Below are 54,724 nucleotides of genomic sequence, written 5' to 3'. Positions count from 1 at the left end.
GCGGGCGCCGCCCGGCTGCTGCTGACCGGCGCGCCGCCGGAGACGCTGCGGCTGGTCACCCCAAAGGGCGTCGCCGTGGAGGTGGAACCGGCGGAGTGGGCGCTGGAGGACGGCGCGGCCCGCTGCGCCGTCTATAAGGACGGCGGCGACGACGCCGACGTCACCACGGGCCATCTGGTGGTGGCCACCGTCACGAAAACGGCCTCCGGCATCGCCATTGACGGCGGCAAAGGCGTGGGTCGGGTGACGAAGCCGGGGCTGGACCAGCCCGTGGGGGCGGCGGCCATCAACCGTGTGCCCCGCCAAATGATTGCGAGCGCTGTACAGGCGGTATGTGAAGATACGGGATACGAGGGGGGACTCTCCGTCGTCATCTCCGTCCCGGACGGCGAGGAACTGGCCCGCCGGACGTTTAACCCATCGTTGGGCATTGAGGGCGGCATCTCCATCCTGGGCACCTCCGGTATCGTGGAGCCCATGAGCGCCCAGGCCATTGTGGATACCATCGCCGTAGAAATCCACCAGGCGGCGGTGTCCGGCGCAAAGCGGTTGCTGCTGACCCCGGGCAATTACGGCCTGGACTTTTTACAGGAGACGGCGCTCATCCCGGCGGACATCCCCCGGGTGAAATTCTCCAACTTCGTAGGGGAGGCGCTGGACATCGCGGTGTCCGAGGGCTTTCACACCGCGCTGGTGGTGGGGCACATCGGCAAGCTGGTGAAGCTGGCGGGGGGCGTGATGAACACCCATTCCAAATGGGCGGACTGCCGCATGGAGCTTTTCTGCGCCCACGCCGCCGTCTGCGGCGGTTCGGCGGCCCTCTGCCGCAATCTGATGGAGGCGGCCACTACCGACGCCTGCATCGCCCTGCTGGATGAAGCGGGACTGCGGGAGAGCGTGCTGGAGAGCCTGCTGGCGGCCATCCAAAAGCATCTGGACCGCCGGGTCGGGGACAAGCTGCGAGTGGGCGCGGTCCTGTTTTCCAATGAATACGGGCTCCTCGGACAGACGGAGACCGCGAAAATTATCATGGAACAGTGGAGAAAACTATGAAAAAAGGCGTTTTTTACGGCGTGGGCGTCGGCCCGGGGGACCCGGAGCTGCTGACGCTGAAGGCCGTCCATCTGCTGGAGCGGTGCCCGGTCATCGCGGCGCCCCGGACGAAAAGCGGCGAGATGCTGGCCCTGGACATCGCCTCCGCCGCCGTGGACCTGGGGGAGAAGACCATCGTGCCCCTGTATTTCAGCATGGAGCGGGACAAGGCGGTGCAGCACGCGGCCCATGTGGACGCTGCGGAGGCGGTGCGGCCCTATCTGGACGCGGGACAGGACGTGGCGATGCTGAACCTGGGGGACGTCTCCATTTACGCCACCTACGTCTACCTGATGGAGATCCTGGGGGAGCAGGGCTACGAGACGGTGATGGTGCCCGGGGTGCCCAGCTTCTGCGCGGTGGCGGCCCGGCTGGGCGTCAGCCTGACGGAGATGAACAGCCCGCTGCACATCGCTCCCGGCGGCATGGCGCTGGACGAGGTGCTGGACCAGCCCGGAACGAAGGTGCTGATGAAGTCCGGCCGGCAGATGCCCGCCGTCCTGGACGCGCTGGCGGAACGTGATATGCTGGGCAAGAGCATGCTGGTGCAGAACTGCGGCCTGCCGGGGGAGACGGTGTACCCGGACCTCTCCCAAAGCCGGCCGGAGGGCGGGCACGGATACTTTTCCACAGTGATCGTAAAGGAGTGAGCAGCCATGGTACATTTTGTGGGCGCGGGGCCGGGAGCACCGGACCTCATCACCCTGCGGGGCGCGGCGCTTTTGAAGCAGGCGGACGTCATCATCTACGCCGGGAGCCTGGTAAACCCGGCGCTGCTGGAGCTGGCCCGGGCGGACTGTGAGGTCCACAACAGCGCGGAAATGACGCTGGAGCAGGTCATCGGCGTAATGAAACAGGCGGAGGCGGCGGGCAAAACCACGGTGCGCCTCCACACCGGGGACCCCTGCGTCTACGGGGCCATCCGGGAGCAGATGGACGCCCTGGACGAGCTGGGCATCCCCTATGACGACGTGCCCGGCGTCTCCAGCTTCTGCGGCGCGGCGGCGGCCCTGCGGGCGGAATACACCCTGCCCGGCGTCAGCCAGAGCGTCATCCTCACCCGGCTGGCGGGCCGCACCCCGGTGCCGGAGGCGGAGAGCCTGGCGTCCATGGCCAGCCACGGCGCGTCCATGGCGGTGTTCCTCTCCGGCGGGATGCTGGAGCGGGTCCAGGAGGAGCTGCTGAAAGGGGCCTACACGGAGGACACCCCGGCGGCCCTGGTGTACAAGGCCACCTGGCCGGAGGAGAAGACCGTGCGCTGCACAGTGGGGACCCTGGCCCAGGCGGGAGAAGAACACGGCATCCGCAAGACGGCGCTGGTGCTGGTGGGGGATTTCCTGGACAGCCGGTATGAGCGGAGCAAGCTGTACGACCCGGCCTTCACGACGGAATTCCGGGAGGCCAGCCGGTGAGCGCCCGGAGAATCGCCTACCTGTCCTTCACGGACAGGGGGCACGCCCTGGCGGAGCGGCTGCGGGCCGTGCTGGGCGGCGAGGCATCGTGTACCCGGAGAATGGAGGATTTTTCTCTGTCCCGGTGGACAGAGGAAGCATTTGCCTCCTTTGACGCGCTGGTGTTCGTGGGCGCGGTAGGCATCGCGGTCCGGGCGGTGGCGCCCTTTCTGAAAAGCAAGGCCCGGGACCCGGCGGTGGTGGCGGTGGACGAGTGCGGCCGCTTTGCCGTGCCGGTGGTGTCCGGACATCTGGGCGGGGCCAACGACCTGGCTCGGGAAATCGCCGCCATCTGCGGCGCGGTGCCGGTCATCACCACCGCCACCGACGTAGGCGGCCTGTTCGCCGTGGACGAGTGGGCCAAGCGCCAGAACTGCGCCGTGACGGACCCCCACGGCATCAAGGCGGTCTCCGCCAGGATTTTGGCGGGCGGGACCGTCCGCGTCCGCTCGGAGTGGCCGGTGGAGGGTACGCCCCCGGCAGGTGTGGCCCTGACGGACGGAGCGGACTTGGACGTCCGGGTGGACGTCCGCCGACATGAGGGCGGGCTGTGCCTGGCGCCGAAAGCGCTGGTGCTGGGCGTGGGCTGCCGCCGGGGTACGCCCCGGGAATCGCTGGAGACGGCGTTCCGGGAACTGTGCGGGGAACAAAACCTTTGGCCGGAGGCGGTGTGTGCCGCGGCAACCATTGACCTCAAGGCGGAGGAACCCGGCCTGCTGGACTTCTGCGCCGCCCACGGCTGGCCGCTGACCTGCTATTCCGCGGAAGAGCTGCGGAAAACGGAGGGGACGTTTACCCCCTCGGCCTTTGTGGAGCGGACAACGGGCGTGGACAATGTCTGCGAGCGGAGCGCGGTGCTGGCAGCGGGAGGCCCGCTGCTGACGGGAAAGCACGCCGGGAACGGCGTCACCATGGCGCTGGCCCGGAAACCGTTCCGGCTGGATTGGAGATGGGAACATGGGTAAAGTCTATGTGGTGGGGCTGGGCCCCGGCGGGGAACAGTACCTGACGGCGGAGGCCCGGACCGCCCTGGACGCGGCGGAGGTGCTCTGCGGCTACACGGTGTATGTGGACCTGGTGGCGCCGCTGTATCCGGGCAAGGAAACCTATACCACGCCGATGAAGCAGGAACTCGACCGCTGCCGCTGGGCACTGGAGACGGCCAATCGCGGCCGGACGGTGGCCATGGTCTGCAGCGGCGACGCGGGGGTCTACGGCATGGCAGGGCCGGTGCTGGAGCTGGCGGCGGACTACCCGGAGGTAGAGGTGGAAGTGGTGGCCGGGGTCACGGCGGCCCTCTCCGGCGGCGCGGTGCTGGGCGCACCCCTGGGACACGACTTCTGCGTCATCTCCCTGTCGGACCTGCTGACCCCCTGGGAGGTCATTGAAAAGCGGCTTACTTGCGCGGCGGAGGCTGATTTTGCCGTCTGCCTGTACAACCCCAGTTCCAAAAAGCGGAAGGACCACCTGCGGCGGGCCTGCGAGATCCTGCTGCGGAGCCGCAGCGGGGACACGGTCTGCGGCTGGGTGCGGAACATCGGCCGGCAGGGGCAGGAGCACCGTTTGCTGACCCTGGACCGGCTGCAAAACGCGGAAGTGGATATGTTTACAACGGTGTTCGTCGGCTCCTCCCGCACCCGCTGCGTGGAGGGGCGGATGGTAACGCCCAGAGGTTACGAAAAGAAATGAGAATTGTGATTTTCAGCGGGACCACCGAGGGCCGTTTGCTCTCCCGCCTGCTGGCGGAAAAGGGCGCGGACGTGACGGTCTGCGTGGCCACGGAATACGGCTGTGAAGAACAGGGGCAGGCCCCCGGCGTCACCGTTCTGACGGGGCGAAAGACCGTGGAGGAAATGATAGAGCTGCTGGGGGGCAGCGATCTGTGCGTGGACGCCACCCACCCTTACGCCGTGGCAGTGACGGAAAACATCCGCCGTGCCTGCAGCCAGGCGGGGGTGCCCTGCCGCCGTCTGCTGCGGGGGGCCAGCGAGACCGCGGGCGTCACGGCGGTGGGCAGCGCGGCAGAGGCGGCGGCGCTGCTGGCGGGCCGGGAGGGGAACATCTTGCTCACCACCGGCTCCAAGGAGCTTGGCGCTTTTTCGGCCCTGCCGTCGGAGCGGCTGTACCCCCGGGTGCTGCCCAACCATGAGAGCCTGTCGGCCTGCGAGGGGGCGGGCATCCCCCACCGCAACATCCTTGCCATGCAGGGGCCTTTTTCCACGGAGCTGAACGAGGCCCTCATCCGCCAGTTCCACATCGCGTATCTGGTGACGAAGGACGGCGGCAAGGCCGGGGGCTTTGAGGAAAAGCTGCGGGCGGCGAAAAACACCGGCATCGAGCTGGTGCTCATCCGCCGCCCGGAGGAGACGGGGGAATCCTTTGAGGAGATCGCGGCAGCGTGTGAGGAGTTGATGAAATGCTTGTGACACTGGTGGGCCTGGGCTGCGGCGCGGCGGCGACCATGACGGCGGAGGGCCTGGAGGCTCTGCGTCGAGCGGACTGTCTGCTGGGTGCGGGCCGTCTGCTGGCGGCGGTGCCGGAGAACGGCACGGCGAAGCGGGTGGAGGCCGCCCGCCCCCGGCAGATTTTAGATGCCCTGCTGGAGAGCGGAGCGGAGCGGCCCTGCGTGGTATACAGCGGCGACACGGGCTTTTACTCCGGCGCCCGGGGCCTGCTGGCTCTGCTGGCGGAGAAGGGCATCAAGAGCCGGGTGCTGCCCGGCGTCTCCAGCGTGCAGCTGCTGGCGGCCCGGCTGGGCCGTCCCTGGCAGGACTGGACGCTCTGCTCCGCCCACGGGACGGACTGCGACGTCGTGGCGGCGGTGATGGAGGGCAAGCCCGCCTTTTTCCTCACCGGCGGGGCCCTGGGGCCGGCGGAATTATGCCGCCGCCTGACAGAGGCGGGGCTGGGAGATTTGAATGTGACCGTGGGGGAAAACCTCTCCTACGAGACAGAGCGTATCATGTGCGGCACGGCGGCGGAGCTTGCGGAGCAGAGCTTCGTGCCCCTGTCCGTGCTGCTGGCGGAGGCGGCGCCCATGCCCCAGGCGCTCCGGGCGCCGGGCTTCCCGGACGACGCGTTCCTGCGGAGCCAGGTGCCTATGACGAAGCAGGAGGTCCGGGCCGCCGCCCTGGGCAAGCTGGCGGTGCGGCCCACGGACACCGTGTGGGATGTGGGCGCGGGGACCGGCAGCGTCTCCGTGGAGCTGGCGCTCTCGGCCCGGCAGGGCAGGGCCTACGCGGTGGAGTGCCGGGAGGAGGCCTGCGCACTCATCCGGGCCAACCGGGAGCGGTTCGGCGCCTGGAACCTGACGCTGGTGGAGGGCAAGGCCCCGGAGGCGCTGGCGGCCCTCCCCACGCCGGACGCGGTGTTCATCGGCGGAACCAAGGGGAATCTGGAAGCGGTACTGGACACGGTGCTGGGGAAGAACCCCAACGCCCGCGTCTGCGTCTCCGCGATCGCGCTGGAGACGCTGTCCGCCGCCGTTGCTGCCCTGACCGCCCGTGGCCTGACAGCGGAGGTGACGCAGATCGGCGTCAGCCGCACGAAGACGGCGGGGACGCTGCACCTGCTGACGGCCAACAACCCGGTGTTCCTGATTTCCGCGGAAGCTGCGGAGGCGGCGCTATGATCCGCATGCTGATCGCAGCCCCGGCCTCCGGCAGCGGAAAGACCGCCGTCACCTGCGCCCTGCTGACGGCCCTTCAAAAGCGGGGGCTGGACCCCTGCGCCTTCAAGTGCGGGCCGGACTACATCGACCCCATGTTCCACCGCGGTGTCCTGGGCGTGGAGAGTCACAATCTGGACATCTTCCTCGCGGAGGAGACGGCGGTGCGGCAAAACTTTCGCCGCTGGACGGCGGGCCACGGCGCGGCTGTGTGCGAGGGGGTCATGGGCCTTTACGACGGCGTGGGCGGCGTGACGGACCGGGCCAGCGCCTGGCACGTGGCCCGGACCCTGGATTTGCCGGTGCTTTTGGTGGTGCGGCCCAAGGGGGCCAGCCTGACCCTGGCGGCCCGGATACGGGGGCTGCGGGACTTCCGGCCCAATAGCCGCATTGCGGGCGTGATACTCAACGATTGCGCCCCTGCGCTCTGCCGGAGCCTCGGCCCCATGCTGGAGCGGGAGACGGGCGTCCCGGTGCTGGGGTGCCTGCCCCATCTGGAGGAGGCATCGTTCGGGAGCCGCCATCTGGGTCTGTACACGGCGGCGGAAATTCAGAATTTGACGCAGCGGCTGGACGTTCTGGCGGGATCGCTGGAGCGTAACGTGGACATGGGCCGCCTGCTGGCGCTGTGCGAAGACGGCGCGGCCCCGTCTGTCCCGGAACCGCCCGTGAAAGCGGAAAACGGCGTGCCCATCGCCGTGGCCCGGGACGAGGCCTTTTGCTTCACCTATGCCGAGACGCTGGAGGTTTTGGAGCAGGCGGGGGCAAAGCTGCTGTTTTTCAGCCCCCTGCGGGACAAATCGCTGCCCGCCGGGGCCTGCGGACTGTATCTGCCGGGGGGCTACCCGGAGCTGTACGCCGAAAGGCTGTCGGCCAACGGGGAGATGCTGGCGTCGGTGCGGGAGGCTGTGAGCGGCAAACTCCCCACGGTGGCGGAGTGCGGCGGCTTCCTCTACCTGGGACAGTCGCTGGAAGATGAGCAGGGCCACGCCTTTCCCATGGCGGGAGTTCTGCCCGGACAGGGTGTCCAGACCCCGCGGCTGGTGCGGTTCGGCTACGGAACGCTGCGTGCCGGGACCGACAGCCTCCTGTTCCGCCAGGGGGAGGCCGTGCCAGTGCATGAATTCCACTACTGGGACAGCACGGAGAACGGCCGGGACCTGCGGGTGGAAAAGCCGCTGTCGGGCCGGGGCTGGGACTGCGGATTCGTCTCGGAGTCGCTGTACGCGGCCTTTCCCCATCTGTATTTCGCGGGAACGCCCCAACTGGCGGAGCGGTTCGTGACGGCTGCCCGGAGATACCGGGAACGTGAGGGATGACATGGAACTGAACGGAATTTTAAAAGGTATCGGGCCGGAGGACGCCGAGGCCCGGGCAGAGGCCAGCCGCCGCTGGAACAGCCTCGCTAAGCCCCTGGGGGGCCTGGGCCTGCTGGAGACGGCACTGGAGGACATCGCCGCCCTGACGGGAAGCGCCGATGTGGACCTCCGGGAGCGGGCGGTGCTGGTGCTGTGCGCCGACAACGGCGTGGTGTGCCGGGGCGTCACCCAGTCTCCGGCCTCCGTCACCGCCGTCGTGACGGAAAACCTGGCGGCGGGCCGGACCTCCGTGTGCCGCATGGCACGGGTCGCGAACTGCCGGGTGGTGACTGTGGACATGGGCGTGAAGGATTTTCCGGGCGTGCCGGGGGTGCTGTCCCGCCGCGTGGGAAACGGCACGGCGGATATTTCCGTTGGCCCGGCCATGACCCGGGCCCAGGCGGAGCAGGCGGTGCTGACGGGCATCGAGCTGGTCCGGGAGCAGGCGGAGCAGGGGGCCCAACTGCTGGCCACCGGAGAGATGGGCATTGGCAACACCACTACCTCCAGCGCCGTGACCAGCGTCCTGCTGGAGCGGCCGGCGGAGGAGCTGACCGGCCGGGGCGCGGGACTCTCCGACGAGGGCCTGGCAAGGAAAATCGCGGTCATCCAACAGGCCATCGCCTGCAACCGACCGGACCGGGACGACGTTCTGGATGTGCTGTGTAAAGTGGGCGGCTTTGACATCGCGGGGCTGTGCGGCGTGTTCCTGGGCGGCGCGCTGTACCGGGTCCCGGTGCTCATCGACGGGTTCATCAGCGCTGTGGCGGCCCTGTGCGCCCTGCGGCTCTGCCCGGCGGCGGGCAAGGCTATGCTGGCGAGCCACGTCTCCGCCGAGCCTGCGGGACAAATGGTGCTGGAGGCGCTGGGCAAGCGGCCCCTTATCACCGCCGGGATGCACCTGGGCGAGGGCACCGGCGCGGTGGCGGCCATGCCGCTGCTGGATATGGCCTGCGCCGTGTACCAGGGCTGCTACACCTTCCGCGACGGCGGCATCGAGGCCTATCAGCCCCTGGGGGACAGCCAATGATGACCCTGGTGATCGGCGGCGCCGCCAGCGGCAAGAGCGAATATGCGGAACGCCTGGTGCTGGCCTCCGCGTATGAAAGGCGCATTTATATCGCCACCATGGAGCCTTTTGACGGCGAGTGCCTGGCGCGCATCGAAAAGCACCGCCGCATGCGGGCGGAGAAGCGGTTTGAGACGGTGGAGTGCTATACAAATCTGGCCTCTGTCACCGTTCCGCCGGACAGCGTGGTGCTGCTGGAGTGCGTGGGCAATCTCTGCGCCAACGAGATGTACAGTCCTCACGGCAGCGGAGACCGGGCGGCGGAGACCATCCTGGAGGGCGCGGCGCGTTTGAAAGACCAGTGCGGAGACATGGTGGTGGTGTCCAACGAGGTGTTTGCCGGGGGCAGTTGCTATGAAGAGGGGACCATGGCGTATCTGCGGCGGCTTGCCCGGGTCAACCGGATGCTGGCTGACCTGGCGGACAACGTCTGCGAGGTGGCCTGCGGCATCCCGGTGTATTACAAGGGAAAGGAGCCTTGCTGATGGTGCTGTTTGAGACGATCGCCGTGGCCTTTGCCATGTTTTCGGCCATCCCGGTGCCCCAGCCGGAATGGAACCAGCGGAACATGCGGTACGCCCTGTGCGCCTTCCCGCTGGTGGGCGCGGCGGTCGGCCTTGCCTGGTGGGGCTGGGCGGCAGTCTGCGGCGTGCTGGGCTTCCCGGCGCTGCTGCGGGCGGCGGGGTTCTGCCTGCTGCCCATGGCCGTCACGGGGGGCATCCACCTGGACGGCTACGCCGACACCGCCGACGCCCTGGCCAGCTGCGCGCCGCCGGAGCGGAAGCGGGAGATCTTGAAGGACGCCCACTGCGGCGCCTTCGCGGTCATCCGGCTGTGCATGTACGTCTGCGGCTATCTGGGGCTTTGCGGCGCCCTGCGGCCCGACGGACGGGCGCTCCTGTGCGCGGCGGCGGGGTTCGTGCTGTCCCGGTGTCTTTCGGGGCTGTCCATCGCCTGCTTTCCCATGGCGAAGGACACGGGCCTGGCCCACACCTTCGCGTCATCGGCGGACAAGGGCCGGGTACGGGTTGTGCTGGCTGTCCTGGCGGCTGGTGCCGTGGTGACGATGTGGGTATCTGACATTTTGTACGGCGCGGCCATGACCCTGGCGGCGCTGGCGGTATTTGCCAACTATGCCCGCACGCTGCAAAAGCAGTTCGGCGGCCTCTCCGGAGACCTGGCCGGATGGTTTTTGCAGCGGGCGGAATTCTGGATGCTGGCAGCCCTGGTGCTGTGCCAGTATGGGGAGAAATTGCTGTGATCTTTCTGTTTGGCCCGCTGTACAGCGGAAAAAGAGAACTTGCCATGGAGCTGCTCCGCTGTGACGCGGCGGAGCTGGCCCGCCGGGCTGTCTGGGACGTGCAGGACCTGGCGGCAAAAAGCGGGGACCTGCCCGCCCTGGCGGAGGAGCTGGCGAAATATGACGTGGTCATCGCCACGGAGGTAGGCGGCGGCGTGGTGCCGGTAAGCCCCGACGAGCGGGCCGCACGGGAGGCGGCGGGCCGGCTGAACTGCCTGCTGGCCCAGCGGGCGGAGACGGTGGCCCGGGTGTTCTGCGGCATTTCCATGGTGCTGAAAGGAGAACTGCCATGAAGGTCTGGCTGCTGCGCCATGGCCGAACGGCCTGGAACGGGGAGCACCGCTACCAGGGGCGGACGGACGTCCCCCTGTCCCCGGAGGGAGAAGCGGAGCTGCGGCAGGCGGAGTTCACGCCGCCTGTGGTGTACGTCTCGCCCCTGTGCCGGACGGGACAGACGGCGGCGAAGCTCTTTCCTGGTGCGGAACAAATTGTGGTGAAAGACCTGGCGGAAATGGATTTCGGCGCCTTTGAGGGCCGGAATTATGTGGAGATGGAGCACGACCCGGACTACCGGGCCTGGGTGGACGGCGGCTGTATGGGCCGCTGCCCCGGCGGCGAGGACTGGGCGGCGTTTTCCGCCCGGGTCTGCGGCGCGGCGGAGCGGCTGATGGAGGACGGGCTGGCGCGGAAGGAGAACTGCCTGACGGTGGTAGCCCACGGCGGCGTGCTGATGGCGGTGATGGAGCGGTTCGCCCTGCCGGAACGGGGGTATTTTGACTGGAACGCCCCCTGCGGCGGCGGATATGTGCTGGACTGGGAGGAAGACCTCTGGCAGTCCGAGCGAAAGCTGCGGCTTTTGCGGGAAGTACGGTATACGAAAGGCGAAGGCATATGCTGATTCTGATGGCCGTGGTGTGCGGCTTTATCCTCGACTGTTTTCTGGGGGACCCATCGTGGATGCCCCACCCGGTGGTGTACATGGGAAAGGCCATCACCTGGGCGGAAAAGCGCCTGCGGGCCGCTTTCCCCGGGACACCGGAGGGGGAATTCCGGGCGGGGCTGTGTCTGGCGGCGGGACTGCCGCTCCTCACGCTGCTCCTCTCCGGCGGCGTCTGCCTGCTGGCATCGCGGCTTCACCCGCTGGCGGGCTTTGCGGTGCAGACGCTCTGGTGCTGGCAGGCGTTGGCGATGCGGGGCCTGGCGGCGGAGAGCCGGAACGTCTGGCGGACGCTTCAAACGGAGGACCTGCCTGCTGCCCAAAAGGCGGTGGGGCGCATCGTGGGCCGGGACACGGAGCGGCTGACGGCGGAGGGCGTCATCAAAGCCGCCGTGGAGACGGTGGCGGAGAACTTCTCCGACGGCGTGGCGGCGCCGCTGGTCTACATGCTGCTGGGCGGTGCGCCGCTGGCGCTTACGTACAAAGCAATCAACACCATGGACAGCATGGTGGGCTACAAAAACGAGAAATACCTGTGGTTCGGCCGGGCGGCGGCGAGGCTGGACGACGCGGCCAATTACCTCCCGTCCCGCATGGCGGCCCTTTTCTGGATCGCCGCCGCCGCGCTGACCGGGCAGGACTGGAGGGACGCGTGGCGCGTCTGGCGGCGGGACCGCCGATGCCACGCCAGCCCCAATTCCGCCCAGACGGAATCCGCCTGCGCCGGAGCGCTGGGCGTCCGGCTGGCGGGGCCCGCCTGGTATTTTGGGCAGCTGTATGACAAGCCCACCATCGGCGACGACCTGCGTCCGGTGGAGGCTGCGGACATTCTGCGGGCTGACCGGATGCTGTACGCCGCCTCCTTTCTGGCGCTGGCGGTCCTGGGGGCGGCGCGGTGCCTTGTGATGTTCTGTTTGCCGGGGTGAGCGTATGCGTGAGAATTTGATACACGGCGGCGACTGGGCGGGCTTTGCTGATGCCCACGGCCGTCTGCCGCTGGACTTTTCGGCCAGCATCAGCCCCCTGGGCGTCCCAACCGACGTGCAGGCGGCTTTGCGGGACGCGGCGGCGCAGGCGGACCGCTACCCGGACCCCCTGTGCCGGGGGCTGCGGGCCGCGCTCTCGGCGCATGAGAACGTCCCGGCGGAGCACATCCTCTGCGGAAACGGCGCGGCGGACCTGATTTTCCGGGCGGTGCTGGCCCGGCGGCCCCGGCGGGCGCTGGTGACGGCCCCCACCTTCGCCGGGTATCAGGAGGCGCTGGCCCTGACCGATTGTGCCGTGGAGCAGTTCCGCCTGAAAGAGGAAAAAAACTTTTCTCTGGATATAGATTTTCTGAACGCCGTCACGCCGGAGACGAACATGGTGTTTCTCTGCGAGCCCAACAACCCCACCGGCGTGACCACCGACCCGGCGTTGCTGACACGCATCCTGGAGCGGTGCCGGGAGACCGGGACGCTGGTGGTGCTGGACGAGTGCTTCGGCGCTTTTCTGGACGCGCCGGAGGCCCACACCAGAAAGGGCGATTTGGGGAAGTTCCCGAACTTGCTGATTCTGAAGGCCTTCACAAAGCTCTACGCCATGGCGGGCGTGCGGCTGGGCTATGCCCTCTGCGCCGACACGGAGCTTCTGGAGCGGATGCGCCGGGCGGGCCAGCCCTGGCCGGTGTCCTCCCTGGCCCAGGCGGCGGGGGCGGCGGCTCTGCGGGAGACAGAGTATGTCCTCCAAGTGCGGGAGCTGCTGGCGGCGGAGCGGCCCCGGCTGGCGGCGGAGCTGCGGCGGCTGGGGATGCGGGTCGTCCCCGGCGAGGCCAATTATCTGCTGTTCGCGTCCCCCAGGGAGCTGTCCGCCCCCCTGACGGAACGGGGCATTTTGCTGCGCTGCTGCGGCAATTTTGAGGGGCTGGATGATAGCTGGTACCGCGCGGCGGTGCGGACACATGAGGAGAATCAGCGCCTGGTGGAGGCGCTGGAGGAGGTGCTGCGATGAGCCGGGCGAAGTGCATCATGGTGCAGGGCACCATGTCCGGGGCGGGCAAGAGTTTGCTGTGCGCCGGACTGTGCCGCCTCTTCCGGCAGGAGGGCCTGCGGGCGGCGCCCTTCAAAAGCCAGAACATGGCCCTCAACAGCTATGTGACGGCGGAGGGGCTGGAGATGGGCCGGGCCCAGGTCATGCAGGCGCAGGCGGCGGGGCTGGAGGCGGACGTGCGGATGAATCCCATTCTGCTGAAGCCCTCCAGCGACACCGGCAGCCAGGTCATCGTCCTGGGAGAGGTCCGGGGCCAGATGACGGCGGCGGAATATTTCCGCTATAAAAAGCAGTTAATACCCGAAATTCTGGCGGCCTACGAGAGCCTGGCGGCGGAAAACGACCTCATCGTCATCGAGGGCGCGGGCTCCCCGGCGGAGATCAACCTCCGGGCGGACGACATCGTCAACATGGGCCTTGCGGAGCTGGTGGACGCGCCGGTGCTGCTGGCGGGGGACATCGACCGGGGCGGCGTGTTCGCCCAGCTCTACGGCACGGTGGCCCTGCTGCGGCCCGAAGAGCGGGCGCGGGTCAAAGGGCTCATCATCAACAAATTCCGGGGCGACCCGGAGATCCTGCGGCCGGGCCTTGCCCAGCTGGAGAAGCTGACCGGCGTCCCGGTGCTGGGCGTCGTGCCTTACCTGCCGGTGGACCTTGACGACGAGGACTCCCTGGCGCCCCGCCTGGGGCGGGAGGAAACGCACCGGCCCATCGACATCGCGGTCATCCGCCTGCCCCGCATCTCCAACTTTACGGACTTTTCCCCGCTGGAGGTCCACCCCGCCCTGGGGGTGCGGTATGTGGACCGGGCCGGCGGCCTGGGCGCGCCGGACCTGGTGGTGCTGCCGGGGACCAAGAGCACTATGGCGGACCTGCTGTGGCTGCGGGAAAACGGCCTGGAGGCAGCCATCCGCAAGCTGGCCGCCGCCGGCACGCCGGTGCTGGGCGTCTGCGGCGGCTATCAGATGCTGGGCGAGCTGCTGGAGGACCCGGAGGGCGTGGAGAGCGCCCAAGGCTCCCTGCGGGGCATGGAGCTGCTGCCCTGCCGGACGGTATTTGCCGGGAAAAAGACCCGGACCCGAATCCGGGCCCGGGCGGAGGGGCCCTTTGCCGGGGCACGGCTGGAGGGCTATGAAATTCACATGGGCGTGACGGAAGTCCGGGGCGCGCCCTTCTGCCGCCTGGAGGACGGCAGGGAGGACGGCAGGGAGGACGGCAGGGAGGACGGCTGCCGAAGCGGGAATGTGTTCGGCACCTATCTCCACGGCCTGTTCGACAGCGGAGAGCTGACGGAGAAGCTGGCGGCCTGGCTCTGCGCCCGGAAGAACATCCCGACGGAGGCGGCGGTTCCCGTCTCCCACCGGGCGTACCAGGAGCGGCAGTATGACCTGCTGGCGGCGGAGCTGCGCAAGGCGCTGGACATGGAGGCCCTCTGGCAAATTGTGGACGGAAAGGGAGGAGACCGATGATGCATACAAAGCCCGGGGATATTGAGCGCACCAGCCTGTCCATCATCCGGCGGGAGCTGGAGGCGCGGGGCATCGTCCTGCCGGAGGAGACGGCGGCGGTGGTCAAGCGGGTCATCCACGCCACGGCGGATCTTGACTACGCGGAGAACCTCCGCTTCACGGACGGCGCCGTGGCCCGGGGCGTGGAGGCGCTCCGCCGGGGCCGCACCCTGGTGACCGACACCAACATGGCCCTGGCCGGGGTCAGCAAGCCGGCCCTCTCCAAGCTGGGGGGAAAGGCCCTCTGCCTGATGGCGGAGCCCGCCGTGGCTGCGGAGGCGAGGGAGCGCGAGACCACCCGGGCCGCCGTGTCCATGGAGCGGGCACTGGCGGAGTACCCCGACGCGGTGCTGGCGGTGGGCAACGCCCCCACGGCGCTGCTGAAAATCGCGGAGCTGCTGGAGGCCGGGAGCCGGCCCTCCCTGGTCATCGGCGTGCCGGTGGGCTTTGTGAACGTGGTGGAGAGCAAGGAGCGGCTGCTGGCGGCCTGCCGGCGGTGCGGTGTGCCCGCTATCGTGGCCCTTGGCCGCAAGGGGGGCAGCAACGTGGCGGCGGCCATCTGCAACGCCCTGCTCTATACCGCCGCCGGACAGCTGGACCCCGCCAGCCGGGGCTGGCAGGGCTGACGGCGGCGAGAGGAGGTACAGTTTGATGCCTAGCAAGGAAACGGAGCGCCCGGCGTGGTACGGGAAGGGGTACTCCTTCTTCACCAACACAGCCTGCGAATATTTCCCCTGCCATCCGGTGCCGGAGGGGACGGAGTTCAACTGCCTGTTCTGTTACTGCCCCCTGTATGTTCTGGGCAGGGACTGCGGCGGCAATTTCACCTATCTGGAAAACGGGCGCAAGGACTGCAGCAAGTGCCTCCTGCCCCACCGGAGGGAGAGCTACGGCGATATCATCCGGCGCTATCAGGATATTCTGGGCGTAATGGCCCGGCAGGAGAAGCCCGAAACATGAAAAAAGTCCCCACGCCTGTGAACGGCGCGGGGACTTTCTCTTATTTCCGGTCGCCCAGCTTCCGCAGGGCGTCCAGGGCCTCGCTCAGCTCCTGACGGGCCTTGGCGGAGGGGTTGGCCCGCAGGATGCGCAGGGAGCGCTGATACGTGCGGGCGGTGCGGGCGCGGATGGCGGCCTTCCGGTCCCGGACCTTCTCGATGGCCTCGGTCAGGTCGGCGCGGCGCTCCGCCAGGGCGTCGGCGGTGAGGTCGGGGATGTCGGCCAGGTGGTCCCGGCAGGACTCCAGCGCGTCGGAGATGGTGTCCAGGATGTCCAGCTTGACCTCCGTGCGGCGGCGGAGGGAATCCTCCAGCCGCTCCTGGCGGCGGTCCCGGCGCTCCTCCCGGGCCTGGCGCTGCTCCTCCAGCTCCGCCTCCATCCGGCTCTGGAGCAGCCGCTTCTCCAGCTCGGTCTTCTCCCGGAAGCGGCGCAGGTCATCCTCGGCAAAGGCGGCGGCCACCTCGGCCCGCTTGGCCAGACGCCGCAGGTCCTCGTTCTCCTCCGTCAGCTTGGACAGCACCTCCCTGAGGTCCAGGGCGGCCTGGACGGACTGGACCACGTCCACGGTAAATACAACGGTCAGCGCCAGCGCTAGGGGGTCCACCAGCCAGGCGGGCACATCCGCCAGCAGCCGCGCGATGGGCGGATGGATGAACTTCACCAGCAGGATAGAGAAAAAGCCCCAGGCGATGGAGCTGGACAGGCAGATGTGGCCGTTCAGGTTGCACTTTTTGTCGGAGTAGTCCCAGTAGCGGACCTTGAACAGGGCTTCCATGGCGGCGCCGGTGACGTATTCCAGCGCCGTAGCAGCCAGCATGCCCAGGAGCCACACCAGTATCAGGTTCCCCGCCACCGGCAGCGTGGCGAACAGGATGATGATGGCGCCGGAGCCGTAGATGGGCAGCAGCGGCCCCCGGAGAAAGCCCCGGTTCACCCAGCGGCGCTGGCAGACGGAGACGTAGCAGCTCTCCCAGACCCAGCCGCAGAAGCAGTAGAAGAAAAACAGCAGGACCCATTGGCCCGCGGAATAGACGTGCATGAAAGCTCCTTTCTCAATCTAAATGGATACGGAAGTCGCCCCGGGCGGCGGCATCGGCCCGGCGCTGCTTTTCCGCCGCCATAGCGTCCAGCATCCCGCCGATGATTTGGTTGGACACCAGAAAGCCGGTGGGGGTCAGGCGCCAGCGGCCGTCCTCGAAGACGGCGTAACCCGCCTTTTCGCACTCTTTGAGAAACGGGAGGAAGCAGGTGAAGCGGCGGCGGAAGCGGCGCTCGTAGTCCGCGGGGTCCAGGCCGCAGACCGTCCGCAGACCCAGCATCACCCATTCGGTGTCCCGGTCCATGTCCGGGATGGTATCGTTTTCCGACAGCATGGGGGTCCCTTCCCGGACGCCCCGGATGTAGCCTGTGAGGTCCTTTTCGTAGGCGTACCGCACGCCGCCGAAGTCGGAGTGGGCGCCGGGGCCGAAGCCGGCGTACTCCCCCAGGGTCCAGTATTTCAGGTTGTGCCGGGACTCCCGGCCTGGCCGGGCGAAGTTGGAAATTTCGTATTGCCGGTAGCCGTGGCGGGCAAGGTAGTCCACTGTCCAGAGGTACATGTCGGCCTGCTCCTCGTCCCCCGGCAGGTCGGCGCTGTCCCGGCGGGCGTAAAGGGGCGTGCCTTCCTCCACCTTCAGCCCGTAGCAGGAGAGGTGCTCCGGCGCCAGATCCACGGCGGCGGTGAGGTTTTCCTGCCACCGCGCCATGGTCTGACCCGGCAGGCCGTAGATGAGGTCCAGGGACAGGTTGTCGATCTTGGCCTTGCGGGCGGCCTCCACAGCGGCGCGGACCTGGGCCATGATATGTACCCGGCCGATGGCGCGCAGTTCCTCGTCACTTGCGGACTGCATCCCCAGGGAGAGGCGGTTCACCCCCGCCTTCCGCAGGGCCTTCAGGTACTTCCAGTCCCCGGCGGAGTCCGGGTTGGCCTCCAGGGTGACCTCCGCGTCCTTGGAGACGTGGTATTTTTTCTGAACGGTTTTCAGAATTTTCACCAGCCGCTTTTCTCCTAGATAGCTGGGGGTGCCGCCGCCGAAGTAGACGGTGTCCACGGTGTGTCCGGCGGCAAAGGGGGCCGTCTCCGTCAGGTGGGCGCAGAGGGCGTCCGTGTAGTCGTCCATGCGGCCCTCGTTCCCGGCCAGGGAGTAGAAGTCGCAGTAGACGCATTTGCTTTTACAGAAAGGAATGTGGATGTACAGCCCCAGGGGCTTGCCGGCGGGTCTCATGGCGGGTCTCCTTTCAAACAATATGCCAACAGTGTACCGCTTTTGGGCGGCATTTGCAAGAACGCATATTTCCCGGCCGGGCGGCCATACTAGAAAAGACTTCCGGGAGGAGGAACCGCATATGGATATGTCACCCAAGGAATATCAGGACTATGTACAGCAAAAGGCGAAAAAATCCCCTATTTTCAAGGATGTGGCGCTGGCCTTCGTCATCGGCGGGCTGATCTGCGTGGTGGGCCAGGCCATCCAGGACGGCTGGAGCGCCGTGGGGCTGAACCAGGAGGACGCGGGCACCGCCACTTCCGTCTGCATGGTGCTGCTGTCGGCGCTGCTGACCGGCTTCAACCTCTACAACAAACTGGCCCGTTACGGCGGCGCCGGCACCCTGGTGCCCATCACGGGCTTTGCTAACGCCGTGGTGTCCCCGGCCATCGACTTCAAGAGCGAGGGCTTCGTCACCGGCATGGCCGCCAAGATGTTCACCGTGGCCGGGCCGGTCATCGTGTTCGGCACGTTGGCGTCGGTGATCTACGGCGTGATACTGATGCTGTTCCAGTAGAAATGAGGCCGGCCACGGTGAACCACAGCAGGGCTCCCACAGAAAACCAGCGGAGCGTTTTCTGCGGGAAGAGGAGGAGCAAGGGAGCGTGCGGAGTTTTCGCCGAAAGGCGGAAACGGAGGTAAGCGGACTTTGCGACGACGAGGCCGGGCCGGTCATCGTGTTCGGCACGTTGGCGTCGGTGATCTACGGCGTGATTCTGATGCTGTTCGGACTGGCGTGAGAAAAGGAGAGACGCGGCGCGTCTCTCCTTTTTATGTATCCGGGGGCGTCCAGCTGGCGCCGCCCTTGTGAAACCCCAGACCTGTTGCCAGCATGACTGTCCGGCTTTCCGCCCCGCTGCTGATGACCAGAGCCACATCGAAGGCCCCTCCGCCTGTGACGGACACGGTCCCCGCGCATACCCCACCGCTGGGGGAGACATCAAAGGTCTGGGGCGGGCCGCCAAAATCGGCGAAAGTGATTTGATAGGTGTATTCCTCGCTGACCACACTTGGAACACAGCGGAAAGAAACACGGTCGTCGTCCTCTCCGATGAAGTTTACCCCGGAGACAGTCAGCGTATCCGGCAGCGTGCTTGCCGCCTGTGCCGCCTCCGCCGGGACCGTGTTCCGCCGGCTCCACATCCACACGCCGCACACCAGCAGGCATACCGCCAGAACGCCGCACAGGATGGGCCAAACCCAGCGGTATTTCGATGCGGGCGCCGGTGTCTCCGGCGCGGGAGATACCGCTTCCGCCGGGGCCTCCCGGCCGCACAGGGCGTCCAGGGACAGCCTCAGGGCGTCCGCCAGGGCCAGCAGCTTGGGAAGGTCCGGCAGGGCGTCTCCGGTCTCCCACTTGCTCACCGCCTGCCGGGATACCTGCACCCGCGCCGCCAGCTCCTCCTGGCTCCAGCCCCGCTTTTTCCGTTCCTGGACCAGGATGTCCTTCAGTTCCATGACACCCCTCCTCTCTGTCCGTATCATACCAGACGGCGGGGCGGACCGCAACCAGCCCGGGCTGGCAGGGCCGCAACCGGGAGTTGCGGGAGGGAGAGCGGCGGTGGCGGGGTGGGGAAAGCGGGTATTTTTTGTCGAATTACAGAGTTGACATAACGGTGTGGAAAACTCTGTGGAGAATGTGAAAAACTCTGGATTATGAACGGTTTGTGAAGGTGACAATCCGGTTATGGGAAACGTTGCGCAACAACATTTCCTTGAAAAACCGGGCCGGGAGAGGGGAAAGGACCGTTTCCCGGCGGGACACTTGAACCTGTGGACGGGGTGTGATACAATACTATATATTGAGATTCAGGCAGGATTTGCCTTTTTGGAGGAACTATGGCAGCAAAAAAGCAGGATTACGGCAACGAGAGTATTTCGTCCCTGAAGGGCGCGGACCGGGTCCGGAAACGGCCCGGCGTCATTTTCGGCTCCGACGGTCTGGACGGCTGCGAGCACGCGGTGTTTGAGATCCTCTCCAACTCCATCGACGAGGCCCGGGAGGGCCACGGCAAGACCATCACCGTCACCCGGTTCCTGGACCGCTCTATCCAGGTGGAGGACGCGGGCCGGGGCTGCCCGGTGGACTGGAACGAGAAGGAGCAGCGGTACAACTGGGAGCTGGTGTACTGCGAGCTCTACGCCGGCGGCAAGTACGACAACGCCTCCGGCGACAACTACGAGTACTCCCTGGGACTCAACGGCCTGGGCGCCTGCGCCACCCAGTACGCCTCCCGGTATATGGATGTCACCGTCTGGCGGGACGGCCAGGAGTACACGCTCCACTTCGAGCGGGGCGAGATCGTGGGGAAGCTGGAGAAGACCCCCCTGCCCAAGAACCAGAGCCGCAGGACCGGCACCCGCACCCGGTGGCTGCCCGACCTGGATGTGTTCACGGACATCGCCATCCCGGCGGACTACTTCACCGACGTGATGAAGCGCCAGGCGGTGGTGAACGAGGGCATCACCTTCCGCTTCCGCAACGAGACGGAGCCGGGGAAGTTCGAGGAGACGGAATTCCTCTACGAAAACGGCATCACGGACTACGTGACGGAGCTGGCAGGAGAGGGGAGCCTGACCTCTCCCGTGTTCTGGCAGGCGGAAAAGCGGGGCCGGGACCGGGCGGACAAGACGGAGTACAAGGTGAAACTGTCGGTGGCCTGCTGCTTCTCCAATAAGGTCCAGGTCATCGAGCACTACCACAACTCCTCCTGGCTGGAGCACGGCGGCAGCCCGGAAAAGGCCACGAAGTCGGCCTTTGTCTCCGCCATCGACAAGTACCTGCGGGACCAGAACAAGTACCAGAAGAACGAGAGCAAGATCACCTGGGCGGACATTGAGGACTGCCTGGTGCTGGTCTCCAACAACTTCTCCACCCAGACCAGCTACGAGAACCAGACGAAGAAGGCCATCACCAACAAGTTCGTCCAGGAGGCCATGACGGAGTTCCTGCGCACGAATCTGGAGATCTACTTCATCGAGAACCACTTCGACGCGGAGAAGATCGCCGAGCAGGTGCTGCTGAACAAGCGCAGCCGGGAAAAGGCGGAGCAGACCCGGCTGAACATCAAGAAGAAGCTCTCCGGCAATATCGACATCGCCAACCGGGTGCAGAAGTTCGTGGACTGCCGCACCAAGGATGTGACGAAGCGGGAGATCTATATCGTGGAGGGCGACTCCGCTCTGGGCAGCGTAAAGCTGGCCCGGGACTCGGAGTACCAGGGCATCATGCCTATCCGGGGCAAAATTCTGAACTGCCTGAAGGCGGACTACGCCCGCATTTTCAAGAGCGACATCATCGTGGACCTCATCAAGGTCCTGGGCTGCGGCGTGGAGGTGCAGAACAAGCACGTCAAGGACGTGGCGGCCTTCGACATCAATAACCTGCGGTGGAACAAGGTGGTCATCTGCACCGACGGCGACGTGGACGGCTTCCAGATCCGCACGCTGGTGCTGACCATGCTGTACCGCCTGACCCCCACCCTCATCCGGGAGGGGTACGTGTATATCGCCGAGACCCCCCTCTTTGAGATCAACTGCGGCGACAAGACCTGGTTCGCCTACTCCGACAAGGAGAAGAACGACATCGTGAAGGACTTGGAGGGGAAGAAGTATAAGATTGACCGCTCCAAGGGCCTTGGCGAAAACGACCCGGACATGATGTGGCTCACCACCATGAACCCGGAGACCCGCCGCCTCATCCGGGTGATGCCGGAGGACGTGGAGCGGACGGCGGAGGTGTTCGACCTGCTGCTGGGCGACAACCTCCAGGGCCGGAAGGACCACATCGCGGAAAACGGCTACAAGTATTTAGAGATGGCAGATATTTCCTGATACCAACAAAAAAGAGCACCGAAAGGTGCTCTTTTTCTGTGTGGTATCAGTCCGCGATGACCTCGGCCATCTCCCGGGTGGAGATGCGGTAGACCGCGCCGTCGATGCCGTGGGCTTGCAGGGCCTCCAGCACGGCGCTGCGCTCATAGCGGCAGCCCACCAGGGCCGCGCAGATGGTCTCGGCGTCCAGGGTGGAGAAGAAGTCGCCGTAGACGGCGGCGCTTTTGATGACGCCCTTCTGGACGTCGATCTTGAACTGCATCTTGCCCCCGGCTAAGCGACCGGTGCGTTCGATGTTGAACTTGGGGTCGGCGCCGTAGATGCACTCCCAGCGGCGGAACCGCTCGTCCGCCAGCTCCCGGATGCGCTGGTCGTCCTCCGGGGTGATTTCATAGACGGCGTCGCTGCCGCCCATGATGTGCCGCACCATGCATTCCTTGAAGGTCTCCGGGTCCATGGGGGCCGGGAGGTGCTCGGCGATGTTGGTCACCCGGTCCCGGACGGACTTGATGCTCTTGGAGAGGATCTTATAGCTGTCCACGGTGGTAGACTCCACCATCTGGCGGATGTCCGTGTCGAACAGCAGCGAGCCGTGGTGGACGATGCAGTCCCCCAGCCGGTACTGGGCGTTGCCGGAGAACTTCTTGCCGTCAATGGTCAGGTCGTTGCGGCCGTTGAACTCCGCGTGGACCCCCAGCTCCGCCAGGGCGCCGATGACCGGGGCGATGTACTGCTGGAACTCGATCTCCCCGGCCTCCTTGTGCTGGATGAAGGAGAACTGCCAGCCGCCCAGGTCCGTGTAGATGGTGCCGCCGCCGCTCATGCGGCGGACGATGTGGATGCCGTGGGCATCGGCGTAGGGCTTGTTGATCTCCTCCAGCACGTTCTGGTACTTGCCCACCATCAGGGTCGGAGTGGTCCGCCAGAACAGAAACACCGTGTCCGGCAGCCACTTTTCCAGCGTGAAGTAGGTCTCCACACCGAAGTTGTAGTAAACGTCGGAGGAGCCGGTCTCAATATAGATCATGGACGTCCTCCAAAACCTCCCACGCCTTGTAGGAGCTGCGTGCCAGGGGCGCGGAAGCCACATGGCGGAAGCCCTTGGCGAGGGCCATTTCCTTGTAGCGGGCGAAATCCTCCGGCGTTGCGTACCGGGCCAGGGGGTAGTGCTGGGGAGAGGGCTGCAGGTATTGGCCGATGGTGAGGATGTCGCAGCCGGTTTCCAGAATGTCGTCCATCAGTCGGCTGATCTGGTCCTCGGTCTCACCCAGGCCCACCATGAAGCCGGTCTTGGTCAAAAGGGTGGGGTCCTTCTGCTTGCAGTAGCGCAGCACGTCCAGAGAACGCTGATACCGGGCCTGGGGCCGCACGGCGGACTGCAGCTCCTTCACCGTCTCCACGTTGTGGTTCAGCACCTCCGGGTGGGCGGCGATGACGATGTCCAGCGCGTCGGTGTTGCCCTTCATGTCGGAGATGAGGGTCTCCACGGTGGTGCCGGGGCAGACCTCCCGGATGGCCCGGACGCACTTCGCGAACTGCTCCGCGCCGCCGTCAGGCAGGTCGTCCCGGGTGGAGCAGGTGAGGACGACATGGCGCAGCCCCAGCTTCTTGGCGGCCTTCGCCACGTTCATAGGCTCCTCCGGGTCCGGGGGCAGGGGGTGGCCGGTGGTGACGTTGCAGAACCGGCAGTTCCGGGTGCAGATGCTGCCCAGAATCATAAAGGTGGAGGTGTGCTTGCGGTAGCACTCGCCCAGGTTGGGGCAGTTGGCCTCCTTGCAGACGGTGTTCAGCTTCAGGTCCCGCATCAGCTCCGCCACCTCATTGACGGCCTCCTGATTGTAGCGGACCTTCAGCCACTCAGGTTTCTTTTCCATGGGACCCGCCTCACTTGGTCTCCAGAATGGCCACCGGGGTCTCCACGTTGACCGTGTCGCCCTCCTCGAAGAGCTGCTTTTTCAGCACGCCGCTCTCCGTGGCCTCGATCTGGTTGACCACCTTGTCGGTCTCGATCTCAAACAGGGGCTCGCCGGCGGTGACGGTGTCGCCCTCCTCCTTCAGCCAGGCGCACAGCACGCCGTTTTCCATCTCGGGGCGCAGCTTCGGCATCGTCAGTTCTTTTTCCATTGGTGATTCATCCCTTCTCCGCGCTGAGCGCGGTTTTGTATATGTTTGTGTATATAGAAAGGCTTTACAGCAGCCAGTCCATCAGTTCTTCTGCACGCTTGCCCACTAAAGTGCGGCAGATTTCGTCAAAGCCCTCCGGGTCCAGCCGGGCGCCGTTCAGCAGCCGGGCGGCCTCGCCTCCGTCCAGGGCGGCGCATTCAATTTCAGCGTTGGACACGATGCCTTTTCTGGCTTGGTAGGCCACCCGGATGGGCGCCCCGGCAAAGGTGCCGGACTTTTCGTAGGTAAAGGCGGGCGTCCTGCCCCAGGTCCACTCCCAGGAATGGTACTTCTCGTCCCGCAGGCGGCAGACCTCCGCGTCCTGCTCCGCCGTCAGGGTCAGCCGGGGACAGCCGGGGGGAACCATCCGGTCCAGGAGCCGCTGCTTGAATTCCTCCAGAGTCATAGGCACAGCCAGGTGGTCAACGATATTGGTAACGGTGCAGATGGCCGAGGCCGTCCCCTTGGACTGGAAGCAGTCGTTTTTGTGGTGGGTGGTGATGTGGTCCAGCACCGTCAGGTCGGACTGGAACAGCAGCGTCCCGTGGTGGAGCACCCGCCCTCCGGCGGAGCGCTGGGCGCTGCCGGAGATTTTTTCCTCTCCGATGGCGATGTCGCAGGTGCGGTTTTTCCGGGCCGGGACGCCGATGTCGTTCAGGGCGTTGATGACGGGCTGAAGGCAGCGGTCGTAGTCCACCATGCCGTCCTGCCGGGAGATGTAGGTGTAATTCACGTTGCCCAGGTCGTGGTACACCGTGCCGCCGCCGCTCATGCGGCGCACCACGGGAATGCCCAGCCGCCGCAGGGTCTCCACGTGGACCTCCCGGCAGATGTTCTGGAAGCTGCCCACGATGACGGCGGGGCTGTTCTGCCACAGGAGGAACACATCGTCCTCCCGGAAAGTCTGGAACACGTACTCCTCAAAGGCCTGGTTATAAAAGGGGTCGTGGGAGAAATTCTGTACTGTGAGCATTCCGCACCTCTTTTTCACAGTGATTGTGATTTATTATAGTTTTTTGTGAAAAGAGTGTCAATAGATGGGGGAGACTTTGGCAGGCTATATTGAATCTGGTGTGGATGGGCGGTAAACTTCATATCCCAACCGCTGTAAGATTTGGTGTGGTTGAAACCTTATTATGTGGCTGTGTAAGCGACTCTTTGCGTTCTGGCAGTGTGATTTCAGAGGCCGAAAAGTTGAACTCCGTTTCTTCCCAAGGGCAAGATCGGTACGGCAAGAAAAAGCAGATGCCGCCCGAAAGTCGGCATCTGCTGAACGATCAATCCTCGCGATCGCTGTTTGTTTCCTCTGTCAGTAATTTCACAAAATCTGACGGTGCGTAAACGGAGAGTGGCGCTTTTTTATAATCCTCTGTGTTTCGTGTCACAATACCGTCCATATCAGAGCGCATAGCCGTTTCTACCATGACCGCATCTGCAAAATCGGAGATTTCAGAGAAAATCGCCTTGCGAATGTCTAGCTCTGTCGTATCCAGCAACCCGAATAAAGCGCAAAGTTTAGACAGGACATCGCGCGCAGCTTGATCGCTATGTGTCTGCCGATGCGTCAGGTGGTAAATGTCGGTAATGGACTTTGCCGTCAAAAAACCTTCGAATTGTTGGTTGGCACAGAGCAGGAAAATCGACTGCGCATCCTGATAGAACGGTTCACGGGCTTGGAGCGCATCCACGATCATACAGGTGTCAATGACAACTCTCATATCTGGTTGAACCTTTCTGTTTTTGCTTCTTCCAAGGTAATGTCAGCAGGCAGAATCCCAAACAGAGATTTGGCCATGTCTACTCTGTCCTGATGTGGATTGGACAGCTTCGCAACGACCTTGCCATTTTTGGTGATAAAAATATCCTCTGTTGCCGCAAGCATCAGATACTTCCCAAGATTGTTTTTTAATTCAGTTGCAGTGATTGACATGATTCAATTCCTCCTTGTATCCTCTATGTATAGCATATTAGAATCGAACGAATTATGCAATGATATTGGACGAAGTTATAAAAAAATCGTCCGATATTTTTAGTAAGGATAAAGCTCCTGTGCAGTCGCTCCCTTCACTCCTTTGTGCCTCAGCGGGAGTCTGCTCGCAGCCAAAGTCATTCGTCTTCTTGAATGGGCCGATTCTACGAAGCGGTGTCCTCACGATTTTCTTTTTGGAGAAGGAAAAAAATCAAACTCAAAACCAAACCAAAATTTGAAATACCCGGCTTTGGTTGCCTTTTTCCGGAAAAAATGGTATGATACATTTATTAAACGATGTAATGAAAAAAGGACGGCCCCCAACGGTATCCCGGCCGCCGCTTTTGAGGTACTGACATGAAGAAGAACGACAAGACCCCCTCCAAGAAACCCGGCGTATCGCCCAACGTGATGGGCCTCCACGCGGCGGTGGTGGAGCAGCCCATCACCGACACCCTGGAGACCAACTACATGCCCTACGCCATGAGCGTCATCGTCTCCCGGGCCATCCCGGAGATCGACGGCTTCAAGCCCTCCCACCGCAAGCTCCTGTACACCATGTACAAGATGGGCCTGCTGACGGGGGCCCGGACGAAGTCCGCTAATATCGTGGGCCAGACCATGCGCCTGAACCCCCACGGCGACGCCGCCATCTACGACACCATGGTGCGCCTGTCCCGGGGCTACGGCGCATTGCTGACGCCCTTTGTGGACTCCAAGGGCAACTTCGGCAAGAGCTACTCCCGGGATATGTCCTGCGCCGCCCCCCGGTACACGGAGGCCAAGCTGACGGCCATCTGCGCCGAGCTGTTCCGGGACATCGACAGCGACACCGTGGACTTCGTGGACAACTACGACAACACCATGAAGGAGCCGGCCCTGCTGCCCACCACCTTCCCAAACATCCTGGTGTCCGCCAACAGCGGCATCGCAGTGGGCATGGCGTCCCAGTTCTGCGGCTTCAACCTGAAAGAGGTCTGCGACACCACCATTGCCTACCTGAAAAACCCGGACTGCGACCTGACCGAGACCCTGCTGGCCCCGGATTTCCCCACCGGCGGCGAGCTGATCTGCGACCCCGCCGCCCTGCGGGACATTTACGATACCGGCCGGGGCAGCGTCCGGGTGCGGGCAAAGTACCGCTATGTGAAATCCGAAAACCTCATTGAAATTTACGAAATTCCCTACTCTACCACCGTGGAGGCCATTCTGGACAAGGTGGCGGAGCTCATCAAGGCGGGCAAGGCGAAAGAGATCGCCGACATGCGGGACGAGACGGACCTCTCCGGTTTGAAGCTGGCCATCGACCTCAAGCGGGGCGTGGACCCGGACAAGCTGATGGCAAAGCTCTTCAAGGCTACCACCCTGGAGGACTCCTTCGCCTGCAACTTCAACGTGCTGATCGCCGGCAGCCCCCAGGTGCTGGGCGTCCGGCAGATCCTGGAGGAGTGGACCGCCTGGCGGACGGAGTCCGTGCGCCGCCGCATCTACTTCGTCCTGAAAAAGAAGCAGGACAAGCTGCACCTTTTGAAGGGCCTCAAGCGCATCCTGCTGGACATCGACAAGGCCATCAAGATCATCCGGGAGACGGAGGAGGAGGCCGAGGTCATCCCCAACCTGATGATCGGCTTCGGCATCGACCAGATCCAGGCGGAGTTCGTGGCGGAGATCAAGCTGCGCAACATCAACAAGGAGTATATCCTCAAGCGGGTCAACGAGACCGCCGCCCTCCAGGACGAGATCGAGGACCTGGAGGACACGCTGAACAGCCCCAAGCGGGTGAAGAAGATCATCGTGGAGGAGCTGGAGCAGGTGGCGAAGAAGTACGGGGAGCCCCGCCGCACCTCCATCGTCTACGGCCATGAGATCGAAACCTACGAAGAGGAGGAGGCCGCGGAGGAGTATCCCGTCAACGTGTTCCTGTCCCGTGAAGGGTATTTCAAGAAGATCACGCCCCTGTCTCTGCGCATGGGCGGCGAGCAGAAGTACAAGGAGGGCGACGGCCTGCGCCAGAGCTTCGAGACCACCTCCGCCGCCGAGATCATGTTCTTCACGGACAAGTGCCAGGTGTACAAGACCCGCCTTTCCGAGTTCGACGACACCAAGGCCAGCGTCCTGGGCGACTATCTGCCCGCCAAGCTGGGGATGGACGCCGGAGAAACGCCGGTTTACGCCGTGCTGCCGGGAGACTACTCCGGCGCCATGCTGTTCTTCTTTGAAAACGGCAAGGCGGCCCGGGTGGACCTGACGGCCTACCAGACCACCTCCAACCGGCGCAAGCTCACCGGCGCCTATTCCGACAAGTCGCCCCTGGCGGCCATTCTGCGCATCGACCAGGACCGGGAGCTGGCGGTGTACTCCACCGAACCCCGCTGCCTGATCTTCCACACCGCCCTGCTTGCCCCCAAGACCACCCGCACCACCCAGGGCGTGGCGGTGATGAACCTGAAACCCAAGTATCATCTGGACACGGTGAAGCCTCTGGAGGAGACGTCCATTTCCAATCAGAGCCGCTACCGGGTCCGGGCGGTCCCCGCCGCCGGCGCGCTGCTGCGGCAGGAGGATTCCGAGGAACAGCAGCTGGGCCTGCTGGACTGACAAGGAGGAACACATCATGGCATTTGAAAACGTGAAAAAGAACCTGGAGGCCCGGGGCTTTGCCGTCAGCACCTTCTCCACCGCCGCCGAAGCCGCCGCCTATCTGGACAGGAGCATCGACGGCGTGTCCGTGGGCATCGGCGGCTCCATGACGGTGCGGGAGATGGGCCTCCATGAGAAGCTGGCTGCCCATAACGAGGTCCACTGGCACTGGACCGACGGCGAGGAGGCCCGGGTGAAAGCCGCCCATGCCGCTGTGTATATCACCTCCGCCAACGGCTTAGCGGAGACCGGCGAGGTCATCAACATCGACGGCGCGGGCAACCGGGTGGCCGCCACGCTGTACGGCCACAGGAAGGTTTACTTTATCATCGGCAAGAACAAGCTGGCCCCCACCTACGACGAGGCGCTGTGGCGGGCGCGGAACATCGCCGCCCCGAAGAACGCCCAGCGGATGGGGAAAAAGACCCCCTGCGCCGTGAAGGGCGACCGCTGCTATGACTGCAGGAGCCCGGAGCGCATCTGCCGGAGCCTGGTGGTGCTGTGGGGGCCCAGCGTCGGCGGGGAAGTGGAGATCGTCCTGGTGGACGAGGACCTGGGCCTGTGAGGGGGCGCTGGGCCGCGCTGCTGCTGGCGGCGCTGCTCCTGACGGGCTGCACGCCGCTTCTGGCGCGGGAGTACAGCACCACGGAGCCTCACAGCAGCAAGTTCTGGGAGAGCGAGGCCGCCGGCACTTTGCGGGCGGAGAACTATCAGGACATCGTGAACGACCTCCTGCTGCTCATCGGCCAGCACACGGAGAACGCGGCCATTCGCCTGTATAACTTCGGGGATGACGTGTCCGTGGCGGATACCCTGGAGCGGGCCACGGTGGAGATCCAGGAGGAGACACCGCTGGGCGCCTATGCGGTGGCGTATATCACGTCCTCCAGCCAGTCCCAGCGGGGCTATTACGAGATCGCCGTCCAGATCGGCTACCGCCGGACGGCGGAGCAGATCCAGGCGGTGGTGAACGCCACCCGGCCGGAGGCTGTCTCCAGCCTGCTTGAGTCGGCGCTGGAGGACGGCAGGACGGAGCTGGCGGTGCGCATCGGCTACTGGGGCCAGGACGGACAGAGCGGCATTGAGAGCGCCGTGGCCCAGGTGCGGGAGGAGCACGGATTGACGGAGGAGACGCCCTGGGTGGTGAACTACTACCCGGCGGAGGGCCCCGTGGGGCTGGTGGAATTCCTGCTGGAGCCGTCGGAGGAGGAGCTCGCGGCCTTCCTGGAACGGAATATGAGTGAGGAACCGGAAGAAGAGACCGACCTTCCCCCGGAGGAAGCCGCGGACGGCGAAGAAAAAGAAGAAAATTAAAAAAGATGCTTGACAAGGTGTAAATCATCTGCTAGAATACACCTTGTTCTCGCGGGCATAGCTCATCTGGTAGAGCGCCACCTTGCCAAGGTGGAGGTAGCGAGTTCGAGCCTCGTTGCCCGCTCCAGAAAAGACCTCATCCGAATGGATGAGGTCTTTTTGCATAGAGTTTTCGGCTCGAACTCGCGGCCTCCACCTGTACGCGCGAAGCGCGTTTTGAATCTGAGGTGAGGTAGGGTTCCCGCAAATGGACGCAGGCCATTTGTGGGATGCCGGGAAGCGAGTTCGAGCCTCGTTGCCCGCTCCAGAAAAGACCTCATCCGAATGGATGAGGTCTTTTTGCATGGTGAGCAAGATCAATACGCCCTCCCGTGTCGTTCAGCACGGGAGGGCGCTCCTTCATTCCATGATCCTATGTATCATTTCCTCCGCCGGGTCGATGAGCGGCAGGCTTGTCCGCTTTGCCAGCGCCTCTTTAAAATAAGGGAAGTGTGTACAGCCCAGCACCAGGGCCTCCATGCCGCTGAGACGGAACCACTCCGCCAGCTCCGGCAGGCGGTGGCGCTCCACCAGCTCCTCCGGCGGCTCCCCCGCCTCGATGGACAGCACCGCCGGCAGCATACAGGCTCCCAGCAGGTCCAGCTCCGGATTGGCGGCAAACAGCGTCCGTTCGATGCCCGCCAGCCCCTGGGCGTTGGCGGCGATGAGCCCCAGGCGGCGGTACCTGGGCGCCAGCTCCCGGTAGATGTCCAGCGGCGTCACGATGTCCATGCCCGTCTCCGCCGCCAGGGGGGTGAAGTCCACGGAGCCGGACAGGGAGTTGCAGTAAATAAAGGCCTTCCGGCAGCCCTGGCCTTTCGCTGTCTCCAGCACGGCCCGCACCGCCGCCGTTTTCTCCCCCTGGGAGGAGATTTGAAAGGCGGTCTGCCGCCGGGGGTCGGAGGCCATGGGAAAGGCCAGCCCCGCGAGGCCCGCCCTGGCAAGACAGTCCACGCCCATTTGGGTGTCCACCGGCGTGCCGGCCAGCACCGCGATGTGATGTTCGGTATGCATACTGTCACTCCAGCTTCTTGCGGAAATTGCCGTAGACATGGACGCCCTCCTGCACCGTCAGAAACGCCTGGGGGTCGATGGAGCGGACGGCGTGGAGCAGCTCCTCGATCTCATACTTGGAAAGGCTGACGCAGAGCACGTGCACGCCCTGCCCGGTGTAGGCGCCGGTGCCGTTCCAGTAGGTGACGCCCCGGTTCAGCTTGTCGATGATGAACTGGCCCAGAATGTGCTCGTCGGCATGGGTGAAGATCAGCGCCATAACGTTGACGTTCTGCTGGTGCATCCGGTCCAGCACCATAGAGGCGAAGAAGTTGTAGATGACGGAGTAGATGGCCACCTCCGGGCTGAACAGAATCAGGCAGGCGGTGTACAAAAACACGTTGAAGGTCAGGGAGAACTTGCCCACGGTGAAGCTGCTGCCCCGCTTGCTCAGGCACAGGCCGATGACGTCCAGGCCGCCGCTGCTGCACCCGCAGGTCAGCACGATGCCGCTGCCGATGCCGGTGAGGATGCCGCCCAGCAGGCAGGCGGTCAGGTAATCATCCACAATGGGGGCGGATGGGATGGGGATGATGCTGTAAAACAGGGAGTAGGACACGGTGCAGATGATGGTCTTTGCCACCAGGCCCAGGCCCAGGGATTTGTAGGCGAACAGCAGGATGGGGACGTTTACCAGGAAGTACAGGATACCGGCGATGTCGTAAGCGCCGAAGGTCACACCCAGCAGCGTCTGCAGAAAGGTACGGATGAGCTGGCACACGCCCATGATGCCGCCGGTGTAAAGGTTCAGCGGGACGATGAACAGGTTCAGCGCGGCGGCGGCGATCAGCTCGCCCACCACGGCGGCGACGATCCGCAGCCAGCGGTTGTGCAGAGTATTATAAAGCATAGAGGTACCTCCCGTCTGTGATTTAGGATGCCCTGCTACTGCCGATTATACGGCCTGCGGCGGAAAACCACAAGAGGGAAGTTTATAGTGCGTACTGGAGACAGCGGCGCAGCCGGTCCTGGGCCCGCTTCAGGGTCCGGGAGACGGTGGAGCGGTTCAGGCCCAGCGTCCGGGCGATCTCCGTCACCCGCATGTCCTGTTCGTAGCGCAGGGAGAGGATCTCCTGCTGGCGGGGCGTCAGCTCCTGTATCCGGGCTTTGCGGAGGTTCCGCAGGAGCCGCTCGATCTGCTCCTGGTTGTCGTTGGCGTTTTCCCGGAGCCAGACGGTCATGTCGCCGGCCCATTCGCTGCTTCTGGTGTCAAAGGGTGTAGCGTTCATGTTTGTGATAACTCCTGTCATAATATCGTGCGGTCAGGACCGCCAGCTCCCGGCACTCCCGCAGGATGGGCGTCAGAACGTCGATGCGCTGGCGCAGCCTGCGGGCGGCCTCCGGGTCCGTTTGCTGCCGCTCCTCGGCCCGCAGCTCCCGGATGCGGGCGCGGAGCCGCTCCGCGTTTTCGGCGTATTGGACGGACATTTCCAAAAGTGTCACAGCGCCGCCTCCTTTCCCCGTATCTCATGGCAGGGGGACAGCTCCTGCCGGGCGAACTCCGGCAGGCAGGCGGAGCAGACGCGGCTGCCGTTGCAGGCCCAGTATTCCTCACCCACGGTGATCTCCCGGCCGCACAGGGTGCAGCGCAGGGTTTGCCGTCTCCGGCGTTTTTCAGTGTGCAGCAAAAATGATGCCTCCTCAAAAAAAGAATAAAAAAATTGTTGACAAACCAAGTCCCTTCTGGTAATATAAATCCTGCTGTTGGAACTGATGCTTGCTGGTGTAGCTCAGCTGGTAGAGCAGCTGATTTGTAATCAGCAGGTCGGGGGTTCGAATCCGTCCACCAGCTCCAATTGAATATGGGGGAATTCCAGAGCGGTCAAATGGGGCAGACTGTAAATCTGTTGTCACTGACTTCGGTGGTTCGAATCCACCTTCCCCCACCAATTGCCGATCATCCGTCAGGGTGGTCGGTAATTTTTTTGGCTGGACTCGCCCACCAATACGGTCCGCCGGTTATACAGGTGCGCGGGGTGAGCCATGAAAATGGGGGAAAACCTCCCGCACCTATTTTGAATAGACAAAACCTTCTGTTCGTGTTAAAATAATAAAATGTTAAACTATTTGCATTTTTTGGAAAAAGGGGGGCTACAATGGAGAAAAAAGGCTTTACTCTTGCGGAACTCCTTATAGTCGTGGCGATCATTTCAGTGCTCACGGCAATCGCGGTCCCTGTTTTTTCAGGTCAGCTCGAAAAAAGCAGAGAAATGGTTGATCTGGCGAATGCAAGAAGCGCTTATGCGGAAGTGATGACAGCAGCCATAACAGAGGATACCGCCTCTCCCCTATATAATGAGAGTATTGGTTACTATCTTGCAACGGTTGCTTTGACCCAGGCGAAGGACGGCTGGACCACAAAAACGGACGATCTGGTGGTGGGCGGTATCGCCTATGCGGACGATGAGCATTGGCTGAAGGCTCCCAAGGCAAATGGCATCTGCACGGTCTATTTTCGGGACGGCCAGATCTATATCGACTGGGGCGGCGGCCAGAAGAAGCCCCTCCCCCTGAGCCGGAGCGCCTACATCAGCAAATCGGAGGCAGAACGGTTCCTGACCCAAGAGATACTGACCGAAATTTTGGAGAAGGACGGCAGCACATACAAGTACAATGTCATCAATTCAAACGAATCCGCTGCGCAGGGTGGGGGAACCAAGAAGTTTTTGGAGTATGCGGCGGAGAAAGACTTTGATTTGGCGGAGTACGGCGCGGTCACATGGCAAATTTATGCCAAGGATCCCTCATCAAAGGATATGCTGACTACTCCCGCGATCTACTGGTCCTCTGTCGAGGCCAGCGCGGTTACGGCCGGCACCTATATTCCCGTGATCGGCTACCGCAATGAAAAGTACGATGTGTATATGGCAAAGGTCGTTCAGTACAATGGGGGAACGGCAAATGCGTACTATTCCATTGCCAATAATTTTGCCAATGTCACCAACGCCGGCGGCAATGCCTCCTTCCAGTTTGACAGCTATCAGGCAGCAATGAAGAAGTATAATGAGGCCCTGGCGCGATACATCGAAAAGGGCTCCCTGTCCGATTCGGATATGAAGGCATTGGGCCTGAAAGACTGATCACAGGGGCTGAAAGTCCTGAATGTGCTGCGTATTGGCGGCCGGCATCCCAAAACCGCTACACCATTAGGTGTGGCGGTTTTTTACACGCGGAATAACAATAAACTTGATTGACTATTTATTTTTAACAAGAATCTTGTTTACAACGGAAATGCTAGCACATATGTTCTATTATGTCAAGGGGTTTAACAAGATTCTTGTTAAAATAATTTGACATGACCAGATGTATAAGGTATGATGGAAAAAACGACTGAGAGGAGTCTTCGTATGAGCCTGGGAAAACGCATCCAGGAGTGCCGGGAGGGTCTGGGACTTTCCCAGGCGGCGCTGGCGAAACAGCTGGGAGTCTCCCAGTCCACCGTGGGCAATTACGAGGCCGGCATCAGCTTTCCCCGGGAGGAGGTTTTGCTCCGGCTGTTCGACAGCCTGGAGACCGACCCCAACACGCTGTTTCAGGACAGCTTCCGGGCGGGCGGAGCGGCCCTGAGCCGCCGGGAGCGGCAGCTTTTGGAGCAGTACCGGGGCCTGTCTCCCATGGGGAAGGAGACGGTGGGCTCCGTGGTGGACGCGCTGTGCGCCTACCGGGACGACCTGGAGGCGGGAAAGGCGGACCAGGAGCCCCGTATGATCCCCCTGTACCGGAGCCCTGCCGCGGCGGGCTATGCCGCCCCGGTGTTCGGCGAGGACTTCGACTATATTCCCGTGGAGGACGACGTGCCCCCGGCGGCGGAGTTTGCCGTGCGCATCCAGGGCGACTCCATGGCCCCCTTCATCGGGGACGGCTCGGTGGCCTATGTGAACCGGGACCCGCTGCAGGCGGGGGATGTGGGCATCTTCTGCGTGGACGGGGACATATTCTGCAAGCAGTATTACAAGGACCCGGCGGGCGTGGTGTACCTGTTTTCCCTGAACCGGGCCCGGGCGGACGCCGACCAGGTGCTGCTGCCCGGCGGCGGCCGGACGCTGGTGTGCTTCGGCCGGGTGATCCTGCACACGCTGCCCCTGCCGGGCAAAGAATGAAAAAAGACCCGCTGCAGCTCGCAGCGGGTCTTTTGCGGTTTATACGATGAATCCGCCGTCGGCGGTCAGCACCTGCCCGGTGAGGAAGGAGGACTCCTCCTCCGCGAAGAAGGCCACGGCGTGGGCAATGTCCTCCGGCGTTCCCAGCCGGCCCAGGGGCGTCTCCTCCACCAGCATCTCCCGGGTCTCCTGCCCCAGCACCCGCACCATGTCCGTGTCGATGCAGCCCGGGGCCACGCAGTTGACCCGGATGCCGGAGGGGGCCAGCTCCAGTGCCAGGGAGCGGGTCAGGCCGATGACGGCGGCCTTGGAGCAGGCGTAGGCCACCTCGCAGCTCGCCCCCCGCAGGCCCCAGATGGAGGAGATGTTCACGATGCAGCCCCGCTTTTCGGAGAGCATGTGGGGCAGCACCGCCTGGATGGTGTTTTTGGCGCCGGTGAGGTTCACCGCCAGCGTCCGGTCCCAGGTGGCGTCGTCGGTATCCTGAAACAGGCCGTGGGGAGAGATGCCGGCGTTGTTCACCAGCAGGGAGATGGGCCCCAGCCCCGCCCGGGCGTCCCGGACCATGGCTTCCACGGCCCCTCGGTCCGCCACATCCGCCTGGATGGCCAGGGCGTGACGGCCTTCCGCCTCGATGAGCGCCGCCACGGCCAGGGCGTCGTCCCGCCGTTCCAGGTAATTCACGCAGACGTTCCAGCCCCTCCGGGCAAGCTCCAGGGCCACAGCCCTGCCGATGCCCCGGGAGGCGCCGGTGACCAGTGCGGTCTGTTCCATTTCGCATCCCTCCTGTCCTTTGGCGGCAGTATAGCAAAAAAAAATAAAAAATGCAAGAAAGGTGTTGACAAAACAAGCCCGGTCGTGTATCCTATATTCGTTCCGCTTCGGACGATTAGCTCAGCTGGCTAGAGCACCTGCTTGACGTGCAGGGGGTCACAGGTTCGAGTCCTGTATCGTCCACCAGATAACCTCCTAGAGCCGCAAGGCTTTGGGAGGTTTTTTGCTGCCTGTTTGACTTTTCTCCCTTATTTTCTCCCTTATTTCAATTATCCAGCCGAAACACTCTTGATGACTTGTTCCATACGGTCAGCACTGTCCCTTCGCATTTGAGCAGTCACATGTCCATAGACATCGAGTGTGAAAGCGGCGGTAGCATGGCCCAAATTCTCTTGAACAGTCTTGATGTCATCTCCGCTTTTGATTGCCAGAACAGCGTAGGTATGGCGTAAATCGTGAAATCGGGTAGAGGGAGAGCCGATCTTGTCTACAATTCGCTTAAAGCAATCATAGACAGTGCGGTAGGAAAGAAAGCCTCCGGTCTGGTTGGAGAAAATCAGGTTGTTTTCCTCCCAGCTGTTCCCGGCTTCTAGGCGCATCCCATTCTGCTTTAGCTTCTGCAAGCGAAACAACTGAACAACAGACGGGGCCAGGGAGAGAACCCGGCTTTTATTGTTTTTGGGCGGTGAGAAATAGTACTTGCCGCCCTTTTGCTGTTCCCGGCGAAGTTGCTGCTTGATAAGAAGTGTTCCACGGTCCAAGTCCAGACAGTCCCAGGTAAGGCCAAGTACTTCTCCTTCACGCATCCCAGTGAATAGCGTGATCTTGTACAGATATTCGTGGGGGTGTCCTTGAATAGTTTTCAGAAATTCTGCTACTTGGACTTCGTCTAGCGGCTGAATTTCTTTTTTTACCACACGTGGAGGCTTACAGGCATCCGTTGGGTTTCCTTTTTCAGCCACATACTCAACATCGCTCTGATATTTTGTATCAATATCACCGAAATCTTTGAATGAAGACGCCGAATCTAGTGGTGACTCAAGATAGTATAAATAATAGTTAGCGTTAGTATATTTGGCGTTTGGAGCATCACAAAGAACCGCGACTGTATAATTTCCGGCAGGTAAATTCGTGATAAAAGTTGAGACCCATTTTGTTTTGCAGAGCAATATAACAAAACGTTTTACATATAATTTTGTGTGTAGCCTGTTAAAGAAGGAGCACACAATGTATAAGCGACTACGGGATTTACGTGAAGATGCAGACAAACCTCAAAAAGACATTGCTGACTATTTGAAGTGTACACAGGTCTGTTACTCCAACTACGAAATGGGCAAGCGTGATATTCCTACCGATGTACTCATTGCTCTTGCCGATTACTACCATACCAGCATTGACTACCTACTTGGGATTACCGATAAAAAAGAACCGTACCCACGTTGCGAACATTGACCTCTCCCGCCTTATATCTCGTGGCAAAACCAGCTTTTCATATGGCTGCCCCAGCAAAATACAAAAATTCCCTGCTGCCATTAGGTTTTTTCCTTTTTGACAGCAGGGATCATATTTGCTTGAATATAAATGTTCAGATTGCGTGGTACGTTCTGCTTAACACATAAAAGTTTTACTCGATCCTTTTCGTTTTCTCCCTTATTTTCTCCCTTAAGTACCTAATACTACCCGGTACTACATGGTACAAGATAAAACATGGAAAATCCGCAAACCATTGCAAATAAAGGACTTTGGTACTAGAAGGGACTACTTAACACGGCATTTTTGAAATTCGAGTCCTGTATCGTCCACCAGAACGAAATCCCGTAACCGCAATGGTTACGGGATTTTTTTGCGTATTTCCGCGGCCTTCCCGATGGCCATTCGTACGTCATAAAAAACATGAAAAGGCGGCGGCTCCACGGAAGGCCGGGAGGCTGCCGATGAAACAGCACGTCCCTCGCTCATTACTGAGCAAAGGACGTGCTGATGTTTTTATGCCCGGTTCTGCCGATCAGCCCTTGCCTTCCGCCTGCTTGAAATAAAGCCCGGCAGCCAGAAGGTCCAAAAGAGCCCGCAGCCCAGCAGCGCCAAGGATACGGCGGGAACGGCCATCGCTCTGCCCAGCGGAGCGGAGACCACGGCGGAAAGCAGAATTGCCGCGAGAAAAGATCCTCCGGCGGCCAGGGAGAGGCGGCGGATCCGCAAAATCGCTGACAGGGCGGAACAGCAGCCCAGCAGCCCGCAGGCGGCCAGCAGGCAGACTTCCCGCAGTACCGGCGCCAGGCCGGAAAATGCCGGTATAAACCGCTGAGCCGCCCGGGAAAAGGCGGGCAGACTGCTGAACGAGGCCGGGAAAAGTGCGATGCCCGCCGACAGCAGCGTCCCGGCCAGAACCGGGAGCCGGACGGAAAGTCCGCGCGGACCCTCTTTCCGGCGGCGGATGGACCACTGGATCAAGGTCACCAGCAGCAGGGCAAGAGCGGCGCCGGACAGGTCGATGAGCACATCCCGCACTTGACCGCTGCGGCCGGGCACCATGGTCTGGTGATACTCGTCCAGCGCTGCCAGAGCCGTGCATAGCACAGCGGACACAAGGACTTGGCGGCCTTTGGAGCGCAGCAGGGGGACGAGAGCCAGCCACAGAAGCAGGATCAGGGTAAAGTATAAGAACATGTGGGCGGCTTTCCGCTCAAAGAAGGACAGCAGCTCTACCGCGGCATTCCGGACGGAGAAGTCCCCGGCGGAAAAGGCTGGAGAGAGAAGCGCCAGCAGCCGCCACAGCAGACGGTCTGACAGGTCGCCTGAGATGCTGGCGGGCTGGGCGGAAAAGTTCCAGATCAGCCGATACCAGAGGAGTGCCGGGATCCAGAGCAAATACTTTCGAATGGTTTTCATGGATGCCTCCGGGAATTCGTGGAATGGGCTGATCATAGCACGATACGGCAAAAAAGGGAAGAGGCAGATGGCTGATAAGCGCCCCAAGACCATGCTGCTCTTTTCAAGTATCACGGATGTCGAAAAATGTCGAATATTGTAATTTCGCGATTTGCATGGTAAAATTAACATGTCTTCATCTATGCTTTGATGACCGAATATGAGCTCCGGGCCTCCAAGAGAGGTCTCACACCGCCGCCCAAGAAGCGATATGCCGGGGCAAGGGCTGCAGGAAAGATCGTAAAGCATACAAAAAACGGCGCAAAAGCCGCCGGTTCAGAGGGAAATTATGAGAGAGAAAATGGCTGAAAAAGACGTAATGGAGATCGATCTGATGAAGCTGCTGATGGCGTATCTCCACAAGTGGTGGCTGATTTTGGCGTGCGGACTGGCGGGTGCCTGCATTGCGCTTATAGTTACCGTGAATTTTATCACTCAAATGTATCAATCTAGCGTTTCGGTGTATGTCAATAACGCCCGCAACAACCAGACAGTGGACTATGTGACCTCCAGCAACCTAGATGCCTCCCAAAAACTGGTGAATACTTACATCAATATTGCTCAGAGCGACCGGGTGCTGGAGCTGGTGTCAGATAGACTGGACGGCGTCTATTCGGTGAAGGAGCTGCGGGAGATGCTTACGGCTTCCCAGGTAAATGACACGGAGATCTTTAAGCTCTACATCACCAGCCCCGATCCGGAGGAGGCCGCCCGGGTGGCGAATGTCATGGCGGAGGTGGCGCCCCGGGAGATCTCTGACCTGGTGGAGGGCAGCTCTGCCCGCATCATTGACTATGCCAAGGTGCCGGAGAGCCGCTATACGCCCAGTTACAGCAAAAACACCGTGATGGGAGGGCTGATCGGCTGCGTTCTGGCCGCGGCTTACCTGACGGTGATGTTCCTTCTGGATGTGCGCATCAAGGACGACGAGGACCTGATGGCACTGTTCGATGTCCCCATTCTGGGTCAGATCCCTGACGTTGAGACCTTGGACAATGGAAATCACCATGAGAAATACGGCTATAAGACGGAGCCTGCTACCATGGCGAAAGGAGGGAAGCGCTGATGGAACTGCTGGAGCTGCTGCGCGGGGCCGGAAAACAGGACTCCAGAAAGGACAGCGCCCTTCGTATCCAGGAAGAACGCCGGTGTATCCTGTCCGCCCACAGCGATTTCTTTATCCGTGAGGCGTATAAGACCCTTCGGACCAATGTGACCTTCTCCCTGGCCGGCGAGGGGACAAGCCGGGTCGTCGTGGTAACGTCCGCCCTTCAGGGGGAGGGAAAGAGCGTTACCGCCATCAACCTGGCCCTGTCCTTCGCGGAGGCGGACAAGAAGGTGCTGCTGATCGACTGCGACCTGCGCCGTCCCAAGCTGGGCCGCCTGCTGGACCTCAGCTCTCTGGCGGGACTGACGAACCTGCTTTTAGACCCAAGCCTGCTGGAGAAGTCTATTTTAAAGCGCTACAACACCATCGACGTCCTCCTGCCCGGAGACATCCCGCCCAATCCCTCGGAGCTGCTGGGGTCGGACCGGATGAAGAAGCTGCTGGACCGGCTGCGGGAGAAGTACGACTGCATCATCCTGGACACGCCGCCTATCAACATAGTGACGGACGCGGTGGTCCTGGCGCCCCAGACGGACGGCGTGCTGTTTGTGGTCCGGGCCAACCAGTCGGAGCGGGGAGCGGTCATCCATGCGGTGGGCCAGCTGGAGTACACGCGGGCAAAGCTGCTGGGCTTTGTGCTCAACGGCGTTGACCCGGAACAGTCCGGTTACGGCAGGTACCGTTATAAAAAGTACCGGAAATACGACTATTACAGCTATCGGTACAGGCACGGCTGTGCGGACGGATACGGCCGCCAGAGCGGACAGGAGCGGGCGGAGCCATGACGGACCTCCACACCCATATCCTGCCGGGGATGGATGACGGCGCCGTGTCCGTGGAGACGAGCCTGGAAATGCTCCGCATGGAGCGGGACCAGGGCGTGGACGCCGTGGTGCTGACGCCCCACTTTTACCGGGACCGGGAACGGCCGGAGCAGTTTTTGGCCCGGCGCCGCGCCTCGGCGGAGAGACTGCGGGACGCGCTGGCGGCGCTGCCGGAGGCGGAAGCGCGGGCCATGCCCCGGCTGATCCTGGGGGCGGAGGTGGCCTGGGTCCCCAATTTGCCGGACATGCCGGAGCTGCCCGGGCTGTGCATGGGCCGCAGCCGGAACCTGCTGCTGGAATTGCCGTTCACGCCCTGGAACGGCCAGATGTTCCGGCAGCTCTATGAACTGATGGGCAGGACGGGCATCACGCCTGTGATCGCCCACGCGGAACGGTATCTCAGGTACCAGAAGCCGGAGCACATCGCGGAGCTGGTGTCCCTGGGGGTGCCGGTCCAAGTCAGCGCGGGGCCTCTGCTCCGCCCGCTGCGCCGGGGGAAGGCGCTGAAGCTCCTGCGGGAGCAAAAGGCGCAGCTGATCGCCTCGGACTGCCACGACACGGTTCACCGTCCGCCTGATCTGGGGCCTGGCGCGGCGGTGCTGGGGCGGAAACTGGGGGAGGTATTCCTGCGGGACATGTCCCGGAGAACGGACGAGCTGGCGGAACAGCCGCCAAACCTGTGAAAAGCGGCCTGTCCGGAAAAAGTAAGCAAGACCTCTGTGATTGCGTGCGTATTTTAGGAGTATCAGATGAAGGCAGTTAAGGACAATCAGGCGGCACGGACGCTGCTGATCATGCTCGCGGACGCCGTGATCGTGATGGCTTCCGGCGGCCTGGCGCTTTTGGTTCGGTTTGATTTTTCCTTTGGCAGCATCCCCCACGCATATTTGGACCCGTGGGTGCGGACGCTGCCCATTCAGATCGCGGTGACGCTGGCCGTCTTCCGGCTGCGGAGAATGTACCGCTATCTGTGGCGGTATGTCAGCGCCCGGGATGTGCTGGAAATGGCATCGTCGGTATGCCTGGCTTATGCGGCGTTCCACGTTCCGGCGTGGCTTCTGGGTTACCGCCAGCCCCGGAGCGTCCTGTTCATTGAACTGCTGTGTCAGATGTTCCTGCTGATCGGGATACGGTGTTCCATTCGCTTCTTCCGGGCAATGGAGTATTCCGCGCAGAACAGACAGGCGAACGGCGAACGCATCATGCTGATCGGCGCCGGCGAGGCGGGGCGGATGCTCCTGCGGGAGATCGCCACTGCCAGCCAGCTGAACGGCACGGTCTGCTGCGTCATCGACGACGATCCGGCCAAGCAGGGAAAGTTCATTGAGAACGCGCCCGTTGTCGGCGGCCGGGATAACATTCTGGAAATGGCCGCAAAGGAGCGCATCACCCAGATCATCCTGGCGATCCCTGCCGCGCCTGGAAAGCAGAAAAAGGAGATCCTGAACATCTGCCAGCAAACCGGCTGCCGGGTGCGGAGCCTGCCGGGGATCTACCAGCTGGTGAACGGCGAGGTTAGCCTGGCGGCGGTAAAGGACGTGCAGGTGGAGGACCTGCTGGGCCGGGACCCGGTCAAGCTGGATACGGAGGTGCTGCGGAACTTTCTGGAAAACAAAACGGTGCTGGTCACAGGCGGCGGCGGCTCCATCGGCAGTGAACTCTGCCGCCAGATCGCCAAATACCGCCCGAAGCGCCTGATCATACTGGATATTTATGAAAACAACGCCTATGACATCCAGCAGGAGCTGCGCCGCACCTGGGGCAGCCGGCTGGACCTGAGGGTGGAGATCGCCTCCATCCGGGATGGGGAAAAAATTGACCGGCTTTTTCAGTTCCACCGGCCGGACATCGTGTTCCATGCCGCCGCCCACAAGCATGTGCCGCTGATGGAGGAGTGCCCGGAGGAGGCGGTCAAGAACAATATTTTCGGCACGTATCATGTGATACGGGCGTCGGAGAAGTTCGGCGTCAGGAAGTTCGTGATGATCTCCACGGACAAGGCGGTGAACCCCACGAACTGCATGGGCGCCACCAAGCGCTTCTGCGAGATGATTTTGCAGAGCAAGGCGGACAGCCCCACGGAATTCTGCGCGGTGCGGTTCGGCAATGTGCTGGGCTCCAACGGCTCCGTGGTGCCGCTGTTCAAGCGGCAGATCGAAGAAGGCGGCCCCGTCACCATTACGGACAAGCGCATCATCCGCTATTTTATGACGATTCCCGAGGCCGCCCAGCTGGTCATGGAGGCCGGCGCCATGGCAAAGCATAGCCAGATCTTCGTGCTGGACATGGGCGAGCCGGTCAAAATTCTGACATTGGCGGAAAACCTGATCCGCCTGTCCGGGCTGGAACCCTACAAGGACATCGATATTCAGGAGGTGGGCCTGCGGCCCGGCGAGAAGCTCTATGAGGAGCTGCTGATGCGGAGCGAGAACCTCTCCAGGACCAGCAACGAGAAGATTTTTATTGAGCAGCAGCATGCGATCTCCCAAGAGACCATGATGGACGACCTGGCGCGGCTGGATGCGGCCATCGCGGAAAACAGGAGACCGCGGGACCTGATCGCCCTGCTGCGGGAGATGATACCGACCTACCGTGACCCGGAGGAGGTCAACAGCCTCGTGGCGCCGCCGGAGGCCGGGGAGGAACAAGCGGATTCCGAGGCGTATTCCCGCAACGTGGAGGAACTGGTTTGAAGCGATGGAGGAAAGTCATCTGCGCCGTGCTGGTGCTGCTGGCTGCATTGCTGGCGGGGCTGTACGGATGGCAGAGGGAGAACGTCAGAGCGGTCACGGACGCGGTCCAGTATACCTCCGGGGAGCTGGAGGAAAAGCTGGTGGAGAACCGGCAGGTGATCCGTGACGCGGTGGAAGCCGCGCCGGAGATCGTGGTGCGGGAGGTCACGGAGGAAGAACGCCAAGCCCTGCGGGACGGCGCGATGAGCCGGGAGGAACTGGCGGAGCGGCTGCAGGACGCCGGCGGACAGACCGCGCCGTCATCCGGGGATCAAGCGGCTGAGATACCCGCCGAAACAGGGGATGCCGCAGCGCCGGCGCAGAAACCTACGGAGTCCCCGTACCAGAAGGAGCTGTCCGCCATGATCGCCAAGGTCTATGTCCTTCGGGAAGAGTACACGATGGCGCTGGAGAACCTGTATGACGCGGCAAAAGCAGAGTATACCGACCTGCCGGCGGAAAAACGGACAAAGCCCGGCCTGATGAAGATGGCGGGCCGGTACATGGATCAGGCGGCGGAGCTGGAGAAGGAATGCGACGGGAAAATGGATGCCCTTGTTGCGGCCATGGAAAAGCTCATTCGGGAAAATCAGGGCGATATGACCCTGGTGGATACCGTGGTCGATACCTATGCCAACGAAAAAAGCCTGAAAAAAGCGTGGTACATGGCAAAGCTGGAGGAGAACGGGTTGGTTTGAAGATGAAACCAAAGCTCACAAAAGCCCTTGCAATGCTGCTGATGCTGTGTATGCTTCTTCCGCGGACCGCCCTGGCGGCGACGACCTATTATCTGGAGGTCAGCATCAGCGGGCCGGACGCGGAGAATATTACGCAGACCGTCAGCGCCAGCTCCAGCCGGTCCGCGGCCACATCCGTCACAACCAGGACCGATGGTACGACTGTGGAGAGCACCACGAGCACCAGCACCACCGTGACCCGCAATCCGTCCACCGGCACCGTGACGGAGACGGTCACCAGCAAGACGGTCGCTTCCGACGGCGTGAAGAGCGAGGGCAGGACCGTCACCGAGATCAGGAAGGACGGCACTGTGACGCCCAGGGAGACGGTGAACGCCTCCAATGCCAACGGCACCACCGCCAGCAAGGTCACCACCACCGATCCCAAGAACGGCACAGTCACCAGAGCGGAGGCGCATGTGTCCTGGAAGGATGTGACGGAGTCTGATGAAAATCATCAGCCGGTGCAGATTCCTGTGGCAGTCTCCGCGGCCAAGGAGCAGGACAACGCCCCACGGTCGCGGTGAATCTGCCCGTCGGCAGCGGTTCCGTCAAGGTGAATCTGCCTGTTGCAAAGCCGGATCCCGGTCTGGTCGCGGTCATTGTGGACGGGCAGGGCAATGAGACCCTGGTGCCCAAGTCCGTCGTGACGGAAGACGGCCTGAAGATGGAGATGGAAGGCTCCGCCAATGTGAAGATCGTGGATAACAGCAAGTCCTTTCAGGATGTTCCTGAAGGGCATTGGGCCAATGACGCCGTTTCCTTCGCGTCTGCCCGCAACCTGTTCCAGGGCGTCAATGAGACCGCTTTCGCGCCCAACCGTGCCATGACCCGCAGTATGCTGGCAACTGTTCTGTACCGCCTGGAGAGCCAGCCGGAGACCTCTGCGGAGGATGTGTTCACTGACGTGAATGAGAAGGCCTATTATGCCGGCGGCGTTTCCTGGGCCAGCGATAACGGGATCGTTACCGGCTACGGCGACGGCACTTACAGACCCGACCAGGTCATCACCCGCCAGCAGCTGGCGGCCATGCTGTACCGCTATGCCGGCAGTCCGGATGTCACGGGCGCCGGGCTGAACTTCCCTGACGCGGCCAATGTTTCTGACTACGCCAGGGATGCCATGAAGTGGGCCGTGGAGAACGGCATCATTCAGGGCAAGACCGACGGCCGTCTGGATCCCCACGGTCTGGCGACCCGCGCGCAGGTGGCGGCGATGATGATGCGATACTGCCGCTGCGAGCTGGATCGGTGAGAAACCAGCACACATCAGGTTTTGGGCCGCTGGCTGTGGCTGTCCGCCCCGGGCGCGTCCATAGGGACCGGCAAGTATTTTTTAAAGCAGAAACGGCGGTTACAGCGATGAGAGAAGGAACTGAAGATGGAATGGAAACCTTTTGAAGAGAAGATTTGGCTTTCCTCACCTACCATGCATGGAGAGGAATTGAAATATGTGACCGAAGCCTATGAGACCAACTGGATGTCCACCGTGGGCGCGAATATCAATGAGATCGAGAGGATCACCTGCGAAAAAGTGGGCCGCAAGTATGCGGTGGCCCTCTCATCAGGCACGGCGGCCCTGCATCTCGCTGTGAAGCTGGCGGGTGTGAAGCCGGGGGACAAGGTGTTCTGTTCAGACATGACCTTTGACGCCACGGTCAACCCCGTTGTCTATGAGGGCGGCGTGCCGGTGTTCATCGACACGGAACGGGATACCTGGAACATGGACCCCGTGGCCCTGGAAAAAGCGTTTGAGCTGTATCCGGATGTAAAGGTGGTGGTCCTTGCGCACCTCTATGGCACACCGGGGAAAGTCGATGAGCTGAGAGCCGTCTGTGATAAGCATGGGGCAGTCATGGTGGAGGATGCCGCTGAATCTCTGGGCGCTGCCTATAAGGGCGCTCAGACGGGGACCTTCGGCAAGTATAGCTGCATCAGCTTCAACGGCAATAAGATCATCACCGGCTCCTCCGGCGGCATGCTGCTGACGGATGATTTGCATGCGGCAAACAAGGCGCGCAAGTGGTCCACCCAGGCCCGGGAGAACGCACCGTGGTACCAGCATGAGGAATTGGGCTACAACTACCGCATGAGCAACGTGATCGCCGGTGTGGTTCGGGGCCAATACCCGCATTTGGAGGAGCATATCGCCCAGAAAAAGGCCATCTATATGCGGTATCAGGAGGGCTTGCAGGACCTGCCTGTGACGATGAATCCCTATGACGCGGAACATTCCGAGCCAAACTTCTGGCTGAGCTGCCTGCTGATCAATGAGGAGGCCATGTGCCGTCAGGTGCGCAGCGAAACAGAGGCGTTGTATGTGAGCGAGCCGGGCAAGAGCTGTCCCACGGAGATTTTGGAGACGCTGGCGAGGTATCATGCGGAAGGCCGCCCTGTCTGGAAGCCCATGCACATGCAGCCAATGTACCATATGAATCCATTTGTCGGCACACAGGGCTATATGAGGGCCAGGACAAACGCCTGTATTGCAGGCGGCGCCGAGGATGTTGGGGCAGACATTTTTAGCCGGGGGCTGTGCCTGCCCAGTGATAACAAGATGACGCCGGAACAGCAGGACCGGATCATTGAGATCATCAAAGGCTGCTTTGCGTGATACCTGTTTCACCTGAAAAAGAGACCGGGTAAAAAATCGGGCTGGACGCTTCAAACTCCATGATGCTTTATGGCGCAGCGATCCTTGCGTACAGGTGGCCCTTACCCGGGGGACAGGGCTTCCGGCGCATCCGGGGCGCTCAGCTTGCTGCTGCGGTTCGCGAAAGAATAAAAGCGTGAGAGGTCGATGCATGTGAGTCATAAACCGTATGGACCATACGAAAAATATTTGAAACGGCCTATCGATTTTCTGTGCGGATTGGCGGCCGTTGTTGTGTTCAGTTGGCTGTATTTGATCCTCATGGTACTGGGTGTGATCTTCATGGGCGGAAATCCGTTCTTCACCCAGGAACGTCCCGGAAAGGATGGGAAACTATTCAAATTGATCAAATTCCGGTCAATGAGCAATCAGAAGGACAAAAATGGCAACCTGCTTCCCGATGACGTGCGGTTAAACAAGTATGGCCGGTTCCTTCGGAAGACCAGTCTGGATGAATTGCCTGAAGCGTTCAACATTATGAAAGGCGATATGAGTGTGGTTGGGCCAAGGCCTCTGCTGGTCCAATATTTGCCGCGATATAACAGTGAACAAAAGCACCGGCACGATGTCAGACCGGGCTTATCAGGGTATGCGCAGGTGCATGGCCGGAACGATGTTTCATGGGAAGATAAGTTCGCGATGGATGTATGGTATGTGAACCATGTGACTTTTTTGGGTGATGTTAAGATCGTTTTTCAGACTGTTGGCAAAGCTTTCATAAAGCAAGAAGGAATCAGTTCCCGGACATCGGCGACAATGGAGGAGTTTATGGGAACCCCTGACGGAATGACAAGCAATTGGAGGGGACCGTATTGAAACGATTGATTATGATAGGCGCCAGCGGACATGGGAAAGTGTGCGCGGATATTGCGGAACAAATGGGCGTATGGGATGAGATCGTGTTTGCGGATGATCACCCACCTGCTGCCTATCCGTATCGGATCATCGGTAAAACGGATGATGTGGCGGACGGGGATGCGGATTTTTTTGTGGCGATAGGCGATGCCCAGATTCGGGAGAAGATAACCGGCAGACTGAAAAAAAGCGTAACGCTCATTCATCCCCGGGCTGTCATCGGCGGAGATGTTGCCATTGGCAATGGCTGTGTTGTGATGGCGGGCGCGGTCATCAATTCCGGCACGACCATTGGGGACGGAGTCATCATCAACACTTGTTCATCGGTAGACCATGACTGCAAACTGGATGACTATGTGCACGTAGCTGTTGGTGCCCACCTTTGCGGCATGGTACGGATCGGAAAGAGCACCTGGATCGGCGCTGGTTCCACTGTTAAAAACAACATCAGCATCTGCGGCGGCTGTATGATCGGCGCCGGTGCCGTGGTCGTTCAAAACATCGCGGAAGCAGGGACATATATGGGGGTTCCCGCGAAAAAGAGAAAGTGATGTGGATCAGGACATGAAGAAGCTGTGCTTTGTTACCACTGTCTCGATGACAATGAAGGCATTCGTGATCCCGATCGCTGTTTATCTCCATGGGCATACGGACTGGGACATTACGCTTGTCTGCGACGAGGACCCGGAGTTTAGAAAGTCGCTGCCTCCCTATCTTCACTATCACGCTGTTCCAATGGCTCGCGGGATTCACCTGTCAGGCATAAAGGCCATGCTGGAGATGGAAAAATTCTTTAGAGAAGAACATTTTGACCTGGTTCAGTATGCAACGCCGAATGCGTCGCTGTACGCGGCTATGGCGGCCAAAAGAGCGCGGATACCGGTAAGGCTGTATTGCCAGTGGGGATTGGCTTATGTTGGCTTCAGAGGGATCAAAAGGTGGATCTTCAAACAGGAGGAGAAATATGTCTGCTGGCTGTCCACCTGGATCGAACCTGACAGCAGGAGCAATTTGGATTTCGCTCACCGTGAAGGCCTGTATCCCCCCGATCAAGGGTCGGTGGTCTGGAATGGAAGCGCTGTGGGAGTAAATTTGGAAAAATTTGATATTACAAAAAGGGAACCGTTCCGTGATGAGATCAGAAGGAAATACCACATTCCTGCCGAGGCGTTTGTGTTCATATTTGTGGGGAGAATTACCAGAGACAAAGGTGTAAACGAACTGTTCGAAGCATTTTCCCAATTTGATGATGCGTGGCTGATGATGGTCGGCTGGAATGAGGTCGATCAGACGGTAAACCGGGAATTGTATCAGAAAGCGCAGAGCAGCAGCCGGGTCGTGTTTACCGGGTTCACTGATGAGGTCGAGAAATACCTCTCGGCAGCGGACTGCTATCTTCTTCCCAGTTACCGTGAAGGTTTCGGCATGGGAGTCATCGAGGCAGAGGCAATGGGCTTACCCGTGGTTATTACGGATATTCCGGGGCCTACGGATGCAATGGTCGAACATGAGACTGGGATCGTTGTTCAGAAGGCGAACAGCAAAGAATTACACAGGGCAATGAAGCGTATCTGCGAAAACCAGGAGGAAGCGAAACGGATGGGGACAAAAGGCGCGGAATTCGCTGCCGGCATGTTTGAACAAAAGCAGCTGTTTGCGTATATACTCCGTGACCGAAAAGCCCTTTTGAAGCAATCATGAGTGAGGAAAAAGCGCATGAAAGCATTGTTCTGCTATGACGGCCCTATGTATAAGGATGAGAATGGGAACTACTATGACAGCATTCTCGATGATCGGATGTTTGAAAGGTATTTTAAGGTAGCTGACAAACTGAAGCTGGTCATCCGCACGCGCGATACGGAAGCATCACAGGCGGCGAAGCGAATGAGCAGGCTGTCCGATCCCAATATAACTGTTTGTGAATGCCCTGATCTTTCATCCGTAACAGGATTGATAGCCGGAACGAAAGCGGCAAAAGAAATACTTTGCAGAGAGATCAGCGAAGCAGACCTGATTTTTATTCGTTTGCCAAGTGTGATCGGAAATCTTGGCGTAGATCTATGCCGAAAGCAGAAAAAGCAGTACCTCATAGAAGTTGTTGGCTGTCCCTGGGATTCATACTGGAATTACAGCGTAAAAGGGAAGATCGTGGCCCCGGCTGCGGCACAAATGATGCGCTCAAGGGTGAAGAAAGCCCCGTTTGTCTTGTATGTGACGAATCGGTTCCTCCAGAGCAGGTATCCGACGCGGGGAAAAAGCGTCAGCTGTTCAAATGTTGAGCTCATGGAGATGGAGGAATCCGTTTTACAAAGGCGGTTAAGGAAAATTGAAAGCTATACTTCTGACAGCGTACTGACCATTGGAACAGCGGCCGGTCTGGATGTCCCGTATAAAGGTCAGCAGTTTGTCATTGAAGCCATGGGAAAATTGAAGAAACAGGGGATCACGCAGTTCAGATATTCTGTCATTGGCGGAGGCACGGGGGATCGTCTCAGGCGGGTAGCGAAAGCCAATGATGTTGAGGATCAGGTCGACATCGTAGGCCAGCTGCCCCACAGTGAAGTATTCGGATGGCTGGACTCCATCGACATCTATGCCCAGCCCAGCAGACAGGAAGGGCTGCCGCGCTCTGTCATAGAGGCTATGAGCAGAGGAATACCGTGTATTGGAGCGAGGACCGCGGGAATACCTGAGCTGTTATCCGATGCGTGCATCTTTTCCAACGGGAAGAATGAAATAGAAGAGATCTGCGCTTGCCTGCTCCATATGAGGGATCAGGAAACGGCTAAAGCGATGGCAAAGTTGAACTTTCGCGAGGCAAAAAACTACCAACGTGATCTTTTGGCTGAGAGAAGAACAAGATTTTTCAGAGAATACGCCGGAAAGGTGTGAGAGTGATGCATCAGCTGCTTTCTCTGCTTCGCGTCATAGGCAATAGAATGAAATTTCTGAGCCTGAGCATAAAAAAGGGATGCAATGTGAATTGCAAAGGGGAATGTACAGCAAGACTGAATAACGAGTGGTCGGCTCAAAAAGGCTCGACGATCAATATAGGCAAGCACCTTTCTTCACTGGGGCATTGCCGGTATCAGCTGAGTTACAGGAATATCGAGGTAAAGAATGAAAGTATTGATTGTTATAAGTAATGCTGGTATCGGGGGAACACAGCGGGTAGCAATCAATTTGGCCAGTTGGATGAATCAGACAGAGGAGCATTCCGCCCTGGTCGTATCACTTGAGGATTTTGATGGGAACAAATATGACACGTCGGCCATTCCATACAGGCAGATTGAAAAAGGAACCTCCAAAATCCTCGGTTTGATCTCTGTCATCCACGAGTGCCGTCCGGATATTGTGCTCAGCATGGGGGTTCCCATGGCGGTTTATACGGTTCCGGCCTGCCTGATCACGCATGCAAAGCACATCGTTTCTGAAAGGAACGATCCCGCTCATTTTGCCGGAAAAAGCATCATAAGAGTTTTGTCAAGATGCTTTATGAAATGGGCTGATGCGTATGTTTTTCAGACAAAAGAAGCGCAGGCGTTCTATGGAGGCTCGGTCGCCGGAAGATCGGCCGTTATCCCCAATCCTCTGTTCAGCGCGGAAAGGATGCCGACGGCACCATACGCAGGAGAGCGGAAAAAAACGATCGTTTCCGTTGGCAGACTGAGTAGACAGAAAAACCAGAGAATTCTGATCGAAGCCTTTTATGAGCTTCAGCCGTTCATCTGTGACTATCAACTGATCATCTGGGGAGAAGGGGCGGAAAGAGAGCGGCTGAATGAATTGATCTCAGCGTTAAAACTGCAGGACAAGGTATCCCTTCCGGGCTCTACGGATAAGGTATTTGATGAGATATACGAGGCGGGTCTATTTGTGCTGTGTTCGGATTTTGAGGGGATGCCCAACGCACTTATGGAAGCCATGGCGCTTGGCTTGCCGTGCATTTCAACGGACTGTCCATGCGGCGGACCGAGGGAGTTGATCCGGAACGGCGTGAATGGGATACTGGTTCCTGTTGGCGATAAGGAGGCCCTGAAGACGGCGATCCTGCATCTTGTAAACCAGCCGGCTGAGCTGCGGGAGGAAATGCAGAATATGGCATTCAGGATCAGAGAAACACATTCCCTGGAGTCAATATGTCAATCTTGGTATAAATACTTCAGCGAAGTAAAGGCGTTATGATGAAGATTGATAGATTTACATTCCTGTTTTTGCTGGATGGGATCGTGGCTTTGTTTGCGCTGCTGTTTGGGACATCCATGAACGTTCGGATGGCGGCGGCGATCGCGGCGGTGACCATTGTTCTCATACTCATCAGCATATATACGATTTATGATCACAGGCTGTCTCTTTCGTCTGTGCTGTTACTGTATACAATAGCGACTCAATTCGGCTTAGTCATTCCATACACTATTTTTGGACGTGAAGTACTTTCAAATTACCACGATTACACGCTGCGGTTTTTAAGAAGCAGCATGCTGGTGAAAGCGATACTCTTAGGCAACTTTGCAATCATTTGCTTTGAGACCGCAAAGAGAATGACGGCGGTCAAGCGCGTAAAAAGGCCGGAAAAAAATCGCCCCGCAGATGGCGGCATGAATCAAAAAATGTTTCGCGCCTCTGCTGCGGGATTCTTGATCGTGCTCTTGTACTTCGCTTATCATGTCCTATTCGGCAGCACAAGGCTGGTGAGCACATATGAGGGGTTTATGCGGAGCTCCGCATACACAAGCGGCATCTACGCATACATACTGATTGTATTCTACGCATCGAGCATTTACCTCGCGGCCTCCGGTACAATACGTGAAAGAAAGACCGGATGGTTTTTATGGCTGCTTATCGTTTTGATTTTTGCTTTCAATGGAAATAAGGGCGAGTTTCTTTACGCTTTGCTGGCGGTCATCGGGCTGCAGGGCAGCCTCGGAAAGAAGATCGATGTAAAACTTATCCTGTTGAGCGCGTTTTTGCTTTTCTTCGTTATTCCGTCAATTACGCTTCTTCGATCCGTTGGCATCGCCGGGAACCTGGGAAGTGCGAAGTGGGACTTCGTCTCCGTATTCACCGAGACGGGAATGCAGATCAGAACTTCCGTATATGTTCTCGAAGGCCTCGACCATAAGACGATCAGCCCCCTCTGGGGCATGTCCTACATCCAACCGGTCATCAATATGATCGTTCCGTTTTCCCACAAAATCGCCACTTCGGATATTCGTAAAATGTTTCCCGGCTATGGATTCAATCAGGTGATAGAAAGTTACTTGAATTTAGGCGTTGCCGGTGTCGCCGGTTATTTTGGGCTGGTTGGATATGTGATCAGTAAAGCGGAGAATGAACTGAAGAGCAGGATAGACCTGGCGTATTTAGGTACGGTTACCTGTGTGTTGATCAATGCTTCCAGAAACTATTTTGCATTTGTTCCGGGCCAAATATTGATCGTGACGGTGATCTACTATCTGATCAAAAAAACACGAGTGGGTGGAAGAAATGAAGTTTAGCATACTTGTTCCGGTTTACAATGTGGAGCGATATCTGGAGCAGTGCATAGAGAGCGTACTGTCTCAAAATTACAGTGACTACGAGTTGATCCTCACCAACGATGGCTCTGCGGATGGCAGCCCGCTTATCTGTGAACGGTATGCGAAGCAAGACCCGCGTATCAGGTATTTTTCGAAGCAAAATGAAGGCTTGTTATTGACGAGAAGGTATGCGATCAAACGCGCGCAGGGCGAATATGTACTGTTCCTGGATTCGGATGATTACTGGGAACCGAATTTACTGGAAACGGTCGCGGCAGAGCTGGACAAGCAGCCGATAGATATGCTCCTGTTCCGGTTTAACCGGGTGAGGGATGACGGCAGGCTGATCTATGCGGATCAGGGCGTGTTTGCCGATCATGCCTTGTTTACAAGAGAAAACAAAGCAGAGTTTATGGAAGTTTTTGTGGCTTCGTCAAGGCTGAATACCCTCTGGAGCAAATGCGTGAAACGTTCCATCATGGATATTGATTATGATTATGGAATGTTTGCGGATAAGAAGGGAGAAGACTTGCTTCAGTCGATGAATCTGCTGAAAAACGCAGATACCATTTTGTATCTTGATAAAGCGCTGTACGATTATAGACTGAGCCCCACGGGGCGCGGCAGAAATTTTAAAAAGAAATACATAAACGATTTTGAAGCCGTAAGGTCATACGTATTGTCAATACTGATGGAGATGAATGTGCCGAAAGCAGTATTCGACGCGTTTTATTCAAACTATTACCGGGGAATGATCCGTTATTTCAGAAGGTACGCGGCAGTTTGCCCTGATTATTGGGACTACAAACAGACGCTTGCTGCCGCCCTTGAAATGCCTGTATTCAAAAAAGTGATGGAACAGATCCCCTTTGATTCGCTGAGCGGTCCGGACCTCAAAGAATACGCTATGGTGAAAAAACGGCAGTTTCTGTGGATATATTGTAAGTACAGGCTGAGCCTCAAGTTGAGAAACATGATAAAGATGGTGATAACATGACGGATGTTCGTCAGGATTTATACAGGTACACAGGAAAGCGTGACACACAGACGTTGATCAGGACGTTTCTCAGAAACCGGGCATTCCGCCGCGTCGTGTATTATCGGTATTATGATGCCCCCGGTCCCATGAAGTATGTAGTGCGGGTATTGAACCGTGTTTTGGCAAAGAAACAGACGATTGATTTACCGCCAACAGCTAAAATCGGGCCAGGGCTGTTGTTTCTGCATCCGCATGCGATCACGATCAATAGCAAGGCGGTTGTCGGAAAAAACCTGACCATGTTGAAGGGCGCTACGATTGGGAACAGCAAAACCGGCAAGGTCGGTACACCGGTCATCGGGGATAATTGCTATATTGGATTGAATGCCACGGTCGTCGGGGGAGTTACGATCGGCAACGACGTGCTGATCGCATCGAATACATTCGTGAATTGTGACGTTCCTGACGGCGCGATCGTGCTTGGAAGTCCCGGCGTGATCCATCTGCGGGATAAGGCTTCCGAAAAATACATTGTAAACGCGATTTGAGCGATGACAGGAAAGAACAGAAGCTGTTAAGCGATGAAGAAAGCGTATTTGAGGCCCTGTTTTGAACCTGGAGTATAAGCCCGCGAAAGAGTATCCCGCCATCGGAAAGGCCGAAGAAAGAAGATATTGCTCAAAAAACTGAGATAAATGATCACTGGGATATATTAAGGGAGGCCCCGGATGGCATCAAGAACCCAAAAAGCCAAGTGGAATATCAGTACATCCTTGATTTCACAAATT

General features: G+C 60.6%; 61 protein-coding genes and 4 tRNA genes (2 of these 65 only partly in view). 48 read left to right on the top strand and 17 right to left on the bottom strand.

Features of this window, described 5'->3' with window-relative positions; all coding sequences use genetic code 11:
• The 18 genes in view from cbiD to JQM68_RS03015 are tightly spaced (at most 25 nt apart) and all read left to right on the top strand, a layout consistent with a single transcriptional unit that may run on beyond the window.
• On the top strand, window positions 1-1,053 hold the 3' portion of the coding sequence (gene cbiD, locus JQM68_RS03100; RefSeq protein ID WP_235221448.1) for a cobalt-precorrin-5B (C(1))-methyltransferase CbiD. Its footprint begins 84 nt before the window's first position; the window shows 1,053 of its 1,137 coding nt (coding positions 85-1,137); the start codon falls outside the window, past its left edge; the stop codon is at window positions 1,051-1,053.
• Window positions 1,050-1,742: a precorrin-2 C(20)-methyltransferase gene (gene cobI, locus JQM68_RS03095; RefSeq protein WP_235221447.1), complete on the top strand. Its 693-nt coding sequence runs from the start codon at window positions 1,050-1,052 to the stop codon at window positions 1,740-1,742. The genes cbiD and cobI overlap by 4 nt, the downstream gene beginning before the upstream one ends.
• A gap of 6 nt (window positions 1,743-1,748) precedes the next feature.
• The gene (gene cobM / locus JQM68_RS03090; RefSeq protein ID WP_235221446.1) at window positions 1,749-2,504 is read left to right on the top strand and encodes a precorrin-4 C(11)-methyltransferase; all 756 of its coding nucleotides are present in this window, start codon (window positions 1,749-1,751) and stop codon (window positions 2,502-2,504) included.
• Entirely contained in the window at window positions 2,501-3,508 is a 1,008-nt protein-coding gene (locus JQM68_RS03085) for a cobalt-precorrin 5A hydrolase (protein WP_235221445.1), read from the top strand. Before cobM ends, JQM68_RS03085 begins: the two co-directional genes overlap by 4 nt.
• Window positions 3,501-4,232: a precorrin-3B C(17)-methyltransferase gene (cobJ, locus tag JQM68_RS03080; protein ID WP_235221444.1), complete on the top strand. Its 732-nt coding sequence runs from the start codon at window positions 3,501-3,503 to the stop codon at window positions 4,230-4,232. The genes JQM68_RS03085 and cobJ overlap by 8 nt, the downstream gene beginning before the upstream one ends.
• Entirely contained in the window at window positions 4,229-4,969 is a 741-nt protein-coding gene (cobK, locus tag JQM68_RS03075; protein ID WP_235221443.1) for a precorrin-6A reductase, read from the top strand. Before cobJ ends, cobK begins: the two co-directional genes overlap by 4 nt.
• Complete coding sequence (cbiE, locus tag JQM68_RS03070; RefSeq protein WP_235221442.1) at window positions 4,960-6,174, top strand: precorrin-6y C5,15-methyltransferase (decarboxylating) subunit CbiE; 1,215 nt, start codon at window positions 4,960-4,962, stop codon at window positions 6,172-6,174. The genes cobK and cbiE overlap by 10 nt, the downstream gene beginning before the upstream one ends.
• Window positions 6,171-7,529 (top strand): cobyrinate a,c-diamide synthase, encoded by a 1,359-nt coding sequence (locus tag JQM68_RS03065; RefSeq protein ID WP_235221441.1) that lies wholly within the window; start codon window positions 6,171-6,173, stop codon window positions 7,527-7,529. Before cbiE ends, JQM68_RS03065 begins: the two co-directional genes overlap by 4 nt.
• Window position 7,530: 1 nt before the next feature.
• A complete protein-coding gene (gene cobT / locus JQM68_RS03060; protein ID WP_235221440.1) occupies window positions 7,531-8,598 on the top strand; it encodes a nicotinate-nucleotide--dimethylbenzimidazole phosphoribosyltransferase in 1,068 nt (355 codons plus the stop codon).
• Window positions 8,595-9,122, top strand: a complete 528-nt coding sequence (locus tag JQM68_RS03055; RefSeq protein WP_235221439.1) for a bifunctional adenosylcobinamide kinase/adenosylcobinamide-phosphate guanylyltransferase — start codon at window positions 8,595-8,597, stop codon at window positions 9,120-9,122. Before cobT ends, JQM68_RS03055 begins: the two co-directional genes overlap by 4 nt.
• Window positions 9,122-9,898, top strand: a complete 777-nt coding sequence (locus JQM68_RS03050; RefSeq protein WP_235221438.1) for an adenosylcobinamide-GDP ribazoletransferase — start codon at window positions 9,122-9,124, stop codon at window positions 9,896-9,898. The genes JQM68_RS03055 and JQM68_RS03050 overlap by 1 nt, the downstream gene beginning before the upstream one ends.
• Entirely contained in the window at window positions 9,895-10,230 is a 336-nt protein-coding gene (locus JQM68_RS03045) for a bifunctional adenosylcobinamide kinase/adenosylcobinamide-phosphate guanylyltransferase (protein ID WP_235221437.1), read from the top strand. The genes JQM68_RS03050 and JQM68_RS03045 overlap by 4 nt, the downstream gene beginning before the upstream one ends.
• On the top strand, window positions 10,227-10,835 hold the full coding sequence (locus JQM68_RS03040; RefSeq protein WP_235221436.1) for a histidine phosphatase family protein: 609 nt from the start codon (window positions 10,227-10,229) through the stop codon (window positions 10,833-10,835). Before JQM68_RS03045 ends, JQM68_RS03040 begins: the two co-directional genes overlap by 4 nt.
• Window positions 10,829-11,800 (top strand): adenosylcobinamide-phosphate synthase CbiB, encoded by a 972-nt coding sequence (gene cbiB, locus JQM68_RS03035; RefSeq protein WP_235221435.1) that lies wholly within the window; start codon window positions 10,829-10,831, stop codon window positions 11,798-11,800. The genes JQM68_RS03040 and cbiB overlap by 7 nt, the downstream gene beginning before the upstream one ends.
• 4 nt (window positions 11,801-11,804) lie before the next feature.
• Window positions 11,805-12,863 (top strand): threonine-phosphate decarboxylase CobD, encoded by a 1,059-nt coding sequence (gene cobD, locus JQM68_RS03030; protein ID WP_235221434.1) that lies wholly within the window; start codon window positions 11,805-11,807, stop codon window positions 12,861-12,863.
• Window positions 12,860-14,371: a cobyric acid synthase gene (locus JQM68_RS03025; RefSeq protein WP_235221433.1), complete on the top strand. Its 1,512-nt coding sequence runs from the start codon at window positions 12,860-12,862 to the stop codon at window positions 14,369-14,371. The genes cobD and JQM68_RS03025 overlap by 4 nt, the downstream gene beginning before the upstream one ends.
• Window positions 14,368-15,036, top strand: a complete 669-nt coding sequence (locus tag JQM68_RS03020) for a precorrin-8X methylmutase (RefSeq protein ID WP_235221432.1) — start codon at window positions 14,368-14,370, stop codon at window positions 15,034-15,036. Before JQM68_RS03025 ends, JQM68_RS03020 begins: the two co-directional genes overlap by 4 nt.
• Before the next feature lie 25 nt (window positions 15,037-15,061).
• On the top strand, window positions 15,062-15,370 hold the full coding sequence (locus tag JQM68_RS03015; protein ID WP_235221431.1) for a cysteine-rich small domain-containing protein: 309 nt from the start codon (window positions 15,062-15,064) through the stop codon (window positions 15,368-15,370).
• A 40-nt stretch (window positions 15,371-15,410) separates the two neighbouring features.
• On the opposite strand, the gene JQM68_RS03010 is transcribed toward JQM68_RS03015, so the two are convergent.
• Together JQM68_RS03010 and hemW are read right to left on the bottom strand one after the other, a co-directional pair.
• Complete coding sequence (locus tag JQM68_RS03010; RefSeq protein WP_235221430.1) at window positions 15,411-16,448, bottom strand: putative ABC transporter permease; 1,038 nt, start codon at window positions 16,446-16,448, stop codon at window positions 15,411-15,413.
• 13 nt (window positions 16,449-16,461) lie between these two features.
• Window positions 16,462-17,673 (bottom strand): radical SAM family heme chaperone HemW, encoded by a 1,212-nt coding sequence (gene hemW, locus JQM68_RS03005; protein ID WP_235221429.1) that lies wholly within the window; start codon window positions 17,671-17,673, stop codon window positions 16,462-16,464.
• A 121-nt stretch (window positions 17,674-17,794) separates the two neighbouring features.
• Here hemW and spoVAC point away from each other — a divergent pair, with 121 nt between their 5' ends.
• Both spoVAC and JQM68_RS13725 read left to right on the top strand, forming a co-directional pair.
• Window positions 17,795-18,232 carry a stage V sporulation protein AC gene (spoVAC, locus tag JQM68_RS03000; protein ID WP_235221428.1) on the top strand — a complete coding sequence of 146 codons (438 nt, stop codon included), beginning with the start codon at window positions 17,795-17,797 and terminating at the stop codon, window positions 18,230-18,232.
• Window positions 18,233-18,320: 88 nt separating this feature from the next.
• On the top strand, window positions 18,321-18,455 hold the full coding sequence (locus tag JQM68_RS13725) for a hypothetical protein (protein ID WP_268821392.1): 135 nt from the start codon (window positions 18,321-18,323) through the stop codon (window positions 18,453-18,455).
• Between the two features lie 31 nt (window positions 18,456-18,486).
• Here the strand turns inward: JQM68_RS13725 and JQM68_RS02995 are convergent, their stop codons facing one another.
• On the bottom strand, window positions 18,487-19,173 hold the full coding sequence (locus tag JQM68_RS02995) for a helix-turn-helix domain-containing protein (RefSeq protein ID WP_235221427.1): 687 nt from the start codon (window positions 19,171-19,173) through the stop codon (window positions 18,487-18,489).
• 381 nt (window positions 19,174-19,554) lie between these two features.
• On the opposite strand from JQM68_RS02995, the gene JQM68_RS02990 reads away from it, so the two are divergent.
• Window positions 19,555-21,549, top strand: a complete 1,995-nt coding sequence (locus tag JQM68_RS02990; RefSeq protein WP_235221426.1) for a DNA gyrase/topoisomerase IV subunit B — start codon at window positions 19,555-19,557, stop codon at window positions 21,547-21,549.
• A gap of 46 nt (window positions 21,550-21,595) precedes the next feature.
• Here the strand turns inward: JQM68_RS02990 and JQM68_RS02985 are convergent, their stop codons facing one another.
• The 6 genes from JQM68_RS02985 to JQM68_RS02960 form a co-directional block, all read right to left on the bottom strand.
• Window positions 21,596-22,576 carry a lipoate--protein ligase gene (locus tag JQM68_RS02985; RefSeq protein ID WP_235221425.1) on the bottom strand — a complete coding sequence of 327 codons (981 nt, stop codon included), beginning with the start codon at window positions 22,574-22,576 and terminating at the stop codon, window positions 21,596-21,598.
• Window positions 22,563-23,423: a lipoyl synthase gene (gene lipA, locus JQM68_RS02980; protein ID WP_235221424.1), complete on the bottom strand. Its 861-nt coding sequence runs from the start codon at window positions 23,421-23,423 to the stop codon at window positions 22,563-22,565. Before lipA ends, JQM68_RS02985 begins: the two co-directional genes overlap by 14 nt.
• 10 nt (window positions 23,424-23,433) lie before the next feature.
• Window positions 23,434-23,673 carry a biotin/lipoyl-containing protein gene (locus JQM68_RS02975; protein WP_235221423.1) on the bottom strand — a complete coding sequence of 80 codons (240 nt, stop codon included), beginning with the start codon at window positions 23,671-23,673 and terminating at the stop codon, window positions 23,434-23,436.
• A gap of 64 nt (window positions 23,674-23,737) precedes the next feature.
• Window positions 23,738-24,685, bottom strand: a complete 948-nt coding sequence (locus JQM68_RS02970; RefSeq protein ID WP_235221422.1) for a lipoate--protein ligase — start codon at window positions 24,683-24,685, stop codon at window positions 23,738-23,740.
• Window positions 24,686-24,989: 304 nt separating this feature from the next.
• Complete coding sequence (locus tag JQM68_RS02965) at window positions 24,990-25,430, bottom strand: PIN domain-containing protein (RefSeq protein ID WP_235221421.1); 441 nt, start codon at window positions 25,428-25,430, stop codon at window positions 24,990-24,992.
• Window positions 25,427-25,642 (bottom strand): type II toxin-antitoxin system Phd/YefM family antitoxin, encoded by a 216-nt coding sequence (locus JQM68_RS02960; RefSeq protein WP_235221420.1) that lies wholly within the window; start codon window positions 25,640-25,642, stop codon window positions 25,427-25,429. The genes JQM68_RS02965 and JQM68_RS02960 overlap by 4 nt, the downstream gene beginning before the upstream one ends.
• A gap of 396 nt (window positions 25,643-26,038) precedes the next feature.
• On the opposite strand from JQM68_RS02960, the gene JQM68_RS02955 reads away from it, so the two are divergent.
• From JQM68_RS02955 to JQM68_RS02940, 4 genes are all read left to right on the top strand, one after another.
• The gene (locus JQM68_RS02955) at window positions 26,039-28,279 is read left to right on the top strand and encodes a DNA gyrase subunit A (RefSeq protein WP_235221419.1); all 2,241 of its coding nucleotides are present in this window, start codon (window positions 26,039-26,041) and stop codon (window positions 28,277-28,279) included.
• A 16-nt stretch (window positions 28,280-28,295) separates the two neighbouring features.
• On the top strand, window positions 28,296-28,886 hold the full coding sequence (locus JQM68_RS02950) for a lactate utilization protein (protein ID WP_235221418.1): 591 nt from the start codon (window positions 28,296-28,298) through the stop codon (window positions 28,884-28,886).
• Window positions 28,883-29,635, top strand: coding sequence for a hypothetical protein (locus JQM68_RS02945; RefSeq protein WP_235221417.1), 753 nt, complete (start codon window positions 28,883-28,885; stop codon window positions 29,633-29,635). The genes JQM68_RS02950 and JQM68_RS02945 overlap by 4 nt, the downstream gene beginning before the upstream one ends.
• Before the next feature lie 51 nt (window positions 29,636-29,686).
• Window positions 29,687-29,762: transfer RNA gene (locus JQM68_RS02940), tRNA-Gly, on the top strand.
• A gap of 272 nt (window positions 29,763-30,034) precedes the next feature.
• Here the strand turns inward: JQM68_RS02940 and JQM68_RS02935 are convergent.
• The 5 genes from JQM68_RS02935 to JQM68_RS02915 form a co-directional block, all read right to left on the bottom strand.
• Window positions 30,035-30,727: an aspartate/glutamate racemase family protein gene (locus JQM68_RS02935; RefSeq protein ID WP_235221416.1), complete on the bottom strand. Its 693-nt coding sequence runs from the start codon at window positions 30,725-30,727 to the stop codon at window positions 30,035-30,037.
• Window positions 30,693-31,577 (bottom strand): YitT family protein, encoded by an 885-nt coding sequence (locus JQM68_RS02930; RefSeq protein ID WP_235221415.1) that lies wholly within the window; start codon window positions 31,575-31,577, stop codon window positions 30,693-30,695. Before JQM68_RS02930 ends, JQM68_RS02935 begins: the two co-directional genes overlap by 35 nt.
• Window positions 31,578-31,659: 82 nt before the next feature.
• Window positions 31,660-31,956, bottom strand: coding sequence for a sigma-70 family RNA polymerase sigma factor (locus tag JQM68_RS02925; protein ID WP_235221414.1), 297 nt, complete (start codon window positions 31,954-31,956; stop codon window positions 31,660-31,662).
• Window positions 31,937-32,170: a hypothetical protein gene (locus JQM68_RS02920; RefSeq protein ID WP_235221413.1), complete on the bottom strand. Its 234-nt coding sequence runs from the start codon at window positions 32,168-32,170 to the stop codon at window positions 31,937-31,939. The genes JQM68_RS02925 and JQM68_RS02920 overlap by 20 nt, the downstream gene beginning before the upstream one ends.
• The gene (locus JQM68_RS02915) at window positions 32,167-32,355 is read right to left on the bottom strand and encodes a hypothetical protein (RefSeq protein WP_235221412.1); all 189 of its coding nucleotides are present in this window, start codon (window positions 32,353-32,355) and stop codon (window positions 32,167-32,169) included. Before JQM68_RS02915 ends, JQM68_RS02920 begins: the two co-directional genes overlap by 4 nt.
• A gap of 91 nt (window positions 32,356-32,446) precedes the next feature.
• On the opposite strand from JQM68_RS02915, the gene JQM68_RS02910 reads away from it, so the two are divergent.
• From JQM68_RS02910 to JQM68_RS02895, 4 genes are all read left to right on the top strand, one after another.
• Window positions 32,447-32,522: transfer RNA gene (locus tag JQM68_RS02910), tRNA-Thr, on the top strand.
• 9 nt (window positions 32,523-32,531) lie between these two features.
• A tRNA-Tyr gene (locus JQM68_RS02905) sits at window positions 32,532-32,616 on the top strand.
• Between the two features lie 207 nt (window positions 32,617-32,823).
• On the top strand, window positions 32,824-33,807 hold the full coding sequence (locus JQM68_RS02900) for a type IV pilin protein (protein ID WP_235221411.1): 984 nt from the start codon (window positions 32,824-32,826) through the stop codon (window positions 33,805-33,807).
• A 267-nt stretch (window positions 33,808-34,074) separates the two neighbouring features.
• Complete coding sequence (locus JQM68_RS02895; RefSeq protein WP_235221410.1) at window positions 34,075-34,827, top strand: XRE family transcriptional regulator; 753 nt, start codon at window positions 34,075-34,077, stop codon at window positions 34,825-34,827.
• Window positions 34,828-34,866: 39 nt separating this feature from the next.
• Here JQM68_RS02895 and ymfI read toward each other — a convergent pair whose 3' ends face one another.
• The gene (gene ymfI, locus JQM68_RS02890; protein WP_235221409.1) at window positions 34,867-35,601 is read right to left on the bottom strand and encodes an elongation factor P 5-aminopentanone reductase; all 735 of its coding nucleotides are present in this window, start codon (window positions 35,599-35,601) and stop codon (window positions 34,867-34,869) included.
• Window positions 35,602-35,710: 109 nt separating this feature from the next.
• Here ymfI and JQM68_RS02885 point away from each other — a divergent pair.
• Window positions 35,711-35,787 (top strand) — tRNA-Val (locus tag JQM68_RS02885).
• 83 nt (window positions 35,788-35,870) lie between these two features.
• Here the strand turns inward: JQM68_RS02885 and JQM68_RS02880 are convergent.
• Window positions 35,871-36,770 carry a site-specific integrase gene (locus tag JQM68_RS02880; protein ID WP_235221408.1) on the bottom strand — a complete coding sequence of 300 codons (900 nt, stop codon included), beginning with the start codon at window positions 36,768-36,770 and terminating at the stop codon, window positions 35,871-35,873.
• Window positions 36,771-36,828: 58 nt separating this feature from the next.
• Here JQM68_RS02880 and JQM68_RS02875 point away from each other — a divergent pair, with 58 nt between their 5' ends.
• Window positions 36,829-37,053: a helix-turn-helix domain-containing protein gene (locus JQM68_RS02875; protein ID WP_235221407.1), complete on the top strand. Its 225-nt coding sequence runs from the start codon at window positions 36,829-36,831 to the stop codon at window positions 37,051-37,053.
• Between the two features lie 534 nt (window positions 37,054-37,587).
• Here the strand turns inward: JQM68_RS02875 and JQM68_RS02870 are convergent.
• The gene (locus JQM68_RS02870) at window positions 37,588-38,490 is read right to left on the bottom strand and encodes a VanZ family protein (RefSeq protein ID WP_235221406.1); all 903 of its coding nucleotides are present in this window, start codon (window positions 38,488-38,490) and stop codon (window positions 37,588-37,590) included.
• 340 nt (window positions 38,491-38,830) lie between these two features.
• Here JQM68_RS02870 and JQM68_RS02865 point away from each other — a divergent pair, with 340 nt between their 5' ends.
• The 17 genes from JQM68_RS02865 to JQM68_RS02785 form a co-directional block, all read left to right on the top strand.
• A complete protein-coding gene (locus tag JQM68_RS02865) occupies window positions 38,831-39,595 on the top strand; it encodes a YveK family protein (protein ID WP_235221405.1) in 765 nt (254 codons plus the stop codon).
• The gene (locus JQM68_RS02860; RefSeq protein WP_235221404.1) at window positions 39,595-40,422 is read left to right on the top strand and encodes a CpsD/CapB family tyrosine-protein kinase; all 828 of its coding nucleotides are present in this window, start codon (window positions 39,595-39,597) and stop codon (window positions 40,420-40,422) included. The genes JQM68_RS02865 and JQM68_RS02860 overlap by 1 nt, the downstream gene beginning before the upstream one ends.
• Window positions 40,419-41,144 carry a CpsB/CapC family capsule biosynthesis tyrosine phosphatase gene (locus JQM68_RS02855; protein ID WP_235221403.1) on the top strand — a complete coding sequence of 242 codons (726 nt, stop codon included), beginning with the start codon at window positions 40,419-40,421 and terminating at the stop codon, window positions 41,142-41,144. Before JQM68_RS02860 ends, JQM68_RS02855 begins: the two co-directional genes overlap by 4 nt.
• A gap of 66 nt (window positions 41,145-41,210) precedes the next feature.
• Window positions 41,211-43,154 carry a polysaccharide biosynthesis protein gene (locus JQM68_RS02850; RefSeq protein WP_235221402.1) on the top strand — a complete coding sequence of 648 codons (1,944 nt, stop codon included), beginning with the start codon at window positions 41,211-41,213 and terminating at the stop codon, window positions 43,152-43,154.
• Entirely contained in the window at window positions 43,151-43,891 is a 741-nt protein-coding gene (locus JQM68_RS02845; RefSeq protein WP_235221401.1) for a hypothetical protein, read from the top strand. The genes JQM68_RS02850 and JQM68_RS02845 overlap by 4 nt, the downstream gene beginning before the upstream one ends.
• Complete coding sequence (locus JQM68_RS02840) at window positions 43,888-44,457, top strand: hypothetical protein (RefSeq protein WP_235221400.1); 570 nt, start codon at window positions 43,888-43,890, stop codon at window positions 44,455-44,457. The genes JQM68_RS02845 and JQM68_RS02840 overlap by 4 nt, the downstream gene beginning before the upstream one ends.
• Window positions 44,454-45,185, top strand: a complete 732-nt coding sequence (locus JQM68_RS02835; protein ID WP_235221399.1) for an S-layer homology domain-containing protein — start codon at window positions 44,454-44,456, stop codon at window positions 45,183-45,185. The genes JQM68_RS02840 and JQM68_RS02835 overlap by 4 nt, the downstream gene beginning before the upstream one ends.
• 126 nt (window positions 45,186-45,311) lie before the next feature.
• Window positions 45,312-46,544 carry a DegT/DnrJ/EryC1/StrS family aminotransferase gene (locus tag JQM68_RS02830; protein WP_235221398.1) on the top strand — a complete coding sequence of 411 codons (1,233 nt, stop codon included), beginning with the start codon at window positions 45,312-45,314 and terminating at the stop codon, window positions 46,542-46,544.
• A 192-nt stretch (window positions 46,545-46,736) separates the two neighbouring features.
• Window positions 46,737-47,399, top strand: coding sequence for a sugar transferase (locus tag JQM68_RS02825; RefSeq protein ID WP_412758447.1), 663 nt, complete (start codon window positions 46,737-46,739; stop codon window positions 47,397-47,399).
• The gene (locus JQM68_RS02820; RefSeq protein ID WP_235221397.1) at window positions 47,396-47,989 is read left to right on the top strand and encodes an acetyltransferase; all 594 of its coding nucleotides are present in this window, start codon (window positions 47,396-47,398) and stop codon (window positions 47,987-47,989) included. The genes JQM68_RS02825 and JQM68_RS02820 overlap by 4 nt, the downstream gene beginning before the upstream one ends.
• Before the next feature lies 1 nt (window position 47,990).
• Window positions 47,991-49,139, top strand: coding sequence for a glycosyltransferase (locus JQM68_RS02815; protein ID WP_235221396.1), 1,149 nt, complete (start codon window positions 47,991-47,993; stop codon window positions 49,137-49,139).
• Between the two features lie 15 nt (window positions 49,140-49,154).
• Window positions 49,155-50,330: a glycosyltransferase family 4 protein gene (locus tag JQM68_RS02810; protein WP_235221395.1), complete on the top strand. Its 1,176-nt coding sequence runs from the start codon at window positions 49,155-49,157 to the stop codon at window positions 50,328-50,330.
• 228 nt (window positions 50,331-50,558) lie between these two features.
• Complete coding sequence (locus JQM68_RS02805) at window positions 50,559-51,623, top strand: glycosyltransferase (RefSeq protein WP_235221394.1); 1,065 nt, start codon at window positions 50,559-50,561, stop codon at window positions 51,621-51,623.
• Entirely contained in the window at window positions 51,620-52,936 is a 1,317-nt protein-coding gene (gene wzy, locus JQM68_RS02800; protein WP_235221393.1) for an O-antigen polysaccharide polymerase Wzy, read from the top strand. The genes JQM68_RS02805 and wzy overlap by 4 nt, the downstream gene beginning before the upstream one ends.
• Complete coding sequence (locus JQM68_RS02795) at window positions 52,926-53,954, top strand: glycosyltransferase family 2 protein (RefSeq protein WP_235221392.1); 1,029 nt, start codon at window positions 52,926-52,928, stop codon at window positions 53,952-53,954. Before wzy ends, JQM68_RS02795 begins: the two co-directional genes overlap by 11 nt.
• Window positions 53,955-54,082: 128 nt before the next feature.
• On the top strand, window positions 54,083-54,484 hold the full coding sequence (locus tag JQM68_RS02790) for a serine O-acetyltransferase (protein ID WP_235221391.1): 402 nt from the start codon (window positions 54,083-54,085) through the stop codon (window positions 54,482-54,484).
• 180 nt (window positions 54,485-54,664) lie between these two features.
• Window positions 54,665-54,724, top strand: partial view of a lipopolysaccharide biosynthesis protein gene (locus tag JQM68_RS02785; protein WP_235221390.1) — the beginning only. It continues 1,461 nt past the right edge of the window; the window shows 60 of its 1,521 coding nt (coding positions 1-60); the start codon lies at window positions 54,665-54,667; the stop codon falls past the right edge of the window.

It is taken from the genome of Oscillibacter valericigenes, from assembly GCF_021531435.1.
Lineage (GTDB): Bacteria > Bacillota > Clostridia > Oscillospirales > Oscillospiraceae > Oscillibacter > Oscillibacter valericigenes_B.
This window is presented reverse-complemented; position numbering and strand designations above follow the sequence as displayed.

Excerpts from the sequence above, each read along its gene's own strand:
- JQM68_RS02960 (WP_235221420.1), bottom strand. The coding sequence starts at position 25,642 with ATGTCAATCACTGCAACTGAATTAAAAAACAATCTTGGGAAGTATCTG.
- JQM68_RS02900 (WP_235221411.1), top strand. The coding sequence starts at position 32,824 with ATGGAGAAAAAAGGCTTTACTCTTGCGGAACTCCTTATAGTCGTGGCG.
- cobI (WP_235221447.1), top strand. The coding sequence starts at position 1,050 with ATGAAAAAAGGCGTTTTTTACGGCGTGGGCGTCGGCCCGGGGGACCCG.
- cobM (WP_235221446.1), top strand. The coding sequence starts at position 1,749 with ATGGTACATTTTGTGGGCGCGGGGCCGGGAGCACCGGACCTCATCACC.
- spoVAC (WP_235221428.1), top strand. The coding sequence starts at position 17,795 with ATGGATATGTCACCCAAGGAATATCAGGACTATGTACAGCAAAAGGCG.
- cobJ (WP_235221444.1), top strand. The coding sequence starts at position 3,501 with ATGGGTAAAGTCTATGTGGTGGGGCTGGGCCCCGGCGGGGAACAGTAC.
- JQM68_RS02790 (WP_235221391.1), top strand. The coding sequence starts at position 54,083 with ATGAAGTATGTAGTGCGGGTATTGAACCGTGTTTTGGCAAAGAAACAG.
- JQM68_RS02870 (WP_235221406.1), bottom strand. The coding sequence starts at position 38,490 with ATGAAAACCATTCGAAAGTATTTGCTCTGGATCCCGGCACTCCTCTGG.
- lipA (WP_235221424.1), bottom strand. The coding sequence starts at position 23,423 with ATGGAAAAGAAACCTGAGTGGCTGAAGGTCCGCTACAATCAGGAGGCC.
- JQM68_RS02930 (WP_235221415.1), bottom strand. The coding sequence starts at position 31,577 with ATGCTTTATAATACTCTGCACAACCGCTGGCTGCGGATCGTCGCCGCC.
- JQM68_RS02995 (WP_235221427.1), bottom strand. The coding sequence starts at position 19,173 with ATGGAACTGAAGGACATCCTGGTCCAGGAACGGAAAAAGCGGGGCTGG.
- JQM68_RS03065 (WP_235221441.1), top strand. The coding sequence starts at position 6,171 with ATGATCCGCATGCTGATCGCAGCCCCGGCCTCCGGCAGCGGAAAGACC.
- JQM68_RS02985 (WP_235221425.1), bottom strand. The coding sequence starts at position 22,576 with ATGATCTATATTGAGACCGGCTCCTCCGACGTTTACTACAACTTCGGT.
- JQM68_RS03020 (WP_235221432.1), top strand. The coding sequence starts at position 14,368 with ATGATGCATACAAAGCCCGGGGATATTGAGCGCACCAGCCTGTCCATC.
- JQM68_RS02850 (WP_235221402.1), top strand. The coding sequence starts at position 41,211 with ATGAAGGCAGTTAAGGACAATCAGGCGGCACGGACGCTGCTGATCATG.
- cobT (WP_235221440.1), top strand. The coding sequence starts at position 7,531 with ATGGAACTGAACGGAATTTTAAAAGGTATCGGGCCGGAGGACGCCGAG.
- JQM68_RS02975 (WP_235221423.1), bottom strand. The coding sequence starts at position 23,673 with ATGGAAAAAGAACTGACGATGCCGAAGCTGCGCCCCGAGATGGAAAAC.
- JQM68_RS02865 (WP_235221405.1), top strand. The coding sequence starts at position 38,831 with ATGGCTGAAAAAGACGTAATGGAGATCGATCTGATGAAGCTGCTGATG.
- JQM68_RS03015 (WP_235221431.1), top strand. The coding sequence starts at position 15,062 with ATGCCTAGCAAGGAAACGGAGCGCCCGGCGTGGTACGGGAAGGGGTAC.
- JQM68_RS03025 (WP_235221433.1), top strand. The coding sequence starts at position 12,860 with ATGAGCCGGGCGAAGTGCATCATGGTGCAGGGCACCATGTCCGGGGCG.
- wzy (WP_235221393.1), top strand. The coding sequence starts at position 51,620 with ATGATGAAGATTGATAGATTTACATTCCTGTTTTTGCTGGATGGGATC.
- JQM68_RS02860 (WP_235221404.1), top strand. The coding sequence starts at position 39,595 with ATGGAACTGCTGGAGCTGCTGCGCGGGGCCGGAAAACAGGACTCCAGA.
- JQM68_RS03055 (WP_235221439.1), top strand. The coding sequence starts at position 8,595 with ATGATGACCCTGGTGATCGGCGGCGCCGCCAGCGGCAAGAGCGAATAT.
- cbiE (WP_235221442.1), top strand. The coding sequence starts at position 4,960 with ATGCTTGTGACACTGGTGGGCCTGGGCTGCGGCGCGGCGGCGACCATG.
- JQM68_RS02955 (WP_235221419.1), top strand. The coding sequence starts at position 26,039 with ATGAAGAAGAACGACAAGACCCCCTCCAAGAAACCCGGCGTATCGCCC.
- JQM68_RS02950 (WP_235221418.1), top strand. The coding sequence starts at position 28,296 with ATGGCATTTGAAAACGTGAAAAAGAACCTGGAGGCCCGGGGCTTTGCC.
- JQM68_RS03050 (WP_235221438.1), top strand. The coding sequence starts at position 9,122 with ATGGTGCTGTTTGAGACGATCGCCGTGGCCTTTGCCATGTTTTCGGCC.
- JQM68_RS03010 (WP_235221430.1), bottom strand. The coding sequence starts at position 16,448 with ATGCACGTCTATTCCGCGGGCCAATGGGTCCTGCTGTTTTTCTTCTAC.
- JQM68_RS03040 (WP_235221436.1), top strand. The coding sequence starts at position 10,227 with ATGAAGGTCTGGCTGCTGCGCCATGGCCGAACGGCCTGGAACGGGGAG.
- JQM68_RS02805 (WP_235221394.1), top strand. The coding sequence starts at position 50,559 with ATGAAAGTATTGATTGTTATAAGTAATGCTGGTATCGGGGGAACACAG.
- JQM68_RS02810 (WP_235221395.1), top strand. The coding sequence starts at position 49,155 with ATGAAAGCATTGTTCTGCTATGACGGCCCTATGTATAAGGATGAGAAT.
- JQM68_RS02990 (WP_235221426.1), top strand. The coding sequence starts at position 19,555 with ATGGCAGCAAAAAAGCAGGATTACGGCAACGAGAGTATTTCGTCCCTG.
- cobK (WP_235221443.1), top strand. The coding sequence starts at position 4,229 with ATGAGAATTGTGATTTTCAGCGGGACCACCGAGGGCCGTTTGCTCTCC.
- JQM68_RS02795 (WP_235221392.1), top strand. The coding sequence starts at position 52,926 with ATGAAGTTTAGCATACTTGTTCCGGTTTACAATGTGGAGCGATATCTG.
- JQM68_RS02925 (WP_235221414.1), bottom strand. The coding sequence starts at position 31,956 with ATGAACGCTACACCCTTTGACACCAGAAGCAGCGAATGGGCCGGCGAC.
- JQM68_RS02895 (WP_235221410.1), top strand. The coding sequence starts at position 34,075 with ATGAGCCTGGGAAAACGCATCCAGGAGTGCCGGGAGGGTCTGGGACTT.
- cobD (WP_235221434.1), top strand. The coding sequence starts at position 11,805 with ATGCGTGAGAATTTGATACACGGCGGCGACTGGGCGGGCTTTGCTGAT.
- JQM68_RS02875 (WP_235221407.1), top strand. The coding sequence starts at position 36,829 with ATGTATAAGCGACTACGGGATTTACGTGAAGATGCAGACAAACCTCAA.
- hemW (WP_235221429.1), bottom strand. The coding sequence starts at position 17,673 with ATGAGACCCGCCGGCAAGCCCCTGGGGCTGTACATCCACATTCCTTTC.
- JQM68_RS02855 (WP_235221403.1), top strand. The coding sequence starts at position 40,419 with ATGACGGACCTCCACACCCATATCCTGCCGGGGATGGATGACGGCGCC.
- JQM68_RS02965 (WP_235221421.1), bottom strand. The coding sequence starts at position 25,430 with ATGAGAGTTGTCATTGACACCTGTATGATCGTGGATGCGCTCCAAGCC.
- JQM68_RS02830 (WP_235221398.1), top strand. The coding sequence starts at position 45,312 with ATGGAATGGAAACCTTTTGAAGAGAAGATTTGGCTTTCCTCACCTACC.
- ymfI (WP_235221409.1), bottom strand. The coding sequence starts at position 35,601 with ATGGAACAGACCGCACTGGTCACCGGCGCCTCCCGGGGCATCGGCAGG.
- cbiB (WP_235221435.1), top strand. The coding sequence starts at position 10,829 with ATGCTGATTCTGATGGCCGTGGTGTGCGGCTTTATCCTCGACTGTTTT.
- JQM68_RS02970 (WP_235221422.1), bottom strand. The coding sequence starts at position 24,685 with ATGCTCACAGTACAGAATTTCTCCCACGACCCCTTTTATAACCAGGCC.
- JQM68_RS02935 (WP_235221416.1), bottom strand. The coding sequence starts at position 30,727 with ATGTCTACGGCAATTTCCGCAAGAAGCTGGAGTGACAGTATGCATACC.